We start from the raw sequence: 56,279 nt of genomic DNA on the forward strand, positions 1-56,279 counted from the left end.
CCCGCATCCGCAGCGAACGACAACGACGCTGGGGCCAACCCACCACCCACGCAGCCTGATCCCAACACCGCGAACGTTCGTGGTCACGGCACTAGCCGGGGCGGTGCCCACCGCCGCGTCGGCGGGCCCTGACCGCCCGTCCGGCCTGACACCCGTCGCCAACCCGTCCGCCACGGAGACCGTCACCCTCGTCACCGGCGACCGGGTCGCCGTGCAGGCCGGGCCTGACGGGCGGACCGCCTTCACCATCCAGGAGGCCGACCGCGACGGCGACGTCTCGTTCGAGACGCTCACCTACGGCGACGACACCTACATCATCCCGTCCGACGCCGCGCCGTTGGTCCCCGAGGTGCTGGACCGGGAGCTGTTCAACGTCACCAAGCTGGCCGAGTACGACTACCACGAGTCGGTGCCGGTGATCGTCAGCTACGAAAAAACGAAGGCTCCCCGCACCCTCTCCGCGCCAGCGGGCGCGAAGGCCACGGCACATCTGTCGAGCATCAACGCGGTCGCCGCCACCATCGACCGCAGCGGGCGCTGGTGGCGCTCCGCGCAGCCCTCGGGTGCGGCCGGAGACATGAAGCTGGCCCGCACCGGAACGCTGGCCGGCGTCGACAAGGTGTGGCTCGACGGCATGGCCAAGGTGACGCTCAGCGACAGCGTACGGCAGATCGGCGCGCCCGAGGCGTGGGCCGCCGGCTACGACGGCACCGGGGTCACCGTGGCCGTACTGGACACCGGCGTCGATGCCGACCACCCGGACCTCAAGGGCAGGGTGCTGGCCGCGCAGGACTTCACCGACAGCGGCGACCCGCGCGACCGGCACGGGCACGGCACCCACGTGGCGTCGACGATCGCCGGCACCGGAGCGGCCTCCGGCGGCAAGTACACCGGCGTGGCACCGAAGGCGCAACTGCTCAGCGGAAAGGTGTGCGTCCAGGAGGGCTGCCCGTTCTCGGCGATCATGCTCGGCATGCAGTGGGCCGCCACCCAGGGGGCGGACGTGGTGAACATGAGCCTCGGCGGTGGCTTCAGCGACGGCTCCGACCCGCTCAGCCAGACGGTCAACGCCCTCACCGAGCAGCACGACACCCTGTTCGTGATCGCCGCCGGCAACTCCGGACAATCCGGCGAGGGCTCGGTCGACGCGCCCGGCGCGGCCGACGCGGCGCTGACCGTGGGCGCGGTCGACAGGGCCGAAAAACTCGCCTACTTCTCAGGGCACGGGCCGCGGCTGGTCAACTACGGGATCAAGCCGGACCTCACCGCCCCCGGCGTCGGCATCGTCGCCGGCCGTGCCTCCGGGACCGCCATGGGCAGCCCGGTCGACGACCACTACACGGCCGCCTCGGGCACCTCCATGGCGACCCCGCACGTCGCCGGTGCGGCGGCGCTGTTCCTGCAGAAGCACCCGGGCACGTCTCCCGCCGCGGCCAAGGCGGCGTTGGCGAGCACGGCGGTGCCGAACGGCGACCTCGCGGTCTACCAGCAGGGCGGCGGGCGACTGGACGTGCGCAACGCCCTCAACTCGCCGGTGCTGCCCGACCGGTCACCGCTGGATCTCGGCTTCTTCACCTACCCGCAGGACAAGACCGCCCCGGTGAGCACCACGGTCAGCTACACCAACCGCAGCACGAAGACCGTCACCGTCGACCTGGCGCTCGACGTCGAGAACCGGGCCGGAACCGCCGCGGGCGCCGACATGCTCGCCGTCTCGCCGGCCTCGCTGACGATCGAGCCCGGCGCCACCGCCAAGACCACGGTCACCGTGGACGTCCGGGTCGGCGAGGCCGGGATCTACGGCGGCTACCTGACGGCCAGCCAGAACGGCACGGCGGTCAACCGCATCCCGGTCGGGTACTACAAGGAGGAGATCCGCTACGAACTGCGGGTGAAGGGCATCGACCGCACCGGCCGGCCCGCCAACGCGCTCAGCATGATCGACGTACTGGACGTGGACGACCCCGGCCGGTTCATGGAGATCAGCAACCAGTTCGACGACGGCGTGGTCACCCTGCGGGTGCCGGCGGGCGTCTACTCGGTGGCCGGCCTCATCTACACCCAGAACGAGCAGCAGGGCTCGCGGCCGGAACAAACCTGGGTCGGCGACCCCGAGATCGAGATCAACGGCGACACGACGCTGGTGTTCGACGCGCGGCGGGCCGCCCCGGTCAGGATCGTGACCCCGGAGCCGGCCACACCGACCGGCATCGCGACCCTGGGGTGGTGGCGTCAGAGCACATCGGGCTGGCCGTTCGCCCACAACTTCCACGGATCCCCCTCGCCGCTGTCCGCGGTGCCGACCGAGTCGGTCACCCGCGGCGAGTTCGAGCTCTACACCCGGCAGCGGCTCGTGGCCGGGCCGCAGAACTCGATCCTGTACGACCTGGTCGTGCCGTTCCACGAGCGGGTGCCCGCCGACCCCACCTTCGTGGCCGATCCGGCCCGGCTGGCCAGGGTGAACAGCCGCTACCACAGTGACGTCACCGCGCACACGATGCTCGAGCTGCGGCACTTCTACCGGCCGTGGTCGCTCTCGTCGAGCCAGGTGGCGGCCCTGCACGCGGCGCCTCGGGAGCGCGTCGAATACCTGGTGGCCGAGGAGAACTGCTACGCGCAGTGGATGTACGGAGCAATCGCGTACCTCGGGCAGTTGATCGAGCCGACCACCTGTTACAAGCCGGGTGAGCGGCGCGACCAGAGCTGGTTCCGGCAAGTGGCCCGGCCCGGGTTCAATGCCGGCAACCAGCTCGATCCGGGCGTGCCGACGACCCGCGACGGCGACCTGATCTCGCTGTCGATGGTCGAGTGGCTGGACTCCGACGGGCACCACGGCACGGCGGACGCCAGGGTCGACACCGCCGCCGTCCGCATCTACGAGAACGGCAAGCTGATCGGCGAAGGCCCACGCCCCCGGGGCTCCATCACGGTCAGCCCGAAGACGGCCGAGCACCGCATCGAGTTGGACGTGGCCCGCAAGGCGGCCTGGTGGACCACCTCCACCGAGACCCGCACCGCCTGGACCCTCCGGTCGAAGGGTTCCACCTCGGATCCGATGGTGCTGCCACTGCTACAGGTCGACTACGACGTCCCGGTGGACCTGCTCAACACCACCGCACCGCCGAGCGGTCGGCAGGGTCCGCCGACCGTCGGGCTCACCATCGGCCACCAGGCCGGTGCCGACGGCCCGGCGATCGGCGGAGCCAAGGTGTCGATCTCGTACGACGACGGCGAGACCTGGCAGCAGCGCCCGGTCCGGGGCCTCGGCGACGGCCGGTTCGAGGTGGTCCTCGACAACCGCGACCCGGCGGAGACCAACGGTTTCGTGGCACTGCGGGTCGAGGCGTGGGATGCCGACGACAACCGGATCGAGCAGACGATCACCCGGGCCTGGCAGCTGCCACCCGCCCGCTGAGCCCATGAGGCTCCGGTAGGCGGGCCGAGCACAACCACCGAGGTTGGCCGGTTGACGACGGCGGTCGTCGACCGGCCAACCGCTCTGGAAGCGCCCGCCGGGCCCGACGGTCCTCCGGGTCACCCGGTGGGCGGGTCACCCCGCCGGGAGGGGCCGCCGTTGTGGGTTGTCGGGCGGCTGCGGCGGCGAGATCCAGGTGACCAGCACGACCGAGATGATCATGAGGAGGAACCACGACGCGAGCTTCTCCGGCGAGACCGGGTGCCAACCGCTCACCTGGCTCGGGTAGAGCCAGGCCTGCGACCAGGTGGCGATGTTCTCCGCGAACCAGATGAAGAGGGCGACGAGGAGGAAGGCCAGCAGGAGCGGCATGCGCAAGCGGAACCGGAACACGCGGAACTGCATGACACAGCGCCCGAACACCAGCGCGACGACGGCGACGAGCACCCATCGCACGTCCCGGACGTAGTGGTTGCTGAAGAAGTTGGCATAGATCGCGGCGGCCACGACAGCCGTCCCCCAGCGTCTCGGGTAGCGCGCGAAACGCAGGTCGAACAGCCGGTTGACCCGGACCATGTAGGAGCCGACGGCGGCGTACATGAAGCCGCTGAAGAGGGGCACCCCGCCGAGTCGCAGGACCCCGTCGGGCGCGTAGGACCACGAGCCGATCTGGGTCTTGAACAGTTCCATGGCCGTGCCGACGAGGTGAAACAGCACCACCACCCGCAGCTCGCGCAGGGTTTCCAGGCGTCCGGCCACCATCGCGATCTGGATGGCGACCGCGGCGAGAGTCAGGAAGTCGTTGCGGGCGAGTGCCGCGTCCGCCGGGTACCAGAGGCGCGCCGCGAGGATGATCGCCAGCATCGCCGCACCGAACACGCACGCCCAGGCCTGTTTGAGCCCGAAGACCGCGAACTCGGCCAGCCAGCAGATCGGCCCGCGCTCGGGCAGCCGTGCCAGGACCGCGCGGAAGCGGGCGTCGATCGCGCGTTCGGCCGTGGTCAGGGCGGCTGGTCCGGACGGGGTATGCATCGCCCCCGACGCTATCGGCCGGCGCAGCACGAGCCGGCACCGGCGGCGGTGCTCCTCGGGCGGGGCAGCCCGGCCAGCAACTGCCGGAGCCGTACGAATCGCTCAGCGGAATCCACCGCCGGTCACCCCGCCTGTTCGACCGGCAAGGTGGAGCGGAGCGTCTCTGGTCAGCTTAGCGATCCTGTGTCGGATTGGGTTTCCGGGATCGTTTCCCACCGTGGTGGGGAGGCGTGGGCGTGGAGGTGGAATCCTGCGCCCAGTGCTGCTCCTCGTGGCCGGTGGCCGGTGGTGGGTGTTGTGCTGGTCGTGTTCACGCCCTGGTGTCGGTGGGCTGCGCGGGGCAGCCTCCGGTCCGTTGGTGCGTGTCCCTCCGGACGCTTGCCCGCTCGGCTGTGGGGCCGGGTGGGGGAGGGTGCCCTGCGTCGCCTGGGCGCGGGGCGTGGTGTCTTGTGCCGGGTCGGGCCGGCCTTCGACCGGTCCCGGCGGCTGGTCTTGGTGGGGGTGACGACGGCTGTGGCTTCGAGCTTGTCCACGACCGAGCGGATCGTCATGGCTGCGGTGGTGCGGTCGGTGACGGTCGTGGCTTGGTGGGTGAGGCCCCGGGCGGCGATGCGGCGCCAGGCGCCGTTGTCGCGGTCGCCCTGCCAGCCGCAGCCGCCGGTGTCGGGGCAGACGGCCCACTTCCAACCCGCCACGGTGGGCTTGTCGGGGGCTTTGCGGTGTTGCAGCGGGGTCAGGCATTGCGGGCAGTGTTTGGAGGTGTTGCGGGCGGGGACGGTGACCACGGCGATACCGGTCTCGGCGGCGAGGTGACGCATGCGGTCGGTGATCTTTCCGCGTACCTGCTGGGACAGGCGGGTGTTCAAGGTGGCACCCATGCCTCGTGCTTCCATCGACCGCAGGTCTTCCATGTAGATCACGCTCGCCTTGGCGGCGATCGCTTGGTCGACGGTCCATCTGGCGGCGGCCCACGCGAGGGCGTCGTTGAGGTGTGAGCGGCGGTCGGACACCTGCCGGATCTCGGCGCGCAGCGCCTCGTGTTTCGCTCTCAGGTGCTCGTCGGGGCGGCCGCCGGTCAGCCGCAGGTACTGGTCGTCTTTGGCGTGCAGCTGTTCTGACAGGCGTCGGAGGCGGTGCTGTTTGGCGAGGACTCCGGCGGCCCGGAACTGGCCACCGGCCCCCAACGCCGTGATCCGCCCATCCTCGCGACGTCGCAGGGCCCCCGCGCTGAGGAGCGTGTTGAGGCCCCAGTCCACGCCGAGCGCCACCGTGTGACCGGTGGGCTGGGCCTTCGGCACGGCATGGGTGTATGCCATATCGGCGCGTACCTGTCGGCCGGTTATGCGGAGGGTGGGCAGGTGCAGCACCGCCGAGGCGGGAACCGTGGGCGGCAGGATGATCGGGCAGGCGACCCACGTCCAGTCCCGATACGCGCGCGGATCCGGGCGGGTGGGCAACTGCAACCGCAGCAACACCCTGCCCGGGTCGGCCTCGCAACGCTCGATGGTGGCCTGCTGCCGATCACACGCGGCCAGCAGCAGCATCCGCGGGACCTTCGGGACGCCTTCGAGCTCGAACACATCCACCGGCAGCCGGCCATGCGCGGCAAGGAACGTGGCGACCTGCCGGGTTCGGCCCTTGACGATGCTGCACGGCAGATGCTCCCCGCCAGGAATCGACGCCCGAACCTGATCCCACTCGACGACACTGCGCCTACGCGGATCGGCCGGCCACGTCGCCAACACCCCCGCGGTCACATCAGCACGCCACCCCACCGAACGCAGAACACGCCCCGCCTGTTCCTGCGCCATCCGCACGACCCGGTCGTTGACCTTCACACCCTCCGGGACGGTGACCGTCCAACCCAAACGCCGCAACGCCATCCACGCATGCGACGGCAACCTCCGGCCACCCGCGTCCACCCCACCGGCCAACACTCCCACGTCCGCGGCATTCCAGTGCTCGCTGATCAGAGCGCCCACCATCCCCGCCACCAGATCAGCACACCAGCCGACCCGCTCGGCAACCGCGACCTGGGACAGCACCTCACCGGTCTTCTCGTCCACACCCCCACGCACAAAGGCGCGGGCACACGCCGTGCGGGACGTCTCGCCGTCGGCCAGCGGCAGCTTCCCACTCACCGGCCTACCGCCTCGACACCGATCGCAGAAAACCGGCGCCCACGGCCGAACCACGCCACCGGAACCCTCCCCGAACCAGCCCAAAGACGAAACGTCACCGGGTGAACACCCAGACGCTTCGCGGACTCCGCGAATCGAAGAAATCCCACACCATCAATCTATGATCACCCAAGATCCCTAATCAAGATGGTGAGCCTGGAGTTCCACCGCCTCGCCAGCCACCTGCACCGGCTCGCGACCGCGTTCAGCGCGTTCTACGAACGCTGCCCGGTGTTGCGCCCCCGGCGAGCTGCGGCAGAGACGGTTGGTGTTGGCCGACCTGACCGCCCGGACACTGCGGCAAGGGCTGCACCTGCTCGGCATCCGAACCCTCGAACGGATGTGACCCCGCGGCGCGGTCACGGGGCAGCAGGGAGGTAGCGGGGGAGCGGGTGGCCACCGTAGGTTTATGGGCTCCGGACAGTGAGGGGCGTGGATGCGGACCATCGACTGGCGGGACGGTCTGATCATCGCGATCGACCAGACCCGGCTGCCGCACGAGGTCAAGTTCCTGGAGATCGGGACCGTCGAGGAGTTGATCGCGGCGATCCGGTCGCTGGCGATCCGGGGCGCACCCGCGATCGGTGTCGCCGGGGCGCTCGGCGTGGCGCTCGCCGCCCGGCTGTATCCGGACGACCCGGCGGAGCTGCGACGGGTCGTCGACGCGATCCGGGCCGCCCGCCCGACTGCCGTGAACCTCGCCTGGGGCGTCGACCGGGTACGCGTCCGGCTCGAGGCCGAGGGCGCGGAGGCGGCCCTCGCCGAGGCCCTGGCGGTGCTGGAGGAGGACGTCCGCTGCTGTCGTGCGCTCAGCGAGCGGGGTGCCCGCTGGCTGGTCGAGACGGTGGGGCCGCAGGTGGCGGTGCAGACCCACTGCAACGCCGGGGCACTGGCCACCGTCGAGTGGGGCACCGCGCTGGGCGTGGTCCGTTCCCTCCAGGAGCACGGGGCGCTGGCCCACGTGTACGCCTCGGAGACCCGCCCGCTGCTGCAGGGCGCGCGGCTGACCGTGTGGGAGTTGGCCCAGATCGGCGCGCCGCACACCCTGGTGGTGGACTCGGCCGCCGCGTCGGTGCTGGCCCAGGGCCTGGTCGACGCGGTCGTGGTCGGCGCGGATCGGATCACCGCCAACGGCGACGTGATCAACAAGGTGGGCACCTACCCGCTGGCCCTGGCGGCGGCCCGCGCCGGGGTGCCGATGGTGGTCGCCGCCCCGGAGTCGACCGTCGACCTGGCCACCCCGACCGGCCGGGACGTCCACATCGAGGTACGCGCCCCCGAGGAGATCACCGCTCTCGGTGCAGCGGACCTGGCCCCGAAGGGCACCGGTACGCTCAACTACGCCTTCGACGTGACCCCGGCGGACCTGGTCACCGCCATCGTCACCGAGCGTCGGGTCATCCTGCCGGCCGCCGGCGGCCGCCCCGACGACCCCACCGCCCGGGCCTGACCAACCCCGACCCCTCCCGCGAGGAGCCGCCCCCATGCTCGACCGCTGGTCCGCCGCCGACGCCCCGGACGCCGCCGATCCGATCGCGCGACTCGTGTACGCGTCCCGGCTGCTCGGTGCCGACACCGACCTGGTGCTGCACGGCGGGGGGAACACCTCGGTCAAGACGACGGTCACCGACCTCACCGGGGAGCCGGTGGAGGTGCTCCACGTCAAGGGCAGCGGCTCCGACCTGGCGACCATGGACGCGTCCGGCTTCACCGCGCTGCGGCTGGACCGGCTGCGGGCGCTGCTGCGGCTGGAGCGGCTCGCCGACAGCGACATGATGAACGAGCTGCGCTGCGCCCGCCTCGACGCCACCGCGCCGGACCCGAGCGTCGAGACGCTGCTGCACGCGCTGCTGCCGTACCCGGCTGTGCTGCACAGCCACGCCGACGCGCTGCTCGCCCTGGCCAACCAGCCGAAGGGTGACCGGCTGGTCGAGGAGGTCTACGGCGACCGTGTCGTCGTGGTCCCGTACGTCATGCCCGGTTTCGACCTGGCCCGGCTCTGCGCGGAGCTGTACCCGGCGCGCGCCCACGCCGGCACGGTCGGCGTGGTCCTGCTCAATCACGGGCTGTTCACCTTCGGCGCGGACGCCGAGGAGGCGTACCGCCGGCACATCGAGCTGGTCACGCTGGCGGAGGAGAGGATGGCCCTGCCGCGGGCCCGGGTCGCGCCGGCCAAGCCCCGTCCGGTCGACCGGCTGCGTCTGGCCCGGCTGCGTCACGAGGTCTCCGCCGCGGCGGGTGCCCCGATGCTGCTCAGCCGCTACGAGGACCCGGCCGTGCGGGCGTTCCTCGACCGGCCCGACCTGGCGGCGGTTGCCACCCGCGGCCCGGTCACCCCGGACCACGTGCTGCGCACCAAGCGGATCCCGCTGGTCGGCACCGACGTGGCCGGGTACGCCGACGACTACCGCCGGTACGTCGAGCAGAACCGCTCCCGGGCCCGGACGGTGCTGACCACGCTCGACCCCGCGCCCCGGGTGATCCTCGATCCGGAGCTGGGGATGCTCACCGCCGGCCGCCGGGCGGCTGAGGCCGTGATGGCCCGGGACATCTATCGGCACACCGTCGACGTGATCGAGACGGCCGAGGCCGTCGGCGGCTATCAGGCCCTGTCGGCGCAGGACATCTTCGACATCGAGTACTGGGAGTTGGAGCAGGCGAAGCTGCGGCGGGGCGGCCCGGTGCCGGAGTTCGCCGGCGAGGTGGCCGTGGTGACCGGGGCGGCCTCGGGCATCGGTCGGGCCTGCGCCGAGGCGCTCCAGGCCCGGGGGGCCTGCGTGGTGGCCCTGGACCGGGACCCGTCGGTCGCCGTGTCGGACGGCCCGGCCCGGCTCGGCCTGACCGTCGACGTCACCGACTCCGCGGCCGTCGACGCCGCCCTCGACACGGCGGTGGACCGGTTCGGCGGGGTCGACATCGTCGTCGCGGCCGCCGGGATCTTCCCGGCCAGCCGGGAGATCGCCGGGCTGGACCCGGCCGACTGGCAGCGCACGATGGCGGTGAACGCGGAGTCGGTCGCGTACCTGTTCTCCCGGACTCACCCGCTGCTGGCGCTGGCGCCCCGGGGCGGGCGGGTCGTCGTGGTCGCGTCGCGCAACGCCCTGGCCCCCGGGCCCGGCGCCGTCGTCTACTCCGCGTCGAAGGCGGCGGTGACGCAGGTGGCCCGGGTGGCGGCGCTGGAGTGGGCGACCGACGGCATCCGGGTGAACGTGCTGCACCCCGACGCGGTCTTCGACACCGGGCTGTGGAACGCGGAGTTGCTGGAGGCTCGGGCCCGGCGCTACGGGCTGACCGTGGCGGAGTACACGCGCCGGAATCTGCTCCGTACGGAGATCACCAGCGCCCGGGTCGGCGACCTGGCCGCCACGCTCTGCGGGGAGACGTTCGCGGCCACCACGGGCGCACAGATCACCGTGGACGGGGGGAACGAGCGGGTGATCTGAGGCCGGGCTGCCACAGATCGGGCCTCCGTGCCGCGCTGGCGGGAGTCGGACGTCTTCACGCCGTTGGAGCGCGACGTGATGGCGTACGCCGAGGCGACGTCGCAGAGGCCGCCGACCGTCACCGACGAGTTCTCCGCTCGGCTGCTCGGGCAGCTCGGGGCGCCGGCGATGGTCGAGCTCACCGCGTCGGTCGCGCTGGCGAACCGGTTCGCGCGTACGAACTTCGCGCTCGGCATCGAGGCCCAGGGGTTCGCGGCGACGTGCGGCCTGGCGCCCCTGGCGCAGTTGAGCCGCGCGGCGTCGCACGCATGACCGACGACCCGTTCGTCGCCCACCGCAGCCTGCTGTTCACGGTCGTCTACGAGCTGCTCGGCTCCGCCACCGACGGCGGAGGCGGTCGGCAGGACGCCAGCGGCGGTGCAGCAGTCGCCCACCGCGCCCGGGAGCACGTGGCCGCGCGACGGCAGCGGGTGCGGGTGGGTCTGGCGGTGACCGCGGAGCGGGATGCGGGGTGGTGGTGGCCATCGTTGGACAGCCGCAGCGGGTGCGCTCGACGTGCGTGATCTCGGTGCCATGGCCTCGGTGCGGGCGTTGGTGCCGGGTGCCCACGACGCTCTCGATATCGTCCGTTCGGATTACCCTGGGTCGGCTGTTCGGTAGCGCGACGGTCAGCCTTATGGCAGACTCCCAGTGGGTTGTTTGACACCTACGTGTCACGCGGCGAGGGGATGAGAGGCGCGGGCGCCAGCCGGTGTAGGCCGGCCGGGCCCGTGCCTCTCTTCACGCGCTCCGGCGTCGTTGGCGGCGGTGACCTCGTTCATGCCGGTGGGGCTGGGACGACCGCAGCGGGGACGGACGCCGGTGGCCCGAGCGGATTCGCGCCGGCCGGCGCGAGCACTCCGCCTCGACCGGGCCGGTGATCGCGCCCGGCGAGGACTGCCTCGTTCGGCACGACGCCTTCCCCGTCCGCTCGCGTGTCGGAGCGTGTCGATGCGTTCACTGTTGGCACAATCGGCGTCGTCGGGAAGGACAGTCCCCGGAGGTGCGCGTGGTGCGGTTTCGCGGCCGATTCGCCCGGACGATGCTGCGTGGGACGCTGGTGGTCGGCGGCGTCCTCGGCGCCTGGGGCGTGGCCGAGGCGATAGCGGAGGAGACTGCCTACGCTGCCGGCCCGCCTCGCCTGTGTGCGTTGGGCGACCTGCTCGACACCGGGGCCATCGTCGGCGGTGCGCCCTCCTGCACTGCGTCATCGCCCGCCGACCCGGGGCCTGCGGCCATCGTCGGTATGGGCGTCGGGACGGCGACGCCGGGGACGACCGGCGGGATCGCGCCGGCGCGTACGGAGGTGGGGATCTCGGTACGGGTGCCGACTGGTGCGCGGCTCGCGCAGGTGCGGGCACCGGTGCGCCGGGCGGCGGACACCATCCCGTCCGCCGGAGTGGACTCGGTCGCCGAGGTGGCCGAACCGGTGACGCGTCGGCTCGGGGGTGATGCTCCCGTCGTACGGGAGGCCGCCGAGGCGGACTTGCTCGAGCCGGTCGGTGCGGTCGTTCGTCCGGTGGTCGAGCCGGTCGTGGAGGTCCTGGCGCCCGCCCTGGCGCCGGTGCTCGAGCTGACACAGCCGATCATCGGCCCGCCCGCCGCGCCTTCGCCTCCGACCGGCGATCCGGTGGACGTCGTGCCCGCGCCGGCCGACGACGTGCCGGTGGTCACGGCGCCCGCCACGGACGAGGGCCTGGTGCCCGCGCCGCCGACGCGCCGCAGCGTCATGCTGCGCATCCCGAACAGCGTGGCGGCCACCTCACCCGCGACGACGGGGGAGCCGACGTCTGCCGGTGCGCCGGACGCCGGCGCCGCCGAGTCGAGCCACCCGATGCGGCAGTCCACGCCGGCCCACGCTCCCGGTGTGACGCCGGCCGCGTCCGGCAGTTCGGTCAGCAACGGCTCCGCCAGCGGGTGGACCGGCACCGCCGTCGACACCGAGCCGGGTTCGTGGATCCCGGACCTGCGGTCCCAAGGCTGGTGCGCGACCCGCTGCGAGGAACTCGCGGACCGGCCGCGCCAGCCCGATACCCGACCCGCCTGAGCCCTCCCGCCTGGCTCCGGCGGCATCGTCTGCCGTCACCATCGTCAGTAGTCGCCGGCGGCGTGACGACCCCAAGGGACGGCGTACGGGTGGCGGCTCACATGTCGGCAACCCGCTTCGCGCAGCGATGGTCGTTGTCGCGATGGCGAGCCACGCCGCCGGCGGCGCGGCCGCACTGCGATCGCCGGGACGGCCCGATGACGGGTCGTCGCTGCGGCCACCGGACTCGTGGCCGGGTGAACGACCAGATGTCGTGTCCGCACGACGAGCGCCGCTCCGCCTCGGCGCCCGTCACCTGCCGTCGTACGGATCGAGCCGCCTGGACTTTAGGCACCGTCGTCGGCCGGCGCAGGCCGGGCGCCGACCGAACGATCCATCGCCCTGCGGCAGCTCCGTCTGTCGACCAGCCATACCTCTACCGAGGAGACGTTGTGAAGGAAACTCTGCCGCTCGGACGTGCCAGATGGTGCGACATCGCCGATGTCGCTCACCTTGTCGCCGATGCTCTCGCCACCAGCACCCTCGGGGCATGGCTCGTACCCGACGAGCGCCGTCGACACGACGTGCTCCGCGCAGTCACCCGGATCTGGACCGAGCACGCGCTCCTCTTCGGCGAGGCGTACCTCCTCGACGACCACTCCGCCGCCGCGGTCTGGTTCCACCGGTACGGCCGGATCCCACCACCGATCGGATACGGCGAACGGCTCGCCGTCGCGTGCGGCGACCACCTCGACCGATTTCTCTGCCTTGACGGCGTCCTGGCCGCCCATCGGCCCACCGGCCCCCACAACCACCTGGCGTTCTTCGCCGCCATGCCGGACCGGCAACGCGTCAGCCGCGTCGGCACCCTGCTCACCACGAGCCACGCCCGGATGGACCACGCCTTGCTGCCCGCCTACACCGAGGCGACCACCCTCGCCGAGCGTGATCTCTACGCCCGGCACGGCTATGTCGCCCACGAGCCCTTCACGCTCCCCGACGGGAGCACCGCCTGCCCGATGTGGCGCAGCCCGGGGGCGCACATCACGCCGTCACAGCTCACCCGACGCGGATCTGTCGGCCGCTGACCCCTTCCCGCCCACCGCCGTGCCTGTCTGCCTACCGCTCGTGTACTCCATGGAAGGGACGTTTCCGGTGTCGAAACCAGCCACGACAGGATCGCCTGGAGTTGGACGCTGAAGTGCCGGCAGATCGGGTTTCTCGTCCGCGCCGTCTGAACGGACTCCCGATCCGGGTGATCCTCGACGCCTCGGCGATCCTCGCGTTCGCCGAGGCGTCGATCGACGTGGGCGAGGTGATCGCCGAGGTGGCCGACGAGGGGTGCATGTTCGGGCTGCCGGTGGCGTGCCTTGCCGAGGCATTTCGGCTGGCCGACGCGGACCGCCTCGACATGGTCGTCAACCATCGGCGATGGGCAGCTCAGCCGTAGGGCCGCCAGCCTGAGCGGCCCGCCGTCGAGCTGCAGTGGGGGCTGACGCTAGACGCATGAAGCGCGGCCGGACAGCCACCTGGCAGCCCGCCACCCGGCGAGCGCTGCTCGCAGAGCCCGTCTGGTCGGGTGGCGGGCTGCGCCCGCCCCGGGATGAGGCGGGTGCAGGTCATGCCGCTCGTGGCGGGCTTGTGGGCTGGTGCAGGCGTAGGAGGCGGGCGAGTTTCGCGGCTTGGTCGATGTCGGGGAGGCCGGCTTCGGCGGCGAGGGCTTGGATCTCGGCTTCGGTTTCGGGGTCGGTCAGGTAGCGGGCCATCGACAGCGTCCCCGGCAAGGCTTGGGGTTCGGTCTGCGGGTGTGCGGTCGGGGCCTCGCCGTCGGCTGCCCTCGTGGGCTGGGCCAGCGGCGACGGGTGTGGTGTGGTCGCGCGTGATTGCTGGTCACGGCGTGGGGCCATGTCCCTCCCAGGACGGCGCGTGGCGTGAGGTCGAGGTGTCGGACCATCGGCAACTCCCTTCGGATGGAGAACTTGGTTAGACGTTGGATCGCGGGTGGTACCGGCCGTCAGGCGGCGGACCGACGGCGGTCAGGGCCGCGGGGAATAACTCCGGTGGCTTCGGAAGTGACGAGTGCGCCGCCCCGCGGTCTGTCACGTCGGGGTGGCTGGTGTGAGTGCGCGGGTCGTCGCCGGGTCTGTCGCATGAGGCCGGCGTTGACAGGTCGGTGAGAGCTGGCGAGGCTTGCGCCGCCGCCGGTGGCGTACCGTTCGTCCCTGTCTCGCGCGGTGGGGGCCGTACGGCGGGCGACGGCCGTTGCGCCCGGGGGTTGGACGGGTGTGGGCGTGCGCGGCTTGAAGGGCGCACATTCCCCGCGAGGCGCCGCGTGCCCGCCGGCTCGTCCGGCTGCCCGCCCGGTCGGGCCGCTCACGGTGGGGTGGGGAACTCGTTGTCGTGGGCGGTGTCGGTGTAGGGCAGGTCGATGAGGCGGTAGCGGCCGGCGCTGCGGCCGGCCAGTTGCCAGACCTGCTCGGCGGGGCTAACGCTGGTGGCGGTCCGGAGTTCGGCGGTGGTAGTGGCGATGAACGCCCTTGTCCTGGCCTCGGCGAGGCGGTGGTGCAGGTTCGCCTCGCGTCGGGCGGAGGGTAGGTGGAACAGGACCGGCCATGCCCAGGTGCTCATGGCGTACAGCCGTTCGTACTTGGCGATCTTCTCGGTGAGGATGTCGAGGCGCTCGCGTCCGGTGTCGTACTCGAGGAAGAACGGCACGGCCCGCCTGTGCTCGGTCCAGACCCCGGCGCCGTCCGGGCGGGGCAGTCCTGTCGGTCCGTGGACCATCATCTCGGGGTTGCCACCTTCGCGGTAGAACACGCCCGGGTCGTGGAAGGCGGACGCGGGCTGCCAGCGGTCCAGCCGGCTGTTGGGGTGGGTGCGGGCGTGGGCGGCGAGGTCGATGAAGACCTGGTTGCCGCCTAGCAGGTGCGGCAGGTCCGGGCGCGACGTGAGGGCTTGTTTGCGGCGGCGGGCCTGGTCCCGGCGTGGTCGTCCGAGTCCGCGTTGGGCGTGGACGTGGTCGTAGCCGAGCTGGTCCAGGACGTAGTGGTATGGGTAGGAGCCGCCGTAGGCCCGGTTGGGGCGGAAGCGGTCTGCCGCGCGGAGGACGGTGAGACGGCGTAGCCGGCGTTGGGCGAAGTCCAGGGACGGGAACAGGGCGGCGGCGATCTGGTCGGTGGTGAGGACGCCGTGGTCGTAGAGCCAGCCGAGGAGCCGGTCGTCGCGGGCGGTGATGCTGGCCTGTAGCCGCAGCAGCGGATCCGGAGCGGGTAACGGTTTACGCATGGGCGGCCCCTGGGGGGACACCCCACGCATGAGGGTGTGTCTGGAGCGGTATCGAGCTGGTGAGAGCGGCCCTGACCTGGGCTGTGAGCGGGATCGGGGGGTCGGTTCGGGGGTCAGGATCAAGACGGACGGTAGAACGGGGATCGACACTGCCACCGACACTGCCACCGACACGGCCGGCCATACCGGATTCGGCGTGACGGTGCCGTGAGAGGCTGTGTGAGTCGGGCCGGTAGCGGCGCTGACGGTGGCCGCTGTGCGGGGACATCATCGTTGTTGCTCCTTGGTCAGAGGTGCGGGTAGGCGTAAGGCGCGCGAACCAGCCGCTGCGGTGGGCGGGAGCGCGCTGACAGGTCTGGTCGGGTTCTGTCAGCTCGTGGGCTTCCTGACAGACGCGCGCTGGTCTGACAGCGGCGGCTCGGTCTGACCGGCGTCGCGGGTCGGGTTCCGTCATGGGGCCTCCCGCTGTGACAGATCCGGTGCGGGCGGGTTGGTTTCGGCGCGTAGGACGCGCACGAGCGCGGAGGCGGTGGCGGTGGCGGTGGCGTTGGACAGTTGGTGCCCGTCGTCGCGGAGTTGTCGGGCGAGGGCTTTGCGGGACAGCGGCGTCCCCTTGACCGCGAGGGTGCGGGCGGCGGTCCGGGCGGCCGGGACCAGCGCGCGGACCGCCGTCGTCCGTCGACGGCTGGTTGTCCCGGCGGTCCGGGACCGCCGGAGACCGGTCCGCGACGGCGGGGACCGCAGTCGCGGGGTCCCGGACCGCGGCGGCGGTCCCGAAGACCGGCGCTCTGATATCCGGGACCGCCGCGTCAACGGTCAGCGCCGGTCCGGGCTCAGACCGCACGGGCTGGACGGTGGAGTGGGGTGGGGCGAGGTCCGCGCGGCCGAGGGCGATCTTCACCATCGCCAGGAACCGGGTTCATCGAAGCCGGGCTCCGCCCACAACGTCCGGAGCACCATCCCTTTCCGCTACGGAACTACTTGCCTACTAGGAAAGTTAATGCTCTACTTTCCTAGTAGGCAAGTAGTCGCCTTCCCCTCAAGGAGAAGTCATGGCCGAGTCAGCCGTGTCCCCCGCAGCGGCCGCCGACGCGCTCGCCGAGGTCCACATCCGCCGTGACCAAGCGATCGCCGCGGCGCTCGTCCCTGACTGGTACTGGCTGGCCGTGGGCGGTCTCATGGTGGCCTTCACCGCCGCCGTGGAAAGCCGGCTGCCGTGGCTGATCGCGGTGGGCTCGATCGCGTACGCGCTGGGTCTGGCCGCCGTCGTCGTCCGTGTCGCGGTGCGGCACCGTGCCCAGGTGCACCACAGCCTGCTCGGCGTACGCGGCGCCGTCGCCATCGCCGGCTACGTATGCTGCCTGGTCGCGCTGGGCTTGATCATCGGCTTCGCGGCGGACGGGTCGGGGGTGGTCTTGCCGGCCACCGTCGGCACGGCGGCGACCGCCGGGGCGATGACCGCCACCGGTCCGGTCCTGATGCGGTACCTGCGCGCGATGATGACCGCCCGATCGATCGCCGTCGGTCGATGACCGTACCCCGGTTCGACGAGCTGATCCACGCGCCGACCCGGCTCTCCCTGGTCAGTCTGCTGGCCGCCACCGAATGGGCCGAGTTTCGCTACCTGCGCGAGCAGCTCGGCCTGTCCGACTCCGCGCTCTCCAAGCAAATCGCCACCTTGGAGCAGGCGGGCTACGTCGAGGTGCGGAAGAGTTTCGTGGGCAAGCGTCCGCGCACCTCGGTCAAGCTGAGCCGGTACGGACGCGCTGCCTTCGACGGTCATGTCGCTGCATTGCAGCAGATCGTGGCCCGTGGCGGTGCGACTGTGCTGCCGTGACTCCCGCCGGCGAACACGACCCACAGGGGCCCGTCCGACCAGCGGCCGGGCGGCGTCACCCGACGGCGGCAGGCGCGTGGCCACGATGACAGTTGAGCAGTGCTGGTCGGCTCTTCCGCTCGGAGCAGGAGAGCCGACCTGAATTACCGTACTGACCGGCGGCTGAGGCGTCGCCTGTCGCCGCCGAGCCGAGGCATGGCCAACCGGGCACGTAGCGTCGATGGCTCCTCACCGCGACCACTGCTGACTCGTGCCCAGCGCCGCGGTCGCCGAGCCCTGTGCCGGAGCGGTGGTGTCGCACCGCAGGCGGGCGACGTGGTCGACCAGGGCGGCCCGCAGACCGTCATGGTCCCGAAGGTCAGCCCCGAAGATCTCCCGGACGTCCAGGAAGGAGCTGACCAGGCGGTGCGGATCGGTGCCGCCGGCCACCACCGCGGCGCGCAGCCGGTCGGCCAACGGGTCCGCCAACGGCACCGCCCTGTCGCAGGCGTCGGCGACGTACGCCATCCACGCGGCGATCGCCAGCGCGGCATGGTGGGGCACCACACCGGCGGCGAGGCGGTCCCGAACGGTGTCCACCAGCCGGACCGGCAGCTTCTGGGATCCGTCCATGGCCACCTGGGCGGTGCGGTGCCGCAGCGCCGGGTTGGCGAAGCGGGTGAGGACCTCGCGTCGGTACCGGTCCAGATCCAGTCCCCGCGGGACGCACAGCGTGGGCGCGACGTCCTCGGTCATCAGCGCGTCGGCGGCCACGGCGAGGTCGTCGTCGGCGAGCGCCTGCGCGATCGTCTCGTGTCCGCGCAGCGCGCCGAGGTAGGCGAGCAGGGAGTGGGTGCCGTTGAGCATGCGCAGCTTGACGGCCTCCCAGGCGGCGACGTCATCGGTGAGCACCGCTCCGGCCAGTTCCCAGGCCGGTCGGTCGGCCGCGAAGTCGTCCTCGATCACCCACTGCCGGAAGGGCTCGGCGACCACGAGGCCCTCGTCGCGCAGGCCCAGGATCGCCGCGGCCTCGGCACGGTCTCGGGGGGTGGTGGCCGGGACGATCCGGTCGACCACGCAGGACGGAAAGCGTGTCGCCCCGGCGATCCAGTCGGCGAGCACGTCGCCCTCGGCCGACGGCAGTGCGGCCAGGAAGTCGTGCACCAGGTGGCGCAGGACCTTGCCGTTGCCGGCCAGGTTGTCGCAGGACAGGATCGTGACCGGACCGGCGTCGAGTGCCCGCCGTCGTCGCAGCCCGCGGACGAGTTGACCGACGGCGGTGCGGGGCGGGCGGCCCCGCAGGTCGGCGACGATCTCCGGATCCGTCAGGTCCAACCGGCCGTCGGCGCCTCGCCGGTAGCCCTTCTCGGTGACCGTGAGGGTGATCAGCCGGACGGCGGGATCGGCGAGTCGGTCGACGACCGCCGCCGGATCATGCGGTCCGGCGAGGATCTCCCGGACACTGCCGACCACCCGCAGGGGCGCGGCTGCCGGCCCGCGCTCCAGCACGGAGTAGAGGCCGTCCTGCGGCGTCAACTGGTCGCGTACGACCGCGGAGCGTTGCGTCACCGCGGTGATTCCCCAGTCGTCGCGGCCGGCGGCGGCCGCGGCCAGTTCGGTGAAGGCCGCCTGGTGCGCCCGGTGGAAGGCACCGATGCCGAGGTGCACCATGCCGACCCGCACCGCGCGCGGATCCACGGCCGGCCCGACCCAGCCACCGCGACCCCGCGGCGCAGCGGCGAGGCCGCCCAGCGACAGCCGTGGCCCCGACCCTGCCGTGGCGCTCACGACAGCCAGCGGTGGAGGTGCTCGGCGACGAAGTCGTCGTCGCGTAGCTGCGGGTACGCCCGCCACACCCGGTCGATCTCCGCGAGCTGACCCGGGCTGAGCGATTCGCGCTCGTCCAGGCACCACAGCCCGGCGAGCAGCCCCTGCCGGCGCAACACCTCGTGGATGCCGGAGATGCAGCCGTGGAACCTGCCGGCGACGTCGAAGATGGCGGCGTTGGCGTCGGTGAGGGCGAGTTCGGTGGCGAACGCCTCGCGCAGCGCGTCCGGGTCGCCGGCCTTCGCCAGCCGGACGGTCCGGTGCAGGTGCACCGCGCGCTGTGTCCACACCGACCACTGACCGAGCAGCCCACCGACGAACTCGAGTTCCCGGGAGCCGTCGACGGGGTAGCGCGAGAGCAGGTCGCCGACGATGTGGTCGTCGTTGCCGGTGTAGAGCGCGACGTCGGCGCTGCGCCCCGACGCGGCCACGCCGAGGATGACGTCGAGCGACGCGTACCGGTCGAACGGGGCGACCTTGATGCCGATGACCGACGGCAGGTCCGCCAGGCTGGTCCAGAACGACCGGGACAGAACCCGGCCGCCGACGGCCGGTTGCAGGTAGAACCCGATCACCGGCAGCACCTCGCCCACCGCCGCCGCCCGCCGGACCAGCTCGTCCTCGGTGAGGTCGCCGGCGCCGTACGGGGCGAGCAGGATCGCGTGGTAGCCGAGTTCGGCGGCCAGCTCCGCCTCGGCGACGGCGTGCCGGGTCGGCCCGCAGGCGCCGGCGACGAGGATGGTGTCGCGGGTCGGGTACTCGGCGGCGGTGGTGGCGGCCAGTTCGAGGACGGGCCGGAGCAGGCCGTGGCGGGGCTCGTGGATGGCGAACTGGGTGGTGTGTACGGCGACGGCGACGCCGCCGGCGCCGGCCTCCAGGTAGTAGCGGGTGAGGGCGCGTTGGCGGCGCTCGTCGAGTTTGAGGTGGGCGTCCAGCGCCAGCGGGTGCGCGGGAATCACCGTGCCGGTACGGAAGAGTGTCAGCGGGTCGGTCGTCCTGGCCTGAACCGTCGTGGTCATCGGCGCCTTCCATTCCGCGTCTGGAATCGATTGGGTCTGCCCGGCACGCTGCTTTTCCTTCCTCCGTGGGTCAGGGAATCGTGAGGCGGCCGGAGCGGCTCGTGGGATCCCAGGCCCCGAAGGCGCCGAGCAGGGTGCGGGCCATGGCCCGGTGACCGTGCTGGCCGGGGTGGCACCCCATGGCGTACCAGTGCTCGGGCGCCGGCCGGTCGGTGTCGGTCCACACGGCGTAGTGGTCGACCAGGGGCGCCGCGGTGTCGGTGGCGACGGCCCGGACCGCGTCGACGTAGCGGGGGAGGTGCTCGACGACGTGCTCGGGAGCCGTCGACAGCGTGTCGTTCGGGGTCTGGACCACGACCAGGCTGTCCGCCCCGGTGCGGAGCCGCTCGACGACCGACCGGTAGGTGGACGAGAACTTGGCCAGGCCGGCCTCGCCGTGCTTCGTGTCGTTCAGCCCGATGCCCACCACCACGACGTCCGGCCGGAAGCGCAGGGCGAGCCGCTCGAGACGCTCGTCGAGGTCGGTCACGGTGTAGCCGCTCACGGCGGTGTTGACGAACGCGTCCGCGGTCCGACCCAGCTCGCGCAGGCGTTCGGTGAACAGCTCCGGGTACGACCGGGCGCCGTAGGTGTGCCAGGTCCCAGCGGTCACGCTGTCGCCGATGAACGTCCAGGTCAGCGGCGTCTGTCGGGCGATGACGGCGGTCAGTGCGGGGTGCGGGTCCACGTTTCGCTCCTTCTGTCAGTGGATGCGTACCGGTTTCCCGGCCCGACCCGACTGGTAGACCGCCTCGATGAAGGCCACGGCCGCCCGCGCCTGGGCGGCGGTGACCAGGGGCGGGCGACCGGTGCGGGCTGCGGTGACGAAATCGGTGAGCTGGGCCAGCTGCTGGTCGGTCGGTACGTCGTCCGGCCTGGGTGGTTGCCCGCCGTGCCTCGAGGTGTAGTGGGCGAGCTGTTCCGCCTCCACCACCACCGAGCCGCCGTCACCGAAGACCGTGTACCGGATCGGGACGCTGTCGTAGGCGGCGGTGGTCGCCAGGAAGGTCAGCAGCGCGCCGCTGCGCAGCCGGGCGGTGATGGTGACGGTGTCCTCGACCTCGATGCGTTCGTGGGCGAGCAGGTCGGTGTACGCGAACACCTCGTCGACCTCGCCCAGCAGCCACAGCGCCAGGTCCACCAGGTGCACACCCTGGTTCATCAGGGCGCCGCCGCCGTCGAGGGCCCAGGTGCCACGCCAGTCGCCGGCGTCGTAGTACTCCTGGCTGCGCCAGAGCGCGACCTCGAAGGTGGCGGCCGTGATCCGCCCCAGGTGACCGTCGCGGACGGCGCGGAACACGAACTGGTTCGCCTCGGCGAACCGGCGTTGGCTCACGACGCTCAGGGTCCGGCCCGACCGCTTCTCCGCGTCGAGGATCTGATCCGCGGCCTCGACCGTCACGTCGATCGGCTTCTCCAGCAGCACGTGCTTGCCGGCCTCGAGCGCGGCGACCGTGACGGCCGCGTGCAGACCGCTCGGGATCGCCACGACCACGGCGTCGACGTCCGGGCGGGCGAGTAGTTCCGGCACCGACCGGGTGGCGTCGACTCCGAACTCGGCCGCGACGGCGTCGGCGTGTCCGGTGTTCGCGTCGGCGACCGCGACCAGCGTCGCGTCGGCGGCGCCGCTGACCAGGCGCTGGACGTGGGCCCTGCCGATGACGCCGACCCCGATGACGCCGACGCGGAGCGGACCGTGGGGTGGGGGCATGTTCCGTCCCTTCCTAGGACCGGCTGGTCAGCGCGTCGGTGATCGCCGCCATGACCACGATCGGGGAGAGCAGGGTGCGCGGGTCGACCGGTGACCGCCCTTGGTCGCAGGCGTCGACGAACCGGGCGAGCGCGGGGGCGTTGTAGTCGGGGCCGATCGTCGGTGACTCGGTCAGTACGCCGCGCGTCCCGGTGGCCACCACCTGGAACGGGACGCGGTCGTCGGCGGGCGTGACGAAGGTGAAGGTCACCACGACGTCGCCGATCCGGGTGAGGGCCACCGCGGTGTCGCCTTCGCGGACCAGGTCGACCGATGCCGACTCCGGCTCGACGTGCGGGTCGCCGAGCAGTTGCAGGGCCAGTTCCACCTGATGGATGCCGTAGAAGAACAGGCCCGCCCACTCGCTGTCGGGATCGGCCGGGCCGATGACGGCGAGCTGGCGCAGCCGACCGATCCGTTCCTGTGGGTCGGTGAGCCGGGCGACCTCGGGGACGAACCGCAGGGCCGAGCAGGACACCAGCGGCGCGTGGCCGCGCGCGGCGGCCGCGAGGATCGCCTGGGCGTCGTCGACCGATGCGGCCAGGGGCTTGTCGACCAGCACCGGCAGCCCGGCGTCCAGCAGTGGCTCGGCCTGTTTCCGGTGGTGGCGTCCGTCGCGGCTGCTGACGATCGCCGCGTCGACCCGTCCGATCAGGTCGCTCGGCTCGTCGACGACGAGTTCGATGCCGCCGGTCTCGGACAACGCCGCGTTGCGGTCGGTCGGGCCACCGGCCAGGGCGACCACCCGGTTGCCGGGGTGTCTCTGCTCGGTGTTCAGGAAGCGGACGAAGTGGTCGACGTGCGAGTTCTCGGTGCCGATGATTCCGATCCGTCTCATCCGACTGCCCTCTTCGACATCGACGGCCAACTGCCCATAGCCTTGCCTGCAATCGGTTGCACGTCAAGAGCCTTCCCGGTTGTCGAGGTGTCCTGCCTGGATGGACGTGCTGCACGTTAGCCGTGTCCGATCGGCCTGCCCCGCGCAGGACCCTCGACTTCCGTGAGCAATCGATTGCAGTCGGAGTGGGCGCGGACTTACCCTGGCCCGGTGACCCCCGAAGGTGCCGCCGACGAGCATCACGAGCCGGAGCAGGGCCGGAACTGGTGGCGGCGGTGGCTGGGCGCGGTCCGCGATCCGGACGGGTCGTGGGAGATCGGATCGGCGCGGAAGACCGCCGACGGGACGCTGCGCTGTCCCGTCGACCTGACCTCGTACGGGACGACGATGCGGGCGGAGCTGGTCCGGCCGGCGGGTGAGGATGCCCGCCCGGCCGTGGTCGTGCCGTTCTACGAGGTGGCCACCCTGTTCGGTGAGCCGTGCGTCCGCACCGCCGGCCACAGTGCCGCTCGACGGCGGTCCCAGGCCTACGCCCGGCACCTCGTCGCGCGCGGCTTCGCGGTCCTCGCCGTGCCGTGGTGGTTCGAGTACGTGCTCGATCCGGCGACGGAGACGGCCTCGCTGAGCGAACGGTACGGACCGAGCGCCGCGTCGCACGCGGACTCGTTGGCGATCACCGGTCTGGGCCGCAGCCTCGCCGACCTGTTCCTCGCGGTGGACGCCCTCGCCTGCGTACCGTGGGTCGCGCCCCGCCGGATCGGTGCCTTCGGCCACTCGCTCGGCGGGAAGCTGGCACTGCACCTGACCGCGCTGGACACGCGGATCGCCGCGGGAGTCGCGCACGAACCGGGCCTGGGCCTGGCGTACTCGAACTGGGCCGATCCCTGGTACCTCGACGGCGCGGTGCCGCCCGACCGCGACCATGACGACCTGCTCGCCCTGGTCGCGCCGCGGCCGTTCCTGCTCGCCGGCGGCGGCGCCTCGGACGGATGGCACAACCACCGTCTGGTCGAGCGGGCCGCCCGACGGTGGCCCGGACCGCCCGGCCTGGAAACGCTCTACCACAACACCGGACACGCCCATCCCGACCACGTCCTGGACGCCTGCTACGCGTGGTTGCGCGGGCGCCTGGCCGCTGTCGACACCCCCGAGGAGACCTGCCCGCCATGACCAAGCCGACCCTCTGCGTCGTCGTCGCCCCGGACGAGTACGACCTGCTGTTCGCGCCGGAGGCCCAGCAGCGCCTGCACGACCACGCGGTCGTCGAGTTCGGCGACGGCGACCGGGGGACGGTGCTGCCGCCGGCCGCCGCCGACCGGTTCGACGTCGTCGTCACGTCGTGGAGCACGACGCCCTTCGACCCGGCCCGACTGCGTGGCGAGCGGCTGCGACTCGCCCTGCACTCGGCCGGTTCGATCCGCCGGCTGTTCCCGGTCACGGTCCTCCGGTCCGGGCTGCGGGTCTGCCAGGCCGGCGCGGCGGCCATGGCGCCCGCCGTCGCCGAGATGGCGCTCACCCTGACCCTCGCCCTGCTGCGGAACCTGCACCGGCACGACCGTGCCCTGTGGACGGGGCGTGACTGGGCGGCGGCACGGCAGCCGGTGCTGGGCCGGGCGCTGGCGGCGCGCAACGTCGGAATCGTCGGTTTCGGTCGCACCGGGCGGGAGTACGCGCGGATGGTGCGGGCGTTGGGCGCGTCGGCGCTGCGGGCGTACGACCCGTACGCCGACCCGACGGTGGCCGCGGGGCACGGGGTGGAGTTGGTCGGGTTGGCGGAGCTGTTCCGGTGCAGCGACGTCGTCGCCGTGCACGCGCCGTCCACCCCGGAGACCCGGCACCTGGTCGGCCGCGGCGAACTCGCCGCGCTGCCGGACGGCGCGATCGTGGTCAACACGGCCCGCTCCTGGGTCGTCGACGAGGAGGCCCTGCTCGCGGAGCTGGTGCCGGGCCGGCTCTCGGCCGGGTTGGACGTGTTCGACACCGAGCCGCTGCCGGCGACGAGTGCGTTCCTGGGTCTGCCGAACGTCGTCGTCACGCCGCACGTCGCCGGCGGCACGGTCGAGGCGCGGCAGACGCAGGGTCGGATCGTGGTCGACGAGCTGTGCCGGTTCGTGGCCGGCGCACCGCTCGGACACGAGGTGAGCGTGGAGTCCTACGACCTGCTGGCGTGACCGGGCCGGCGGGGCGCGTCGCGGTGAGGGCCGGGTGCCGACCCCGGCGGGGTGGTCGACCGCTCGTCGGTCGTCGACCGGCCAACCTGCATTGACGACATCGCTCGCCAGGAACAGTTCGCCTATCGATGCCCTTGACCGGTGGCGGTGCCGACGCTAGGTTCTCTGCAACCGATTGCACGATGAAAAGCAGGCGGGGGCAGGCTGTTTCAGAAAGAGGGGGCGGCATGAGCGGTAATTCCAGACTCCGATTGGGCGCCGTGGTGCTGACGGTGACGCTGGCCGTCGCCGGCTGCAACGGCGGGGACAGCGCGATGCCGACGGACCCGGGTGCCGTCGAGGGCTCGGTGACCTTCTGGACCTACCCCATCGGGGACAGCGGCAAGGACAGCTACTGGGATCCGGTGGTCGAGCAGTTCAAGCAGAAGTACCCGAAGGTCGACGTCGACGTCGTGGTGCAACCGTTCACCAACCGCGAGGAAACCCTCGTCACGGCGATCGCCGGCAAGCAGGGCCCCGACGTCGTCTACTTCAACCCCGACTTCATCCCCAAGTTCGCCGTCGAGGGCGTGCTGGAGCCCGTCGAGGACGTGATCGCCGACGACCGGGACGACTTCACGCCGGCGGCGCTCGACGCGATGTCGTGGGACGGGAAGCTCTACGGCGTGCCGCTGCTGATGCAGGCGCTGATCGGCGTGTGCAACAAGCAGGTGCTCGCCGCCTCCGGGGTGGAGAAGTGCCCGGAGACCTGGGCGGACATCGAGCAGATGGCGCCGAAGGTGAAGGCGGCCGGATACGTCCCGACCGACTACGTGGCCGCGCAGACCCTGACCCTCAACCACAGCTTCTACCCCTACCTCTGGCAGGCCGGCGGCGAGGTCCTGACCGCCGACGGCAAGAAGGCGGCGTTCAACAGCCCCGAGGGGCTGCGGGCCCTGGAGTTCGTCAAGAAGCTGGTCGACAACGGGTGGACCTCGCAGCAGAGCCTGACCACGGCCGAGACGCTGGAGCAGAGCGCGCTGGGGCAGGGCAAGCAGGCCTACTCGCCCAACAACACGACCGCCAGCCTGGCGAAGCTGTTCAAGCCGGAGGAGCTGGTGGTCAGCCAGCCGCTCACCGACAAGGTGCAGGTCGCCGCCGGCTCGGTGGGTGGGCTGTCGGTGCTGGCCGGCAGCGACGCCAAGGCCGCGTCGAAGGCGTGGATCGACTTCCTGACCAGCCCGGAACACATGCGGTCCTTCGACCAGAAGAACGGCTACTACGCGCCGAGGAAGTCCGTCACGGGGCTGTACTCGGACAACCCGGGGATGGCCGAGGGCGAGAAGCACCTGGACGTCATCCGGTCGGGCGTCATCCACCCGAAGGCGCGGGAGATCATGAACCTGATCAAGCCGCACCTGCAGGCCGTGCTGCTCGGCAAGACCGCACCCGGGGACGCGCTCGCCGCGGCGGAGAAGGACGTCAACGCGCTCCTCGAGCGCCGCTGATTCACATTCGACGGTCGCAGGCGTGGCCGTGCCCGGCACGCCTGCGACCACCGGCGAAGGAGGTGTGGTGAGCGAGCAGGCCGTAGGGACAGTCCAGCCAGTGCCGCAGTCGGGGGCACGACGCGCGAGAAGGCCCTGGTGGCGCTCGCGGGCCGCCTTCGCCGGCTACCTGTTCATCCTGCCGTACGTCCTCTTCTTCCTGGTGTTCCGGATCATCCCCGCGGTCATGGGCATGTTCCTCAGCCTGGGCGACTACGGGATCGCCGGCACCTTCACCTTCGTGGGGACGGAGAACTTCACCCGGCTGTTCGGCGATTCGCTGTTCTGGAACTCGCTGAAGGTCACGGCCTACTACACCCTGCTCACCATCCCGCTCAGCCTGGGGGTGTCCCTGGCGATGGCGACGCTGTGCGACCGGACCCTGCGCGGGATGAGCATCTACCGCTCCATCTTCTTCCTCCCGGTCGTCACCAGCACGGTCATGTCCGGAATCATCTGGGTGTGGATCTTCGAGGTCGACGGTCCGCTCAACTGGCTGCTCAACCTCGTCGGCATCCCGGACGTGGGCTGGTTGCAGAGCGAGGCCATGGTCATTCCCGCGCTGGCGATCGTGAGCGCGTGGAAGGGCTTCGGCTACAACATGCTCATCCTGCTCGCCGGAATGCTCGCCATCCCCAACGAGTACTACGAGGCCGCCCACGTCGACGGGGCCGGGTGGCGGCGCCGTTACTGGCACGTCACGCTGCCGCTGCTGAAGCCGGCTCTCTTCTTCGTCCTGGTCCTGGAGATCATCGGATCCTTCCAGGTGTTCGACACCATCTACGTGATGACCGGCGGCGGCCCGGTGCGGGCGAGCTACTCGCTGACGTACATGATCTACGACCAGGGCTTCGGCTACTTCGACTTCGGTTACGCCAGCGCCGCCGGCGTCGTCCTGCTGGTCATCACCCTCATCACCTCGCTGATCCAGCACCGCCTGATGAACAAGGGGAAGTCGGCATGAGCACCACGGTCGCGCACGCCCCCGCCCCACCGACGGCCAGCACACCGCAGACTCCCGTACGACGGCCCGACCGGCGGCGGCGCCGGGCCCTGTGGATGCACGTGCCGCTGGCGCTCTGCGCGGTGGTGACGTTCTTCCCCTTCTGGGCGATGCTCGTGCTGTCCCTGCAACCGAAGCAGGGTGTGGAGCTGCCGGGCTCGTTGCTGCCGGACAGCATCTCCTTCGACGCGTACGCCGACGCCCTCGGCAGCAACCAGGTGTACGAGTGGGCCCTCAACTCGGCGGTCTACTCGTTGGCGTCGGTGGTCCTCGTCCTGCTCTTCGCCTCGATGGCGGGTTACGCGTTCGCCAAGAAGCGGTTTCTGGGCAGGGAGTTCGTCTTCTGGTTGTTCGTCGCGATGCTCATGGTGCCGGGGCACCTGACGCTCATCCCGCTGTTCATCATGGTGTCGGAGATGGGTGGCCTCGACACGATGTGGGGGATGGTCGTCCCCACCATCGCCAACGCCCAGGCCATGTTCCTGATGCGGCAGTTCATCCAGGAGATCCCCGACGAGCTGATCGAGGCGGCCCGCATCGACGGGGCGAGCGAGTTCCGGGTCTACTGGTCGATCATCCTGCCGCAGACCAAGCCGATCATGGCCACGCTCGGCACCTTCGTCTTCCTGTGGCACTGGAACGACTTCCTCTGGCCCCTGGTGTCCCAGCGCAGTCCCGGCAACTACGTGCTGACGGTGGGTCTGAACAGCCTCCAGGAGCAGGACACCGAACTGGCCACCACGATGGCCGCCTCCGTCATCACCTTCGTCCCCACCGTCGTGGTCTTCGTCCTCCTGCAGCGGTTCTTCGTCCGCGGCGTGATGATGAGCGGCCTCAAGTAGCGGCGTCACGCGCTCAGCGGCACGCCTTCCACCTGTCTTTGCCATCGATTGCAGTACCACGAGGCGCAATCCGGACGAACAGAAGAGGTGCCCCCATGCGATCGCTCCTGCCCAGCGGACTCCGGCGAGGTTCGGTCGTCCTCGCCGCCTGTCTCCCGCTCCTCCTGCTGACGACCACCGCCGCCCCGGCGGCACCCCCCGCTGTCGTGGCGACCGCCGGCCACGTCACCGACCTGGGACCGGCGCTCTACACCGTGAACGTCCGCAACGCCGAATTCGGGACCCTGCCCGACGGCACGCCGGTGACCTACGCGATCTCCAACGGCACCCCGGCCAGCTTCACCGTCGTCGACACCCGCGACGGCAGGCGGATCACGGCCATCCCGCTCGACGGCTACACCGTCGGCGGATGGGTGGAGCTGGCACCCGACGGCACCGTCTACTTCTCCGTACGCGCCCCCACGCCGGCGGCCGTGTTCCGCTTCCACCCGGACACCATGCGGCTGGAGCATCTCGGTGGGATCGCCGGGGAGACCGCCCTCTACTCGGCCACCTTCGACGCGGACGGCGTCCTGTACTTCGGCACCTACCCGCACGCGAAGCTCGTGTCGTTCGACCCGGCGACCGGCCGGTTCCGCGACTACGGCAGCCTCACCACCGACGCCGCCTACGTCTTCTCCGTCGGGATCGTGGCAGGCAAGGTCTGGGCCGGCACCGGACCGGTGCCCCACCTCTACCAGGTCGACCCGCGATCCGGTCAGACCACCGAGATGTCGGTGCCCGCGCCCCTGCTCGAGAACACCGACTGGTTCATCGGCATCGAGCCCCGCGACGACCTGGTCTTCGTGCGGCTCTCCCCGCGCGGCACGTACGACATGGCGGTGTACGACCTGAAGCGCGAGCGGTGGCTCGACCAGGTCATCGGCAACACCTTCGGCGCGGAACCCACCGCCCAGGGGCGCGACGGCACCTTCTACCTGATGGCCGGCGGAACCCTCGCCGGCTACCAGGTGCCCGCCCGGCGTCGCGTCTCGACCGGATTCGAGGACAGCGCCCTGCCGGCCCAGCTGGCCGACGCCGTCGGCACGTACGCGATGAGCGTCATGGACCTGCGTGAACCGCTCTTCCCCGGCGAGACCGTGGTGGGCATCGACACCGATGGTCGCCTCTGGCACTACAACCTCGCCACCAGGCGGTCCCGGATCGTCCCCGCCGACGTGCTGGGCTCACCCGCCGGGGCGCACAGCATGGGCGTCGGCCCCGACGGCACCGTGTACATGGGCGCCTACCTCAGCAGCGGCGTGATGAGCCGGATCGACCAGGAGTCGCAGCAGGTCGAGCAGATCCGCGGGCCCAAGCAGGCCGACGCGATCGTCAGCCACAACGGGACGATCGCGGTGAGTTCCTACCCGGGTGCCGTCGTGCACACCGGCGACCCGGCGCAGCCCTGGGCCTGGGGCACCAATCCGCGCAAGGTGCTGGAACTCGGCCGGGGCGAGCCGCACTTCCAGGACCGGATCTTCGACATGACCTCGGCGGGGGAGCGGCTCGCGGTCGGCAGCGTCCCGGACTACGGGCAGCTCGGCGGCGCGCTGACCCTCGTCGACCCCGCCACCGGGGCCGCCGAGGTCCACCGCGACGTCGTCGACGGCCAGAGCGTCGTCTCGCTCGCCTACCGGGACGGGGTCGTCTACGGCGGCACGTCGATCCACGGCGGGCTGTCCAGCGAGCCGACGCAGGACCAGGCGCGGCTGTTCGCCTGGGACGTGGCCGCCGGCCGGCTCGCGTGGAGCGACGTGGTCGTGCCGGGCGCGACGGTCATCCACGAACTCGAGTTCGGCCCCGACGGAATGCTGTGGGGGATGGCCGACGACGGCACCGTCTTCGCGTACGACCCGGGTCAGCGGAAGGTGCTCCGGTCGGTCGCGACCGGCCTGCGCAACACCAACACCTGGGGCCGGGTCTCGTCGCTGTACCACCGCCCGGCCGACGGGCGCTTCTACGGCAACGCCGGTGGCCGGCTCTTCCGGTTCGACCCGACGGCGCTGGCGATCGAGGTGCTCGTCGAGACCGGCGTACGGGAGTCGGCGATGGACGGGCAGGGCCGGATCTACTTCGCCGACGCCACCCACGTCTACCGCTTCGATCCCGCGACGACACACCAGTAGCGCCCACCCCGGCCCGCTCGCCCCGGCGAGCGGGCCGGCCCGTCTCGCCCATCGTCCCGTCCCGCGTCGACCGAAAGGTGACACCATGCCAGGTTCATCCAGACCCGGCCCACGCATCCGCCGCAGGGCGTCGCTCGCCCTGCTCCTGTGCGCGGCGGTAATCGCCGCCCTCACCGCGCCCGCACACGCGTCACCGACACCAGAGACGAGCGCCGCCGCCGTGAAGCACGACCCGATGGCCGAGTTCGTGGACCTCGGCTCGATGTACACCGCCAACGTGCGGCTCGCGGCGATGGACGTACGCCCCGACGGCACCCCCGTCGTCTACGGCTTCAGCGACGGCACCCCGGTGAGCTTCAACGCCATCGACGCCCGCACCGGCGAACTGCTGCACACCACGACCTTTCCGGGCTACACCGTCGCCAGTTCCATCGTGGTGGACGACTCCGGGCTGGTCTACCTCAGCGTCCGGGCACCCAACGACGGCACCCTGTGGCGGTACGACCCCGCAACCGACCAGGTGACCAAGATCGCCACGGGGGTGGTCGGTGAGGGGATGCTGCGGACGCTGCTGATCAGGGACGGCATCCTCTACGGCACCACCTACCCGGACGCCAAGGTCTACTCCTACGACCCCGCCGCCGGGGCGTTCCGCGACTACGGCGGTATGACGGCCGACGGGGACTACGCCTGGGGCTTCGACGAGGTCGGCGGCAAGCTCTGGGTCGGCACGGGCGCCGTCCCGCACCTGTTCAGCCTCGACCCGGCGACCGGCGGGAAGACCGAGATCCCGCTGCCGGAGCCGGTGGCGTCGAGGGCCAGCTTCATCAACCGGGTGACCCGCCACGGTGACCTGGTGTTCGTGCAGTACTCACCGACCCTGGACGGCCGGAACCACCTCGTCTACGACCTCTCCGCCGGGCAGTGGTGCTGCACCGACACGGTCGGGCAGCCGATCGCCTTCGGACACATGACCCGTGGTGCGGTGGACGGCCGCTTCTTCTACGCCTCCGGAGACGAGGTCCAGGGCTACGACGTCGCCACCCGGCAGACGGCCTCCATCGGTTGGGAGGACAGCCCCCTCGCCGCGGCGCTCGGCACCACCCGTGCCTTCGAGCCGATGCGACTCGGCACCCCGCAGTTCCCGGGCACGACTCTGGTGGGCATGCGTGGAGACGGCACGATCTGGCGGTACAACCTGCAGAACCGTACCGGCGACATCCTGCCGAACGTCATCCAGAGCACCCCGGCGACGGTCCACTCGGTCGGCACCGGCCCCGACGGAAACGCGTACTTCGGCGCCTACCTGAGCGCTGGCGTCATGGCCCGGGTCAACCGGGAAACGGGCCAGCTTGAGCAGCTGTCGGGGCCGAAGCAGGCCGACAGCATCACCACCCACGGCAACCGGATCGTGGTGGGCAGCTACCCCGGCGCGGAGTACTACGCGGGCGAGGTCGGTGGTGACGTCGCCTGGGACTGGGGCCGCAACCCCCGGCATTTGTTCTCGCTCGGCCGCGCCGAGTTCGGGCAGGACCGGCCGGTGACCCTCGTGTCGGCCGGTGATCTCGTGGTCGGCGGCACCGTCCCCGACTACGGGGAGCTGGGCGGCGGTCTCGTGGTCTTCGACCCGGCCAGCGGGGCGTACCGGTTCCACCGCGACGTCGTACCGGACCAGAGCGTGACCGCGCTGACCACGGTCGGTGGGCTCGTCGTCGGCGGCACCTCGATCCACGGCGGGCTGTCGAGTACCCCGACCCGGGACCGGGCCGAACTGTTCGTCTGGGACGTCGAGGCCGGTGAGAGGCTCTGGAGTGGCCCCGTGGTGGGCGGCGGCGAGGTGGTCCAGGCGCTCACCGTCGGCCCGAACGGCATGGTGTGGGGCCTGGTCGGGGACGGCACCGTCTTCGAGTTCGACCCGCGTACCCGTACCGTCACCCGTTCCTTCGACTCCGGATTCGCCGACGGCAACCTGTGGGGCTTCCGCACCGAGCTGTTCTACCGCGCCGCGGATGCCCGCTTCTACGGCAACGCCGGAGGGAAGCTGTTCTGGTTCGACCCGCAGACCCTGGAACACGGGCTGGTCCTGGGCCAGGACGTCCGCATCGCCGGCATGGACCGCGACGAGACGATCTACGTCGCGAACAACACCAACGTGTTCCGGTGGGAACCCGCCGACGACCCGCGCGACTGCGACGCGTCCGTCACGGGTACGCACGACGGCCCCCTCCGGGTCACCGCCGGCAAGACCTGCGTCACCGGCGCGGTGGTCAACGGCCCGATCCAGGTCGGCGCCGGGGCGAGCGTCCGGATCGAGGACTCCCACGTGCACGGTGGCGTGACCACGGACCAGGCCCGGGTGGTGAGCGTCGTCCGGTCCCGCGTCGACGGGGCGGTGTCGATCACGAGTACCAGCGGAAGTGTGCTGCTGTCCGGCAACACCATCGACGGCGCGCTCGGCTGCGCGGAGAACGGCTGGGCGCCGACCGACGACGGCGTCCGCAACGCGGTGACCGGACAGGTGTCAGGGCAGTGCGTCGGACTGAAGGGAGAGTTGCCGTGAGCGACAACCGACGGCGCCGGGCCTGGGCCCGGTGGATGCTGAGCGCGGTGGTGCTGGCGCCGGTTGCGCTCCTGGCGCCACCCGCGAGCGCCGGTACGACCGGCGTGACCGCGGGCACCAGCGGGAACCTGCTGGCGAACGCGAGCTTCGAGGAGGCGGGTCCGGACGGCCTGCCCGCGAGCTGGTCCCCGCTGTTCGCCGGCTCGGAGAAGTACTACTCCCTCGACGACACCGACGCCAGCGACGGTGCTCGGAGCCTGCGGGTGCGCGACGCGAGCACGACCGCCGGCGCCGGCCTGCGACCCGCGCGCGTACCGGTGACCGGGGGCACGAACTACACGTTCTCGATGGACCTCAAGCTCGCCAGCGGCGTCCTGCAACCGACGGTCTACTTCTACGACTCCGCCGGCGCCCGGATAGCCCAGCCCTACCAGGTGCTGCGCCCCGCACTCGGGGCCTGGGACCGCCAGGCGGCGACGTTCCCGGCGCCGGCCGGCGCGGTCAGCGCGGAGCCGGTCATCTACTCCAGTTCGGTCGGCACCGCCGACGGCCTCGTCGACTCGGTCGCGTTCGCCGCCACCGGCCCCGCTCCACAGCCGCCGGCCGGCGTCGAGCAGGATCTGGGCGAGCCGATCGCCGGCATCACCAACGCCGGGGCGGGCTACACCACCGACTCGGCCGGACGGGACATCGGGGTGGTCATCGGCGGTGGCAGTCCCTCGACGTTCAGCGCGGTGGACATCGTGACCGGTGCGCGCCTGATGAGCCGGACGATGCCGAACGTGATCATGTCCTGGTCGTTCGTCACGACCGCCGACCGCGACATCTACATCGGCACCCAGACCAAGGGGGAGGTGTGGCGGTTCGACCCGGACGACCTCACCCTCGATCTCGTCGCCACCGCGCCGTTCGGTCAGACGCACCTGTGGTCGGCGACCCTCGACGACCGCGGCCGGCCGGTGTGGGGCACCTATCCGGACGGCAAGGTGATCGCCTACGACCCGGCCACGGGGCAGTGGCAGGACTACGGGGTGCAGGTCGAGGGCAACATCTACGTGCGCAGCATCGACTCCGACGGCCGGTACGTGTACGCCGGCGGCGGCGCACTGCGGGCCAGCCTCACCCGCCTCGACACGCACACCGGCGAGATCCGGGAGATCCCGCTGCCACCCGGGCACGACGCCGACACCTTCCTCTACGACGTGACCGTCTCCGGCGGGCTGCTCTTCGCCCGGCCGACACCCTCGACCGACCTGCTCGTCTACTCGCTGGCCGAGCAGGCGTGGGTGGACGTCGTACCCCAGGTCGTGGGTCTGGCGGTGTCTCCCGAGGTGAGCACCGAGGACAGCGGCGTACGCCGGCGCGAGGCGCTGATCGTGCCGATCGACGGTGCGGTGATCGCCTACGACCTCGACACCCGGCAGCAGCGCCGGATCTCCATGAACCTCCAGGGATCCGCGGCCCGTGGCTGGGCCCTGATGGAGCTGGGCACCGACGGGTTCCCCGGCACGTCCGTGGTGACCGCGACCAGCAAGTCGATCTTCCACGCCTGGAACCCCGCCACCGGGCGGACGGCCGCGGTGCGCGCCGACGCGGAGCTGACGCCGTTCCTGATCCGGTCGATGGCGACCGGTCCGCGCGGCGACGTCTACGTCGGCGGGTACGGATCCCCGCCGGGGATCGCCCGGGTGGACGTGGACAGCGGCGCGACCGAGCCGCTCAACGGTGTCGGACAGACCGAGGGGCTCGTCGCCCACGGCGACCATCTCGTCTTCGGCACCTATCCGGGAGCGCGGGTCTACACCTACGACACCACCCGGCCGTGGGATCCGGCGACGAACCCGGTGACGGCCCGCGACCGGGTCGTCTCGCTGGGCAGTCACCAGGATCGACCACTCGGCTGGGCCAGCGCCGGTGACGTGGTGGCCATCGGCTCGATGCCGGACTACGGGCAGCTCGGCGGAGCGCTGTCCCTGTTCAACCCGTCGACCGGAGACCTGCGGGTGTTCCGCGACGTCGTCAAGGACCAGACCCCGCTCGCCCTGGCCTACCGGGACGGCCTCGTCTACGGCGGCACCGGCATCTGGGGCGGCATCGGCATCGAACCGACCACCAGCGAGGGCAAGCTGTTCGTCTTCGACCCGGCGACCGGGAAGGTGGTCTTCGAGACCGTGCCCGTCCCCGGGGAGGAGAACGTCTCGGCCCTCACCTTCGACGACGACGGCAACCTGTGGGGCTTCACCGCGAACGCGCTGTTCAAGTTCGACCCGGACACGCGCACCGTGGTGCTCCGCAAGACCTACTTCGGCGTGGACGACAGCAAGATCTACGCGACCGGCCGGGAGCTCTTCTGGCACCACGGGAAGCTCGTCGGCACCTCGACCGGCCGGCTCTTCGAGATCGACCCCGCGACCCTGCAGATGACGGTTCTGCAGACCGGGATGCAGAACCTGGCCATCGACCGCAACGGCTCCTACTACTACAACCGGGGCAGCACCCTGTACCGGTGGGTGCCGGAGCCCGTGGCGCCCGCCTGCGACCGGACGGTCACCGGAACGCACCACGGCGACCTCGCCGTCTCGGCCGGGACGACCTGCGTCCGGAATGCCGACGTCCGCGGCGACATCGTCGTACGCCCCGGCGCGGGCGTACTCGTGGAGGATTCACAGCTGCAGGGCGGGGTGGAAGCCGACCACGCGCGCGCCGTCTGGCTCCGCCGGGCCCAGGTCCGCGGCGCGGTGAGCGTGGCCGGCACCGGCGGCTGGGTGGTGCTGTCGGGCAACCGGATCGCGGGATCACTGACCTGCACCGGGAACGACAGCGAACCGACCGACCGGGGCGAGCCCAACAGCGTCACCGGCGACAGCCTGGGGCAGTGCGCCGGCATGTGACGGCGGCGGCACCGCCGGCGGGGTGGCAACCGGTCAGGTTGCCGCCCCGCCCGGCGGCGTCAGGTCGAAGTCGACGGTGAAGGTGTACGACCAGGGCAGCCGCGCGTTCGTCACGGTCCAGCCGGACAGCGTCCGGGTACCGGTCGCCCACCGGTGCAGATCCCGCGTGATCCGCGCGTGCACGTCGGGCAGCTCGTCGAGCGGTGGGTCGGTCAGTCCCCGCCGCGCCGCCTCCTGTTGCAGGCGTCGCCGCACGACCGGCAGGTAGTGCCCGTCCTCGATGATCTTGCGGGCCAGGAACCGGTCGCGGGCCTCCTGCGAGCGCGGGGTGACCGACAGCGCCGGCGTGACACCGGCGGCGAGGGTGGTGCCGATGGTGTTGCCCGCGGTGTTCCAGCCGCCGTAGGACACGAGCCGGCCCAGCAGGCCCCGGTCGTCGAGTCCGGCGAGCAACTGGGGGTCGCTGCCGTTGGCGAAGCGGATGTCCGCCACGGCCACCCGGCGCCCCGCGGCGACGTGGGCCGCGACCGCGTCCGCCACGGCAGTCCAGCCGGTGTCGGCGGACGCGTCGGGTGGGTCGAGCACCCAGTCGCCGGGCTCCGGCGCGGGCGGGTGCACGACGACCACCAGGTCGGCCTCGTCGGCGTCCGTGACCTCCACGGCTCCGAGGGCACGAACCTGGTTGGCGAGGCCGAGCCGCACGGGCCGGTCCTCGTACGGCGCGATCCGGTCCAGGCCGTCCGCGTCCGGGCAGTCGACGGCGATCTTCGGGGCGATTCCCCGGACCTGAGCCGCTACGCGCGCCACGAGCACGCTGGGCACCTCGTCGGCGCCGGGGTAGGTCAGGACGTCGACACCGAGCCGATCGATCCAGCGCTGCAACTGTCGCCGCTCCGCCGCCGGCAGTCCCCGCGGCGCGGTGTCGTCGGACGAGATCACGAGGGTGTCCAGGATCCCGTCGGAGGCCATCTCCAACGCGGCGAGCAGCACGGCGTGGTTGCGCGCGCGCCGGCGCACCAGGTCGGTCACGTAGGCGTCCGGCACCCGCCCACGAGCGGCGGCGACCGCCTCGGCCGTCGCCTCGCCCAGGTCGTGCGCGTCCCAGACGGTCGACAACGCGCCGAGCCGCGCCCCGTGCGTGGCCCAGTAGGCCGGTTCCTGCCGGGAGCGGGCGGCGTTGTCGTACGACGGCAGTCGGGTCACCACGCCGAAGGCGGTGACCGGCACGTCGATCTGGCGCAGGACGTCGAGGCGGGGCAGCACCTGCCCGATCCGGTCGTCGGTGTTGCGCGACGGGATCAGCCCGCCGTGGACGAGCAACTCCAGGGAGACGACGACGTGGTCGACCTCCGTGGAGATCTCCTTGAGCCACCGCGCCAGGGCTGCGGTGTCCGCCGGCTGCCGGAACGACGGCATGGCGGCGGGTGGTGGGGTGACGACCTCCAACCCGGCGCACGCCCCGATGGCGACCGCGTAGCCACGGGTGTTGGGTCTCTCGTCCGGCGGCAGCAGGGCGACGCGGGTCATTTCGTCCTCCTCGGGATCGCGGTCGGTGCGGCGTCAGTAGATGCCGGCCGCTGGTTCGTCGAGGACGACCACGCCGTCGTCGACGGTGACCAGGGACGGCTGCCGAGTGGCGAGGTCGCGGTTGCCGGTCGGCGCGTACTGGCGGCTGTTGTACTCCAGATGCGGGGCGGAGAGGTCGAACACGCTCGCCAGGCGGGCCGAGTGGGCGAGGGCCGCGTCCACCGCCGTGAGGTCCTGCATCGTCACGAAGAGCCCGTGGGCGCGGGCGAAGGCGTACGTGAGCAGGGCGGGCGTCTGGCCCTTGCCGGCCTTCACCACGACTCCCGACCAGCCGTCGCTCCGCACGTGCCGAAGTTGCGCCGGGTCGTGCAGGCTCTCGTCCATCAGTACGGGCCTGCGCCGGCTCTGCTCCCGCACGGCGACCGGATCCGGGCTGCTGCCCCGGGGCCAGGGCTGCTCGACGAAGGCCACCGCCCGGAAGGCGTCGGGTGCCGTCGCCGCGAGGGCGTCCAGCATCGCCCCGAGTGCCCCCGGCCCGGGGTAGCCCTCGTTGGGGTCCACCGACAGCGCCACGTCGGCCGCCCGGGCCGATGCCACCCGATGCACGTCCGCGATCCGCCGCGCGTCGGCGTCGGGATCGCGACCCGCCACCTTGATCTTTACATGGCGTACGCCGTCGCGGCGCAGCCACTCCTCGAGCGACCGCCCGCCGCCGGCGTCGCCGGGCCGCAGCGGGTCGGAGGTGCCGACCACGTGCTGGACCGGCAGCCGCCGGCGCGGTGCGGCCAGGAACTCACCCGGGTACCGGCCGGCCAACGTCGGATCCACGCACGCGAGGTCGTGGGCGAGGTGGTCCCTGGTGTACATGGTGTGCGCCGGGCGGCCCGCCGCCCGTGCCCACGCGTCGTGCAGGGCGTTGTCGACCGCGCCGAGGCACAGCAGCTCCGCCAGCCGGGGTATCGGCTCCGGCGCCGGGGCGTCCTCGACGGCGGCACCGGTGTCGGCCACCGTCGCGTGCAGCCGGAGCCAGGCGCCGACGGGGTCGGCCGGCTCACCGCCCAGCGCGGCGTGCGCGAACCGCTCGGTGAGGCGGCGCAGGGCGGCGTCCCGTCCTCTGACGTCCAGCCGCGACGTCGGCCAGGACCACGGGACGGAGAGCACCGAGGCGCCCCGGCCGGTCGCGGTCTCGCCGCGGCGGTTCGTGGCGACCACGTCGACCAGGGCGAGGGTGAACCAGGTGATGGCGCGACCGCTGATCATGAACGGCTGGTCCAGGTCGATCTTCCGGAAGCGGACCCGGGCGTCGCGGACGGTGATGTCGGTGTCAGCGGTGGCTGTCAACGGGCACCTCGGCACCGAGTTCGACCAGTTGCATGAGGTTCCGGGCGATGTGGAAGGGGTCCTTGACCGGCAACGCCACGACCTGGTCCAGCGGGCGTCCGCCGCGGTCGCGGATCTGGACCCACTCCTCGCCCTCGTCCCGGCCGGGGAACGTCCTGAGGGTGTAGTCCCAGATCAGCTCCGCCCACCGCCCGGCGTCGCGGTCGCCGTAGCGGCGTGCGGCCAGCGCCGTCGTGTACGCCGCCTCGGTGTGCACCCACCACAGCTTCGTGCTCCAGGTCGACCGGACCAGCCTCTCGTAGGGCGTGTCACCCCCGGTGCCGCGCGGCTCCGTGGCGCCCTCGGCGTCGACGTAGCGGAAGAGCCCACCGTGCCGGCTGTCCCAGGCCGAGGCGCAGAGGGCCTCGATGCTGGTCAGCAGTTCGGCGTCGGTGACCTCGTCACTCTCGCCGACAAGGTCACCCGCCTCCAGGGCGACCCAGACGCCTTCGAGGGCGTGGCCGGGGACCCGGTGCCGGGCGACGAGGGTGGTGTCGTCGGGCAGGTCGGGAATCATCTCCCGGAAGGTGCCGTCGGGCGTGCGGTGGCGGAGCATGGCGTCGCGGTCGGCGGCGAGGTCGGCCAGCGTGTCCGAGGTCGTCCGGTCGAGGTGGAGCAGGGCCCGCGCGTGTTCCAGGCGGGTGTTGAGCAGGATCATCCGGGGGCCGAAGGCGACATGCCCGTCGGGGACGGCGTACGGCGGCGTCGCCGCGCGGTTCGCCCGGATGTCCGCGGTCGCCCGGGACAGCAGCGGCTCGGCGAGCTCCAGCCACGCCGTCGACCCGGTCGTGCGGGCCAGTTCGGCCAGTCCCATCACGACGAAGCAGTCCGCGTAGACGCTGTGCGTCTCGCCGGCCGGACCGTGGGTGGGGGCGCCGTCCGCGGTGACCACGAAGTGGCAGGTGCCGTCGGGCCGGACCACATGGTCGGCGAGGAACCGGGCGCCGCGTTCGGCCAGTGCCACCAGGCGGTCGGCGTCGACGTCCAGCAGGCCGTCCGTGGCCAGCCGGGCCGCTCGCGCGAGCAGCCACACGAACCGCCCCTGCGACCAGGTGAACTTGTCGGTGGAGACGAGATGGCGACCGCGGTTGTCGAAGCAGGTGTGGAAGCCGCCCCGCCGCTCGTCGACGCCGTGGCGCAGCCAGAAGGGCAGGATCACGTTCTCGAGTTGGCTCCGGGCCTCAGACGTCATCCGACCCCTCCTGGTGCAATCGCTTGCATACCGTGTCGGTGGCTAGAGTAGCGGCACGCTTCACATTCAGCGAGCGCGGCGACACCCGAAACAGGAGGACCGAATGAAGCGGCCGACGATCTACTCGATCGCAGAGGCGTGTGGCGTGTCCGCGTCGACCGTCTCGCGTGCCTTCAGCCGGCCGCACGTGGTGAACGCCGAGCTCCGGGAACGCATCCACGCCGCGGCCCGCGAGGTGGGCTATCAGCCCAACAAGGCCGCGCGCGGCCTGGTGACCGGGCGGACGGGCCTGATCGGACTGCTCGTCCCGGACATCACCAACCCCTTCTTCCCGCCCCTGGTCCGGGCCATCCAGCAGGCGGCCGACAAGCTGGACTCCTCCGTGCTGCTCGTCGACACGGAGGAGAGGGCCGCCGCGGAGCCCCAGCTCATCCGTCACCTCGCCGGCCAGGTCGACGGCCTGCTGCTGGCGTCGCCCCGGTCCTCGTCCGGGCTCAAGGACAAGGTGAACGACCTGCCGTGCGTCGTCATCAACCGGCGGATCCGGGGATTGCCGGGCGTGACCTGCGACAACACGCGCGCCCTACAGGCCGCCGGCCGGCACCTGGAGCAGTTGGGTCACCGCAGGGTCGCCATGATGCGCGGCCCCTCCGCCTCGTGGGCGGCACGCCAGCGGGCCGACGCGATCCACGCGTGGGCGGTCCGGTCCGACGTCACGCTGGTCGACCTCGGGCCCTTCGCGGCGTCCTTCGAGGGCGGGCTGGCGGCGGCGAGGGCCCTGCTGGAGACCGATTGCACCGCCACCTTCGCGTTCGACGACCTGATGGCGTGTGGCGTCCTGGCGGGGCTCGCCGACGCCGGGGTGCGGGTGCCGGAGGAGCGCAGCGTGATCGGCTGCGACGACGTGCTGCTGGCGCGTACCGTCACGCCCCGCCTGACGACCGTGACGGCCCCGGTGCAGCGGCTGGGGCACGTGGCCGTGGAGCTGCTGCAGCGTTGCGGCTCGGGTGAGCCGACCGAGGAGATCCGCCTCGACGGCGAGCTCACCCTCCGCGCCTCGACCGGTCCCGCCGCCTGACCGCTGCCGCAACCTGTTGACCCGCCGAAGCTTCGTCGTTAGGGTCTGTGCAACCGATTGCAGAGCCTGAGGAGACGGAATGGGCGTGCCGGCGGGGCTGAGTGCGGACGACGTGACCCTGCACGTGACAGCGGATCCGGCCGGCGCCGGCGCCGGCGCCGCACGCGTCGCCGCAGACGTCATCCGTGGCGCGATCGCGTCCCGTGGCAGCGCCCGGATCGTGCTGGCGGCGGCGCCCTCGCAGCAGGAGATGCTCGCGGCGCTGGTACGCGATGCCTCGATCGACTGGTCCCGGGTGCACGCCTTCCACATGGACGAGTACGTGGGACTTCCGCAGACGCATCCCCAGGCATTCGGGCAGTGGTTGCAGGAGCGGTTGTCGGTCGCCGGGCTCGGGTCGTTCACGCGACTGCGGCCCGAAGCGGACCCTGTCACCGAGGCCGTCCGCTACGCCACGCTGCTGGCGCAGGGCCCGATCGACCTCACCTGCATGGGCATCGGCGTGAACGGACACATCGCCTTCAACGAGCCCGACGTCGCCCGCTTCGACGACCCGGCCGCCGTGCGGGTGGTCGAACTCGACCCGGTCTCGCGTCAACAGCAGGTCGACGAGGGGTTGTTCGCCCGACTGGAGGACGTGCCGGCCCAGGCGGTCACCCTGACCGTGCCGACGCTGCTGAGCGCGAACTCGATCGTCGTCACCGTGCACGGCCGGCACAAGGCGGCCGCGCTGAGGCTCGCCCTAACCGGACCCATCGGCCCGGCCTGCCCCGCGAGCGCGCTCCGGACGCACCGGTCGGTGTCGGTGCACGCCGACGCGGCAGCCGCGAGCGGCCTGGACGAGCTGACGTGACCCCAGCGGGGCAGCAGACGCGCGTCGAGGGCCGGCTCGCCGACGGCCGCCCCGTGCGGCTGCGGATCTCCGGCGACCGCATCTCGGCCATCGAGGAGACCGAGCCGACGCCGGACCAGCCCACGATCCTTCCCGGGCTGGTGGACCTGCAGGTCAACGGATTCGCCGGCGCGGACGTCAACGCCGACGACGTGTCGGTCGCCACCGTGGCCGAGTTGACCCGGTCGCTGTGTCGCCGGGGCGTCACGTCGTACTGCCCCACGATCATCACGGCCAGCCAGGAGAAGATCCTCTCCACGCTCGACGTGATAGCCGCCGCCCGCGCGAGCGACCCCCTGGTCGCCGACGTCGTCGTCGGCGTACACGTCGAAGGCCCCTACCTGGCCGACGCGGACGGCCCCCGCGGCGCGCACGACCGGCGGCACGTCCGCGACCCGGACCCGCGGGAACTCACGCAGTGGCTCGACGTCGCCCCGGGCCTGGTACGCCTCGTCACGCTGGCGCCCGAACGGCCCGGCGCGACGCGGTACGTCCGCGCCGCCACCGAGGCCGGGATCGTCGTCGGCCTGGGACACACCGCCGCGACACCGGAGCAGGTGCGGGCGGCGGTCCACGCGGGAGCACGGCTCTCCACCCACCTCGGGAACGGGTCGCACACCGTCCTGCCGCGGCATCCCAACCACCTGTGGGCGCAGCTGGCGGAGGAGGCCCTGACGGCGAGCTTCATCGCCGACGGCCACCACCTCCCCGCTGACACGTTCACCGCCATGGTGCGGGCGAAGGGCGTCGAACGCTCGGTCCTGGTCAGCGATTCGGCGGCCCTCGCCGGCTGCCCGCCCGGCGAGTACCGCACCCCGGTCGGCGGCTCGGTCACCGTGGACGCCGACGGCCGGCTCAGCCTGACCGGCACCGAGTTGCTGGCCGGCAGCGGCCGTTCGCTGTTCGACTGCGTCCGGTGGGCGCTGCGGCAGACCAGCTTCGGTCTCGCGGAGGTGTGGTCGATGGCGTCGACCGTGCCGTCCCGGCTGCTCGGATCACCCGACCGGGGAGTCGTCGCCGTGGGGGCCCGAGCCGACCTCGTGCTCGTCCGCGGACCCGACGGCCCGCCACCGCAGGCGGAACCCCGGCTGCTCGCCACGATCGTCGGCGGCGTGGCCCGCCCTGCGAGCGACGGCTGATCCGGCGGCAGGCCGCCAGATGACGACGACGCGACCGCGGCGCCGGGTGAGTGCTACCTGGCCTCCTGGTCGGCTCTGCCCAGGTCCCGGCTCGCCGGATCCGAGTCGTCGTCGAGGTCGCCGACGAGCGGTTCCGGGGCACGCATGCGCCACGCGTCGGTGACGAGTTCCGCCAGGCGATCGACGGTCACCTGCGCCAGCCGCAGCATGACCAGGGGCAGCCCGTCGTACGCGGGCGTGGTGAAGAAGACCTCGGGCTCGCCGAGGAGCAACGCCTGCTTCTCCGCTTCGTCGCCGACGTACAGCACCGCGACGTCGGTGCGGATGAGGCGCGGCGCACCGGGTCTGCGCTCCGGGTAGGACCAGACGAACCCCTTGTCGGCCACCCGGAAGTCGAAGCCGTCACTGTCGACTTCGACCACGTGAGGCAGTGCCAGTGCCAGGCGACGGACGTCGTCGGCGTCAGCCATCGAGGTTGCTCCAGGACATCGCCTCCCGCACAAGCGCAGACTAACCGCTGCGTCGAACGCGGTCGCCGCCGGCCCGCCGGATCCCACCTTCGGTCAGCTTGCCGAGGTGGCCAACAGGTTCCGGATGGCGGCTGCGAGCTGCGGGTCGCTGTGCACGGCTCCAACGGTCTCCGGTGGTGGAAGCCCCCGCCAGTGGTCCTGCCGTCGCGCCAGGGCCCGGAGTGGGTCACCCGACAGAAACGGTGGGCAGTACGTGTGGCACCGGCGGGAACCGGCATGATGAGCCGGTGAAGATCCTGTCCATCCAGTCTTCGGTCGCCTACGGCTACGTCGGCAACTCGGCGGCGGCCTTTCCCCTTCAGCGGCTCGGGCACGAGGTCTGGCCGGTACTGACGGTCCATTTCTCCAACCACACCGGGTACGGCGCGTGGCGGGGGCCGCTGCTGGCGCCGGCCGACGTGGCCGAGGTGATCGCGGGCATCGCGGACCGCGGGGTCCTCGGCAGCGCCGACGCGGTGTTGTCGGGCTACCAGGGTGACCCGGCGATGGGCGCGGTGATCCTCGACGCGGTGGACATGGTCAAGGCGGCCAACGCGGACGCCGTGTACTGCTGCGACCCCGTGATGGGCGACGCCGGCCGCGGGATGTTCGTCCGGCCCGGCATCCCGGAGTTCATGCGGGACGTCGTCGTCCCGCGTGCGGACATCATCACCCCGAATCACTTCGAGCTGGACTTCCTCGCCGGCCGTACGACGAACTCGCTGACGGAGTTGCTGGAGGCGGTCGACGTGGTGCGCGAGACGGGGCCGCGGCACGTCCTGGTCACCAGCGTGCTCCACGGCGACGTGCCGGAGGGGTCGCTGGAGGTGGTGGCCGTCTCGGACGAGGGCGCCTGGGCCGTGACCACGCCGCTGCTGCCGATCAGCCCGAACGGCGGCGGTGACGTCACCGCGGCGCTGTACCTCGCGCATCTGCGGACGACGGGCTCGCCCGCGACGGCACTGGAACGCACCATCGCCTCCGTCTTCGCCGTACTCGAGGCCACCCTCGCGGCGGGCACCCGGGAGATCCAGCTGATCGCAGCCCAGGACGCGATCGCCGAGCCGCCGACCAGGTTCACCGCCCGGCGGCTGCGCTGACGGTGAGCACGGCGTCGGTACGTCTGACGCCTCGCCGGCGGGTCGTGGCCCGGCCACCGCAGAACAGCCGGGAGGACGGGCCAGAGCCTGTCCGGCCGGGATCGGACCCGGCCCGGTCATCGAGCAGCGCTGACGACCGGCCGCGCAGGCCCGGTGGCCGGCGACTGCGTGCCGGAGCGGCGCGGGAGCAGGAACGGAGTGGCCAGGAGCAGCACGCCGGCGACACCGATCGCGAGGCGTACGTCGGTGGCCCCGGCCAGAACGCCCCACAGCGCGGTGAGCACCGCGATCGCCCCGGTGCCCGTGATGTTCCACGCGACCAGCACGCGGCCGACCCGGTCAGCCGGCACCCGATCGAGTCGCTCGGTGGCGAACAGCGGGTTGAACAGGCCGATGCAGGTGATCAGCCCCAGTTCGACCGCGATCACCAGGACCACGCCGGCCGCGCCGGGCATCACGAAGAACAGGCCGATCGGCCACAACGCGCGCAGCGCCCCCGAGACGAGCAGGATCCGGCGGCGCCCGTAGCGGGCTTGCAGACGCGGGGCGAGCTGGGCGCCGACGAATCCGCCGACGCACGGAAGCCCGAACGCCAGGCCGTACTGCCAGGCCGCCCAGCTCAGGTCGCCGAGGAGCAGCACGGCCAGCAGCGGTTCGGTTGCCATGATCAGCGCGTTGACGGTCACGGTGTTCAGGAAGAGCGCGCGCAGTTCACGGTCGGCGAGGATGAACCGCCACCCCTCCGACAGGTCCGCACCGCGTAGCCGGGTGGCCGTCCCGCGCGCCGGGCGCGCCTCCCGCTCCCGGATCATGCCGATCCCGAGCGCGGACAACAGGAACCCGACCGCGTTGGCGATCAGGGTGACAACCGGCCCGATGAGACTGATGGCCGCCCCGCCCAGGGTCGGCCCCACGGCGGTGGCCGTCCAGGTGGTCGACTCGAAACGCCCGTTGGCGGCCAGCAGCTGGTCGGGACCCACGAGCGACTTCAGATAGGCACCGCTCGCGGAGACGAACGCGATGTTCCCGGCCGCCCCGATCACGGAGACCATCAGCAGCTGGGTGTAGGTCAACAGCCCGAACGCGAAGGCGATCGGGATGCTCAGCAGGGCCGCGAAGCGGACGACGTCCGCGGCGATCATGACCGGCTTCTTGCGCTGCCGCTCGACCCAGGGGCCGAGGGGAAGCGCCAGCACCGCACCCACCGCCAGCCCCGCCGCGGCCAACGCGGAGACCGCGGCCGGACCGATGCCGAGCACCTGGATCGCGATCAGCGGGAACGCCCCGAACCCCAACCAGGTACCCATGGTGCTGGCCGCGAACGCCGACCACAACCACCCGAACGAACGCCCCAGACGTTGCCCCACGCTGCCCCTCCAGTCACAACCAATCGTTGACGGCGACGATTCGACCAGCTCGGGTTACCAGGAATCCAACAACAAACGCGCTGGCGAGCCACAACCAGCGTTTGTGCAGCCGTACGATCTGGGCGTGGACATCGAGGCCGTGCGCACCTTCGTCGCCGTCGCCGACGCCGGACAGTTCCAGGAAGCGGCCATCGACCTGGAGATCACGCAGCAGGCTGTCTCCAAGCGCGTGGCCAACCTCGAACGCCGCCTCGGAGTCACCCTCTTCACCCGCACCGCCCGTGGCGCCCAGCTCACCCTCGACGGGCAGGCATTCCTCCCGCACTCCCGCGAACTGCTCCGAGCTGCCGAACGGGCCGCCGCCTCGGTCCGGCCGGGCGAACGCGCGCTGCGCGTCGACGTCCTCAACCGACGCATCGCCCCGGCCGTGACGATGCAGCGCTTCTACCGGGCACACCCGGGGACCGAGCTCGACGTCGTCACGCTTTCGAACGCCAACGTCGAGACGGCCATCGAGGCCGTCCGCGCCAGGGAGATCGACGCGACCTTCCGGGCCGTACCGATACCGGTCCGCGAGCTACCCGACGGCATCCTGGTCGAGCGGGCCCTGGACGACCCGCTGCAACTGCTCGTCGGCCCCGCCCACCCGCTTGCCGCCGCTCGTTCCCTGACCCCGGCTGACCTGGCCGGGCACCGCATCTGGATTCCGGGCATCAAGCGGGGCACCGAGTGGGCCGCCTACTACGACGAGCTCACCGACGCGTTCGACCTTCGGATCGACGCGATCGGCCCGAACTTCGGCACCGAGGCGCTGCTCGACGCGATCGCCGACTCCGCCGACCTGGCCACCCTCGTGGGCAGCGGCGACCGGTACATCTGGCCAACCACCCACGACCTGCGTCGCATCCCGCCGCACGGCCCCACGCCGGTCTACCCGCACTCGTTCGTGTGCCTCGCGGGCAACCCGCACCCCACCCTCACCGCACTCCGCCAGCACCTGACGGCCGCGCGGCCGGCCACTCCGGCCGAGGTCTGGGCACCGAGCTGGGCCAGCCGCCGCGCCTGACGCCGGACGGCACGCGCTCCGGCGTCACCCCTGTCCCCGAAAAGGCGGTACGCGTCGCTGTTCGCGGAGCCGGAGGGTCGTTGCCCGCCGGCAACGCACGTTGTGCGGACCCGTGCCGACCGGTCCAGCCCACATGACGTCGAGCTGTCGGGCGCGCGGCCCGCGAGGCACGCCGGGTACGTGGCCGGCCGGACCCGTTCCATGATGATTCGTTCCGTGGTCGGTGCGGCAGGGGCCGGGCCGGGGTTGACCCTCTCCCAGGGGGAGGGTCGAGGCTGTTGGAGGCGTCGGTGACAGGGTTGCTGCCGATCGGGGTGTTCGCGCGAGCGACCCGGTTGTCCGTTCGAGTGCTGCGCAACTATGACCGGCTGGGTCTGCTCGTCCCGGCGTCGGTCGATCCGGATACCGGCTACCGCCGGTACAGCGTCGACCAGTTCCCCAGAGCGGGGCTGGTCCGGCGGCTGCGGGAGCTGGAGGTGCCGTTGCCCGAGATCGCCGAGATCCTGGCGGCCGAAACCCCGGACCAGACCCGCGCCGTTGTCGAGCGGCACCGGGAACGCGTGGCCGCGCGGGCGGCCCGGCTCGACGAGATCGCCGGGCGGTTGGGGGCCGTGCTGGCCGAGCCGGGACGCATGCCGGGCTGGCTACACGTGTACGAACGGTGGCGCGATGCCCAGCCCACCGCCCGCACGCTGGTGCGTACCCCGCTGAGCGGGCTGGCCGAGGCGCTGGCGCCCGGGTTCGCGCGGCTCTTCGCCGGCCTCGCCGCGCAGGGGATCGCCCCGGCAGGGCCGGTCGGGACCCGACACCTCAGCGACGACCTCGACGCGGCGGAGTTGGAGGTGGAACTGTTCGCGCCGGTGGCGCGCCCGCCCCGGCCGACCGCGACGATTGCGCCCGGGGAACTGCCGGGCTGCCTGCTCGCCGCGACCGTCCACGAGGGTGGCTACGACGCCATCGATACCGCCTACCGGTCGCTGGGACGCTGGATCGCCGAGCACGACCGGGCGCTGGCGGGCCCAGCCGAGGAGCGCTACCTCGTATCGCCCGCACCCGGCACACCCACGGCCGCGCTCCGCACGGAGATCGCCTGGCCGGTCCGACCCCCGTCCGGCCCGTCCCGACCAGCAGATCAGGAGACCGAATGATCATCGAGAACGTGGCGTTCCCCGCCGGTCAGCACTGCGAGACCACCACGCTCGGTGCCCTGCTGCGCCACGAGGGCGTCGACCTGTCCGAGCCCATGCTGTTCGGCCTCGGCGAGGGTCTGGGCTTCGTCTACTGGGATGCCAAGAGCATGGACTTTCCGTTCCTCGGCGGACGCACCAAGCCGACCACGATCACCCGAACCGTGGCCGACCGGCTGGGCCTGACGCTGCACATCCAGGAGACCGCCTCGCCCCGTAAGGCCTGGCAGAACGTGGCCGCCGCCCTCACCGCCGGACGCCCGGTCGGCCTGCAACTCGACTCCTACCACCTGGACTACTTCAGCACGAAAGTCCACTTCGGGGCCCACTTCGCCGCGATGTACGGCTACGACGACACCCACGCCTACCTGATCGACACCGCCCAGCAGGGCGGCAGCGTGACGACCACGCTGACGAGCTTGGAACGGGCCCGCAACGAACGCGGACCGATGACCGCCCGCAACCTCTCCTACACGATCGCCAGCCCCACCGGCCGGCCCGATCTGGGCCACGCCATCCGGGCGGCCATCCGCAACAACGCGCACGCCTTCCTCAACCCACCCATCGCCAACCTCGGCCATCGCGGCATCGACAAGGCGGCCCGACAGGTGGCGCGGTGGCTCGACCGCTCCCGCGACCCGTCCCGCGACCTCCCGCTGGCCGCAACGCTGATGGAACGCGGCGGGACCGGCGGCGCCCTGTTTCGCGCCATGTACCGCGACTTCCTCGCCGAATGCGCCACGATCGTCGACGACGACACCGTCCGCCTCGGTCACCGGCGGTACGCCGAGATCGCCCCGTCATGGACCGAGGTCTCCCACCACATCACGGCCGCCGGAGAGACCGGCGACCCGGACCACCTGACCCGAGCCTCGGCACTCCTCACCGAACTCGCGGCCAGGGAGCGCCACGCCATGCAGATCCTGACCGGAATTCGCCCCGACTGACCGCCTCGACGAGCACGGCTCCCGTACCCGCTCGAACACCGCCCACCTCGGCACGTCCGGACGTTTCTCGCACTTGCGGGTCTCCTGACACGCGGATTGCGACGCGGTGCGCCGGGTGGGCACGTCGGCCTGGCTGCACAGGCCCTGCCCGCCGGCGCGCGCCTGACCGTGGGACCGCTCGGGGTGGGTGGCAGTACGAGGACCGGCACGGGCCGTCGACCACCGGGTCCGGCGGGGATTTCAGCGCACCGCGAGGAAGCCGTAGCCGGCGCGACGGTCGGTCATGTCCCGGTTGCCGGCACGACTCCCGCCACCAACGCCCGCAACGCGGCCAGCGACTGCTCGATGTCGACCCGGTCGAGCGCCACCAGCCACTGCTGGTGGATGCTTCGCAGGCGTCGTCTCGGGCGCACTCGTCATCCTGGCGAAGCGGAGAGAAGACCAGTCGCGGAGAGACCACCACCGAGGAGACAACCAGGCGTGATGTCGCGGCGACAGCGGAGCGGGGTGCCCGGCGCTCTCGAGGTCCCAGTCATCCGTACCGGGCGAAGATCCTCCGTACGGCGGCCAGTTCATCGCCCTCGTCGGCGTCGTTCCAGGCGAACCGTTCCGCGCCGTCGACCGCACCCGCGACGACGCCACCCCGATGCGGGCGGTGCACCCGGAGTCGAGCCGCCCCTACCCCGATCCCGACCAGGCGACCTCCCAGCCGGGCACGCGTACGATCGCCCTGCCCGGCTCCGGCACCGACGCGACGCAATGGAGGCCCGTGATGACAAAAGAGATCCCACCCGGCGGACGGGTGCTGTTCATCGGCGACAGCATCACCGACGCGGGACGCAACCGCGAGCGGTCCGACGACCTCGGTGGCGGATACGCCATGATGTCCTCGGCCTGGTTCACCGCCCGGCACCCGCAGCACGCCGTCACCTTCCTCAACCGGGGCGTCAGCGGCGATCGCGTCCGCGACCTGCGCGCCAGGTGGGACGACGACTGCCTGCGGCTCGCGCCGCAGGTGGTGTCGGTGCTGATCGGCATCAACGACACCTGGCGCCGGTACAGTGCCGACGATCCCACCACCGCCGAGGAGTTCGAACGCGACTACCGGCACATCCTCGACCTGACCCGACGGCAGCTCGACGCCGCCGTCATCCTGATCGAGCCCTTCCTCATCCCGCTCGACGACGGACAGCGGGCCTGGCGCGAAGACCTCGGGCCGAAGGCCGACGTGGTGCGCAAACTGGCCGTCGACTTCGACGCGACGTTGGTGACGGTGGACCACCTGTTCGGTGCCGGAACAGCCGACGAGCAGGTCTGGACGGCGGACGGCGTGCACCTGACACAACCGGGTCACGCCCTGCTGGCTCAGCAGTGGCTGCGGGCGGTCGCCGCCCGGGACCTGGCAACCGCCCCGACAGCCGTCCCGTGACGATCCGCGAGAGGAGACGGCGGGACCACGGATGTTCGCCGACGACCTCTCCACCGGGCTCGTCGGCTGGCGGGCGCTGACGGGATCGCCGGGCGAATGGACGACGCCAGCGCGGAGTTCACCACGTCTCGGGTCGACAGCCGCGCGTAACCGTCGGGCCGTTACCCGTCGCCGGCGGGGCGCTCGCGCACGACCAGTTCGTCGATCTCCAACCGGCCGATGCGCAACTCCCGCACGACGGCCCGGCGGATCGCCAGCCGACCGATGGCCAGCGCCCCGACGGCGAGGGCCCCGACGGCCAGCGCGCCCACGGCAAGCGCTCCGAGCGACGCCGCGCCCGCCGCCGTGCCGACGGGCGTCCCGCCCGCCCGCGCGCCCCGTACCGCACGTGTCATCCGCTCATTGTCCGCGCGGCGCCGGCCCGGCGTGCCCGAATCGGCGCGCCGCCGGGCGTCCGTGTCCGCCCTGGGCGTGATCGGGGGCGCGGCCGGATCTGGCGAACGCGGGAGAATGGGCGTGGCGCGAGGTCCGCGATGTCACCGCCCGGCTCTATCCTCGGGCCCGTGACCGCCGACCTGCGCCTGCGCCCCGTACGCGACGACGACCTGCCCCGCTTCTTCGACCACGAGCAGGACGTCGAGGCCAACTGGATGGCCGCCTTCGGCCCGGAGGACCCGACCGACCGGGCGCGGTTCGACGCGCACTGGCGCCGGGTCCGCGCCGACGAGCGGATCGTCGCCCGCACGGTCGTCGTCGACGACGAGGTGGTCGGCCATGTGACCGCCTTCCCGGTCGACGACAAGACCGAGGTCAGCTACTGGATCGACCCGCGCCGCTGGGGCCGGGGCTACGCCACCGCCGCGCTCGCCGCACTGCTGCGCGAGCTGCCCCAGCGGCCCGTGCACGCCCGCGCCGCCAAGGACAACCGGGCCTCGCTCGCCGTGCTGCGCAAGTGCGGCTTCGTCGTCACGGGCGAGGACAAGGGGTACGCCAACGGCCGCGGCGCCGAGGTGGAGGAGTGGGTGCTGGAGCTCGCCGACCGCTGAACCGGCCCCGCGCCCACCGCGCGGGCTGACCCGGGTGACCACTACTCTCGCGGGGTGGACTGGCTGGAACTCATCGGCTGGACCGGCTCGGCGCTGCTGGTCTGGTCGCTGCTGCAGACGCGCATCCTCCGGCTGCGTGCCCTGAACCTGCTCGGGTGTCTGATCCTGATCGGCTACAACGCCGCGGTGCAGGTCTGGCCGATGGTCGGGCTGAACGTCGTGCTGGCCGTGATCAACGTCTGGTACCTGCGCGCCATGCTCGCCACCCGCCACGACGAGGCGACCTACCAGGTGGTCGAGGTCGGCGTGGACGACCAGTTCCTCGCCCACACGCTGCGCGTCCACGGCTCGGACATCGCCCGCTTCAACCCCGGCTTCCGCTGGCCGCCCGGCACCTCCGCCGAGCGCTCCGCCTTCCTGGTGCTGCGGGCCGACGAGGTGGTCGGCGTGGTGCTGTCGCACGCCGAGCCAGACGGCGTGGCGCAGGTCGACCTCGACTACGTCACCCGGCGGTTCCGGGACTTCACCCCGGGCGAGTTCGTCTACCGGCGCAGCCGCCTCTTCACCGACCGGGGGTTCCGCCGGGTGGTCACCCCGCCCGGCATGGTCGCCCCCTACTACCACCGGCTCGGCTTCCGCCCCGAGGGCCGCTCCTACGTGCTCGACCTGACGGCCCCGCCGGTCGCCGAGCGAGCCTGACCGCCTCCCCGGCCGGGCGAGGATTCACCGGCCGGCCCGGTGGGCACAGACTGGCCTACGCCGGCCGGGTCCTTCGGCCGGCGGTGCCGGTCGTGCGACGGGCACCGGTGGCGCGTGAGGAGAGCCAGGCGTGCAGAGCATCTGGAGCCAACTGGCCCTGGTCGGTGTCCTGGTCGTCCTCAACGCGGTCTTCGCGGGCAGCGAGATGGCGCTGGTCTCGCTGCGGGACAGCCAGGTCCAGCGGCTGGAACGCACCAGCCGCGCCGGCCGGGTGCTGGCCCGCCTCGCCAAGGACCCGAACCGCTTCCTGGCCACCATCCAGATCGGCATCACCCTCGCCGGCTTCCTGGCCTCGGCCGCGGCGGCGGTGTCGCTGGCCAGGCCTCTGGTACCGCTGCTCGGCGCGCTGGGCGGCGCCGCGGAGACCGTCGCCATCGTGGTGGTCACCCTCGCGCTGACCTTCGTCACCCTGGTCTTCGGCGAGCTGGCCCCCAAGCGGATCGCCATGCAGGCCGCCGAGCGGTGGGCGCTGCTGGTGGCCCGCCCGCTGGACCTGCTGGCGGCCCTCACCCGGCCGGCCGTCTGGGCCCTCGGCGCCACCAGCGACCTGGTCGTACGCCTGGTCGGGCTCAACCCCGAGCACGAGCCCGACGAGATCGGCCCCGACGAGCTGCGGGAGATCGTCTCCGGCAACCACGGCTTCACCAAGGAGCAGCGGACGATCATCGCCGGGGCGGTGGAGATCGCCGACCGCCAACTGAAGGCGGTGCTCGTACCACGGTTGCAGGTCTTCACGCTCGACAGCGGAACCACCGCGGAGGCCGCGCGGCTGCTGCTGGCCGCCACGGGCCACTCCCGGGCGCCGGTGGTCCGGCACGGCGGCCTGGACGACGCGGTCGGAGTGATCCACCTGCGCGACCTCGTCGGCGTCCGCGACGACCGGCCGGTCGACGAGTGCGCCCGCCCGCCGATGCTGCTGCCGGACTCGCTGCCGGTGGTCGACGCGCTGCGCCAGTTCAAGGCCGAGCGTCAGCACATCGCCCTGGTGGTCGACGAGCGGGGCGCGGTCGACGGGATCGTCACCCTCGAGGACATCCTGGAGGAGATCGTCGGGGAGATCTACGACGAGACCGACCGGGACGTGCGCGCCGTGCGCACCGAGCCGGACGGTGTCATGCTGCTCCCCGGCACCTTCCCGGTGCACGACCTCACCGACGTCGGGGTCGAGCTGCCCGGCCGCCCCGGCGGCGACTACACCACCATCGCGGGCCTGGTGCTCACCTGCCTCGGCCACATCCCCACCGTCGCGGGGGAGAGCGTCACGGTGGACGGCTGGGAGCTGGAGGTGGCCCGCATCGACCACCGCGCGATCACCGGCGTCCGGGTGCGCCGGCCGGTCGGGCCGCCGCGCGACGACGCCGGGGAGCCGGTGCTGGACGAGGCCCGCGGCTGAGCGTCGCCGCCGCGCCCCTGGCAGGGTGCGGGTCAGGCGGGGGAGAGGTTCTGCAGTCGCACCTGGCCGCGGGCGACGAGCTGGGCGTCGGCGTCGGTGATCTCCACCTGCCAGAGCTGCTGGCTGCGCCCCCGGTGTACGGGGGTGCCCACGGCGGTCAGCTCGCCGTCGCGGACCGCGCGCAGGAAGTCGGTCTGGTTCGACACGCCGACGACCCGCCCCCGGTCGCCCAGCCACACCGACCCGCCGACGCTGGCCGCGGTCTCGACCACCGAGCAGTACACGCCGCCGTGCTGGATCCCGAACGGCTGGTGCAGCTCGGGGCGGACCTGCCAGCGGATCACCACGCGGTCCCCGCTGACCTCGTCGAACTTGAGGCCGAGCAGGGCGACGAAGCCGCCCGTCAGATCCGGCATGTCCACGGCGTTCCCCTTCCCGATCATGGCGTCGCCAGCCTACGCCGCCGCCCGCTGCGCAAACCCGCTACGGCAGGCGCCCGGTCATGGGGGAGAATGGGTGACCGTGACCGACAGCAGCCTCCCGCCGCCCGGGCGGGACTCCCTGACCGATGACCTGCGGTGGCGCGGCCTGATCCAGGACTCCACCAACCTCGACGAGCTGCGTACGCTGCTCGACGGCAGTGCCGCCACCTACTACGTGGGTTTCGACCCGACCGCGCCGAGCCTGCACGTCGGCCACCTCATGCAGGTCACCACGGCCCGTCGGCTCCAGCTCGCCGGGCACCGGCCGCTGCTGCTCGTCGGCGGCGCGACCGGCCAGATCGGCGACCCGAAGGAGAGCGCCGAGCGGACCCTCAACCCGCCCGAGGTGGTCGCCGGCTGGGTGGCCCGGATCCGCGACCAGCTCGCCCCCTTCGTCTCGTACGAGGGCGAGAATGCCGCGCAACTGGTCAACAACCTCGACTGGACCGCCGAGATGTCGGTGGTCGAGTTCCTCCGCGACGTCGGCAAGCACTTCCCGGTCAACAGGATGCTGGCCCGGGAGGTGGTCAAGGCGCGGCTGGAGAGCGGGATCAGCTTCACCGAGTTCAGCTACCAGCTGCTCCAGGCCAACGACTTCTTCGAGCTGCACCGCCGGCACGGCTGCCAGCTCCAGTTCGGCGGCTCCGACCAGTGGGGCAACATCGCTGCCGGGGTGGACTACATCCGCCGGCGCGGCGCCGGCCCGGTGCAGGCGTTCACCACCCCGCTGGTCACGAAGTCGGACGGGACGAAGTTCGGCAAGACCGAGGGCGGCGCCATCTGGCTCGACCCCGAGCTGACCAGCCCGTACGCGTTCTACCAGTTCTGGGTCAACGTCGAGGACCGGGACGTGAGCCGCTACCTGCGCTACTTCAGCTTCCGTTCGCGGGAGGAACTGGAGGCGCTGGAGAAGGAGACGGCGGAGCGGCCGGCCGCCCGGGCGGCCCAGCGCGCGCTCGCCGAGGAGCTGACCACGCTCGTGCACGGCGAGCGGGAGATGGCGCAGGTGGTCGCCGCCAGCCAGGCGCTCTTCGGCCGGGGCTCGCTGGAGGAGCTCACGCCGGCGACGCTGCGCGCCGCGCTGACCGAGGCCGGCCTCGTCCACCTCGACGAGCTGCCCGACGTCGCCGGGCTCCTGCGCGATTCCGGGCTGGTCCCGAGCCTGAAGGAGGCCCGCCGGGTGATCGCCGAGGGCGGCGCCTACGTCAACAACAACCGGGTCACCGAGGCCGACGCCACCGTGAGCCCCGAGGACCTGCTGCACGGCCGGTACCTGGTGCTGCGCCGCGGCAAGCGGTCGTTCGCCGGGGTCGAGCTGCGCAACTAGCCGTACGCCCGCGCGAGTGTGACGGGCGACGCCCCCGGCGGATTTGACGATCAATCCGCCGGGGGCGTAACTTTCTCTCTGCCAGCGCGGAACGGACGAAACGGGGCGAAAGTCCTGGAGGCCGGAGCGTGGGAATGAGCTTCCGGTTCGAGGGGTTGTGCTCCTCGGACCCGGGACCGGGCGGTGCCCCGGGTTCGCCGTGAGGCGGATTTGGTGGGGTGGAGCTGACCGGGTATGGTTCGACGCCGGCAGGGAACCGGGCGTGTTCGTGGGAGACCGCGGCGGCCGGTCTGTCGGAAGCCGTGATCGGAATCGGTGGGAGCCGGTTTGGTTGTGGTGCCCGGAAATTGGGTTGAAGTGGTGTGGATCGCGGTAGAGCGGTTTGACGCGGCGGAAACCGGCGGGTAACGTAGTAAAAGTGCCCGGCGCGAGAGCGGCGGGGATGTGAGCGAAATGCCCCGGGTCGGGGGTCCCATGGTGTGGGGTTTCCGGGCGGTGTGTGGTTGTTCTTTGAGAACTCAACAGGGTGCTTGATAAGCCAGTGCCAAATTGTTTGATACCCCGGGCTGGCAAGCCTTTATGGTTTGTT

Annotated in this window: 47 protein-coding genes and 2 pseudogenes; 31 read left to right on the top strand and 18 right to left on the bottom strand. The window is 71.9% G+C overall.

Features of this window, described 5'->3' with window-relative positions:
• Positions 1-79: 79 nt before the first annotated feature.
• Positions 80-3,415 (top strand): S8 family peptidase, encoded by a 3,336-nt coding sequence (locus ACZ6O2_RS28645; protein ID WP_466025011.1) that lies wholly within the window; start codon positions 80-82, stop codon positions 3,413-3,415.
• 150 nt (positions 3,416-3,565) lie between these two features.
• Here the strand turns inward: ACZ6O2_RS28645 and ACZ6O2_RS28650 are convergent.
• Positions 3,566-4,447: pseudogene (locus tag ACZ6O2_RS28650) on the bottom strand (DUF817 domain-containing protein); the annotation flags it as partial.
• A 167-nt stretch (positions 4,448-4,614) separates the two neighbouring features.
• Entirely contained in the window at positions 4,615-6,513 is a 1,899-nt protein-coding gene (locus ACZ6O2_RS28655; protein ID WP_466025012.1) for a zinc ribbon domain-containing protein, read from the bottom strand.
• A gap of 264 nt (positions 6,514-6,777) precedes the next feature.
• Here ACZ6O2_RS28655 and ACZ6O2_RS28660 point away from each other — a divergent pair.
• The 8 genes and pseudogenes from ACZ6O2_RS28660 (at position 6,778) to ACZ6O2_RS28695 (ending at position 13,585) form a co-directional block, all read left to right on the top strand.
• Positions 6,778-6,973, top strand: a pseudogene (locus ACZ6O2_RS28660) (DALR anticodon-binding domain-containing protein).
• Positions 6,974-7,063: 90 nt separating this feature from the next.
• Positions 7,064-8,077: an S-methyl-5-thioribose-1-phosphate isomerase gene (mtnA, locus tag ACZ6O2_RS28665; protein WP_466025013.1), complete on the top strand. Its 1,014-nt coding sequence runs from the start codon at positions 7,064-7,066 to the stop codon at positions 8,075-8,077.
• Between the two features lie 34 nt (positions 8,078-8,111).
• Positions 8,112-10,070: a bifunctional aldolase/short-chain dehydrogenase gene (locus ACZ6O2_RS28670; protein WP_466025014.1), complete on the top strand. Its 1,959-nt coding sequence runs from the start codon at positions 8,112-8,114 to the stop codon at positions 10,068-10,070.
• Between the two features lie 27 nt (positions 10,071-10,097).
• On the top strand, positions 10,098-10,382 hold the full coding sequence (locus ACZ6O2_RS28675; RefSeq protein ID WP_466025015.1) for a carboxymuconolactone decarboxylase family protein: 285 nt from the start codon (positions 10,098-10,100) through the stop codon (positions 10,380-10,382).
• Positions 10,379-10,633 (top strand): hypothetical protein, encoded by a 255-nt coding sequence (locus tag ACZ6O2_RS28680; RefSeq protein WP_466025016.1) that lies wholly within the window; start codon positions 10,379-10,381, stop codon positions 10,631-10,633. The genes ACZ6O2_RS28675 and ACZ6O2_RS28680 overlap by 4 nt, the downstream gene beginning before the upstream one ends.
• Positions 10,634-11,121: 488 nt before the next feature.
• Positions 11,122-12,156, top strand: coding sequence for a hypothetical protein (locus tag ACZ6O2_RS28685; RefSeq protein ID WP_466025017.1), 1,035 nt, complete (start codon positions 11,122-11,124; stop codon positions 12,154-12,156).
• A 431-nt stretch (positions 12,157-12,587) separates the two neighbouring features.
• The gene (locus ACZ6O2_RS28690) at positions 12,588-13,223 is read left to right on the top strand and encodes a hypothetical protein (RefSeq protein WP_466025018.1); all 636 of its coding nucleotides are present in this window, start codon (positions 12,588-12,590) and stop codon (positions 13,221-13,223) included.
• A 167-nt stretch (positions 13,224-13,390) separates the two neighbouring features.
• Positions 13,391-13,585, top strand: coding sequence for a hypothetical protein (locus ACZ6O2_RS28695; RefSeq protein WP_466025019.1), 195 nt, complete (start codon positions 13,391-13,393; stop codon positions 13,583-13,585).
• Between the two features lie 169 nt (positions 13,586-13,754).
• On the opposite strand, the gene ACZ6O2_RS28700 is transcribed toward ACZ6O2_RS28695, so the two are convergent.
• On the bottom strand, positions 13,755-13,901 hold the full coding sequence (locus ACZ6O2_RS28700; protein WP_466025020.1) for a hypothetical protein: 147 nt from the start codon (positions 13,899-13,901) through the stop codon (positions 13,755-13,757).
• 607 nt (positions 13,902-14,508) lie between these two features.
• Positions 14,509-15,420, bottom strand: coding sequence for a replication-relaxation family protein (locus tag ACZ6O2_RS28705; protein WP_466025021.1), 912 nt, complete (start codon positions 15,418-15,420; stop codon positions 14,509-14,511).
• A 1,052-nt stretch (positions 15,421-16,472) separates the two neighbouring features.
• Between ACZ6O2_RS28705 and ACZ6O2_RS28710 the strand changes: the two genes are divergently transcribed.
• On the top strand, positions 16,473-16,952 hold the full coding sequence (locus ACZ6O2_RS28710) for a hypothetical protein (protein WP_466025022.1): 480 nt from the start codon (positions 16,473-16,475) through the stop codon (positions 16,950-16,952).
• Positions 16,949-17,257: a winged helix-turn-helix domain-containing protein gene (locus ACZ6O2_RS28715; RefSeq protein WP_466025023.1), complete on the top strand. Its 309-nt coding sequence runs from the start codon at positions 16,949-16,951 to the stop codon at positions 17,255-17,257. The genes ACZ6O2_RS28710 and ACZ6O2_RS28715 overlap by 4 nt, the downstream gene beginning before the upstream one ends.
• Positions 17,258-17,485: 228 nt before the next feature.
• Here the strand turns inward: ACZ6O2_RS28715 and ACZ6O2_RS28720 are convergent, their stop codons facing one another.
• The 5 genes from ACZ6O2_RS28720 to ACZ6O2_RS28740 form a co-directional block, all read right to left on the bottom strand.
• The gene (locus ACZ6O2_RS28720) at positions 17,486-19,024 is read right to left on the bottom strand and encodes a mannitol dehydrogenase family protein (RefSeq protein WP_466025024.1); all 1,539 of its coding nucleotides are present in this window, start codon (positions 19,022-19,024) and stop codon (positions 17,486-17,488) included.
• The gene (locus ACZ6O2_RS28725; protein ID WP_466025025.1) at positions 19,021-20,082 is read right to left on the bottom strand and encodes a dihydrodipicolinate synthase family protein; all 1,062 of its coding nucleotides are present in this window, start codon (positions 20,080-20,082) and stop codon (positions 19,021-19,023) included. Before ACZ6O2_RS28725 ends, ACZ6O2_RS28720 begins: the two co-directional genes overlap by 4 nt.
• Before the next feature lie 70 nt (positions 20,083-20,152).
• Positions 20,153-20,809, bottom strand: a complete 657-nt coding sequence (locus tag ACZ6O2_RS28730) for an SGNH/GDSL hydrolase family protein (RefSeq protein WP_466025026.1) — start codon at positions 20,807-20,809, stop codon at positions 20,153-20,155.
• A 15-nt stretch (positions 20,810-20,824) separates the two neighbouring features.
• Positions 20,825-21,832: a Gfo/Idh/MocA family protein gene (locus ACZ6O2_RS28735; protein ID WP_466025027.1), complete on the bottom strand. Its 1,008-nt coding sequence runs from the start codon at positions 21,830-21,832 to the stop codon at positions 20,825-20,827.
• Positions 21,833-21,845: 13 nt separating this feature from the next.
• The gene (locus ACZ6O2_RS28740; RefSeq protein ID WP_466025028.1) at positions 21,846-22,709 is read right to left on the bottom strand and encodes a Gfo/Idh/MocA family protein; all 864 of its coding nucleotides are present in this window, start codon (positions 22,707-22,709) and stop codon (positions 21,846-21,848) included.
• Positions 22,710-22,919: 210 nt separating this feature from the next.
• On the opposite strand from ACZ6O2_RS28740, the gene ACZ6O2_RS28745 reads away from it, so the two are divergent.
• The 8 genes from ACZ6O2_RS28745 (at position 22,920) to ACZ6O2_RS28780 (ending at position 35,870) form a co-directional block, all read left to right on the top strand.
• Positions 22,920-23,879, top strand: a complete 960-nt coding sequence (locus tag ACZ6O2_RS28745; protein WP_350709901.1) for a dienelactone hydrolase family protein — start codon at positions 22,920-22,922, stop codon at positions 23,877-23,879.
• Complete coding sequence (locus tag ACZ6O2_RS28750; protein ID WP_466025029.1) at positions 23,876-24,880, top strand: hydroxyacid dehydrogenase; 1,005 nt, start codon at positions 23,876-23,878, stop codon at positions 24,878-24,880. The genes ACZ6O2_RS28745 and ACZ6O2_RS28750 overlap by 4 nt, the downstream gene beginning before the upstream one ends.
• Positions 24,881-25,107: 227 nt before the next feature.
• Complete coding sequence (locus ACZ6O2_RS28755) at positions 25,108-26,367, top strand: ABC transporter substrate-binding protein (RefSeq protein ID WP_466025030.1); 1,260 nt, start codon at positions 25,108-25,110, stop codon at positions 26,365-26,367.
• 67 nt (positions 26,368-26,434) lie between these two features.
• On the top strand, positions 26,435-27,370 hold the full coding sequence (locus ACZ6O2_RS28760) for a carbohydrate ABC transporter permease (protein WP_466025031.1): 936 nt from the start codon (positions 26,435-26,437) through the stop codon (positions 27,368-27,370).
• Positions 27,367-28,251 (top strand): carbohydrate ABC transporter permease, encoded by an 885-nt coding sequence (locus tag ACZ6O2_RS28765; protein ID WP_350709894.1) that lies wholly within the window; start codon positions 27,367-27,369, stop codon positions 28,249-28,251. The genes ACZ6O2_RS28760 and ACZ6O2_RS28765 overlap by 4 nt, the downstream gene beginning before the upstream one ends.
• A 95-nt stretch (positions 28,252-28,346) precedes the next feature.
• Complete coding sequence (locus ACZ6O2_RS28770) at positions 28,347-30,419, top strand: NHL repeat-containing protein (protein WP_466025032.1); 2,073 nt, start codon at positions 28,347-28,349, stop codon at positions 30,417-30,419.
• 85 nt (positions 30,420-30,504) lie between these two features.
• Positions 30,505-32,979 (top strand): NHL repeat-containing protein, encoded by a 2,475-nt coding sequence (locus tag ACZ6O2_RS28775; RefSeq protein ID WP_466025033.1) that lies wholly within the window; start codon positions 30,505-30,507, stop codon positions 32,977-32,979.
• Entirely contained in the window at positions 32,976-35,870 is a 2,895-nt protein-coding gene (locus ACZ6O2_RS28780; RefSeq protein WP_466025034.1) for a carbohydrate binding domain-containing protein, read from the top strand. Before ACZ6O2_RS28775 ends, ACZ6O2_RS28780 begins: the two co-directional genes overlap by 4 nt.
• A gap of 33 nt (positions 35,871-35,903) precedes the next feature.
• On the opposite strand, the gene ACZ6O2_RS28785 is transcribed toward ACZ6O2_RS28780, so the two are convergent.
• Genes ACZ6O2_RS28785 through ACZ6O2_RS28795 form a run of 3 tightly spaced genes read right to left on the bottom strand, consistent with a single transcriptional unit; the run spans position 35,904 to position 39,969 of the window.
• The gene (locus ACZ6O2_RS28785; protein WP_466025035.1) at positions 35,904-37,397 is read right to left on the bottom strand and encodes a DUF4127 family protein; all 1,494 of its coding nucleotides are present in this window, start codon (positions 37,395-37,397) and stop codon (positions 35,904-35,906) included.
• A gap of 33 nt (positions 37,398-37,430) precedes the next feature.
• Positions 37,431-38,738, bottom strand: coding sequence for an enolase C-terminal domain-like protein (locus tag ACZ6O2_RS28790; RefSeq protein WP_466025036.1), 1,308 nt, complete (start codon positions 38,736-38,738; stop codon positions 37,431-37,433).
• Positions 38,722-39,969 carry an AGE family epimerase/isomerase gene (locus tag ACZ6O2_RS28795; RefSeq protein ID WP_466025037.1) on the bottom strand — a complete coding sequence of 416 codons (1,248 nt, stop codon included), beginning with the start codon at positions 39,967-39,969 and terminating at the stop codon, positions 38,722-38,724. Before ACZ6O2_RS28795 ends, ACZ6O2_RS28790 begins: the two co-directional genes overlap by 17 nt.
• 103 nt (positions 39,970-40,072) lie before the next feature.
• Here ACZ6O2_RS28795 and ACZ6O2_RS28800 point away from each other — a divergent pair, with 103 nt between their 5' ends.
• The 3 genes from ACZ6O2_RS28800 (at position 40,073) to ACZ6O2_RS28810 (ending at position 43,078) form a co-directional block, all read left to right on the top strand.
• Complete coding sequence (locus ACZ6O2_RS28800) at positions 40,073-41,047, top strand: LacI family DNA-binding transcriptional regulator (protein WP_466025038.1); 975 nt, start codon at positions 40,073-40,075, stop codon at positions 41,045-41,047.
• Positions 41,048-41,126: 79 nt separating this feature from the next.
• A complete protein-coding gene (locus ACZ6O2_RS28805; RefSeq protein WP_466025039.1) occupies positions 41,127-41,900 on the top strand; it encodes a 6-phosphogluconolactonase in 774 nt (257 codons plus the stop codon).
• A complete protein-coding gene (locus ACZ6O2_RS28810; RefSeq protein WP_466025040.1) occupies positions 41,897-43,078 on the top strand; it encodes an N-acetylglucosamine-6-phosphate deacetylase in 1,182 nt (393 codons plus the stop codon). Before ACZ6O2_RS28805 ends, ACZ6O2_RS28810 begins: the two co-directional genes overlap by 4 nt.
• A 53-nt stretch (positions 43,079-43,131) precedes the next feature.
• On the opposite strand, the gene ACZ6O2_RS28815 is transcribed toward ACZ6O2_RS28810, so the two are convergent.
• Complete coding sequence (locus tag ACZ6O2_RS28815) at positions 43,132-43,548, bottom strand: MmcQ/YjbR family DNA-binding protein (protein WP_466025041.1); 417 nt, start codon at positions 43,546-43,548, stop codon at positions 43,132-43,134.
• A 287-nt stretch (positions 43,549-43,835) separates the two neighbouring features.
• Here ACZ6O2_RS28815 and pdxY point away from each other — a divergent pair, with 287 nt between their 5' ends.
• A complete protein-coding gene (gene pdxY, locus ACZ6O2_RS28820) occupies positions 43,836-44,687 on the top strand; it encodes a pyridoxal kinase PdxY (protein ID WP_466025042.1) in 852 nt (283 codons plus the stop codon).
• Between the two features lie 116 nt (positions 44,688-44,803).
• Here pdxY and ACZ6O2_RS28825 read toward each other — a convergent pair whose 3' ends face one another.
• The gene (locus ACZ6O2_RS28825) at positions 44,804-46,054 is read right to left on the bottom strand and encodes an MFS transporter (RefSeq protein WP_466025043.1); all 1,251 of its coding nucleotides are present in this window, start codon (positions 46,052-46,054) and stop codon (positions 44,804-44,806) included.
• A 124-nt stretch (positions 46,055-46,178) separates the two neighbouring features.
• On the opposite strand from ACZ6O2_RS28825, the gene ACZ6O2_RS28830 reads away from it, so the two are divergent.
• From ACZ6O2_RS28830 to ACZ6O2_RS28840, 3 genes are all read left to right on the top strand, one after another.
• Positions 46,179-47,120: a LysR family transcriptional regulator gene (locus ACZ6O2_RS28830; protein ID WP_466025044.1), complete on the top strand. Its 942-nt coding sequence runs from the start codon at positions 46,179-46,181 to the stop codon at positions 47,118-47,120.
• A 290-nt stretch (positions 47,121-47,410) separates the two neighbouring features.
• Entirely contained in the window at positions 47,411-48,268 is an 858-nt protein-coding gene (locus ACZ6O2_RS28835) for a MerR family transcriptional regulator (protein WP_350709866.1), read from the top strand.
• Positions 48,265-49,254 (top strand): BtrH N-terminal domain-containing protein, encoded by a 990-nt coding sequence (locus ACZ6O2_RS28840; RefSeq protein WP_466025045.1) that lies wholly within the window; start codon positions 48,265-48,267, stop codon positions 49,252-49,254. The genes ACZ6O2_RS28835 and ACZ6O2_RS28840 overlap by 4 nt, the downstream gene beginning before the upstream one ends.
• Before the next feature lie 281 nt (positions 49,255-49,535).
• Here ACZ6O2_RS28840 and ACZ6O2_RS28845 read toward each other — a convergent pair whose 3' ends face one another.
• Positions 49,536-49,667 (bottom strand): hypothetical protein, encoded by a 132-nt coding sequence (locus ACZ6O2_RS28845; RefSeq protein WP_350709862.1) that lies wholly within the window; start codon positions 49,665-49,667, stop codon positions 49,536-49,538.
• A gap of 119 nt (positions 49,668-49,786) precedes the next feature.
• On the bottom strand, positions 49,787-49,915 hold the full coding sequence (locus tag ACZ6O2_RS28850) for a hypothetical protein (protein ID WP_466025046.1): 129 nt from the start codon (positions 49,913-49,915) through the stop codon (positions 49,787-49,789).
• Positions 49,916-50,026: 111 nt separating this feature from the next.
• On the opposite strand from ACZ6O2_RS28850, the gene ACZ6O2_RS28855 reads away from it, so the two are divergent.
• Positions 50,027-50,683, top strand: coding sequence for an SGNH/GDSL hydrolase family protein (locus tag ACZ6O2_RS28855; RefSeq protein WP_466025047.1), 657 nt, complete (start codon positions 50,027-50,029; stop codon positions 50,681-50,683).
• A gap of 161 nt (positions 50,684-50,844) precedes the next feature.
• Here ACZ6O2_RS28855 and ACZ6O2_RS28860 read toward each other — a convergent pair whose 3' ends face one another.
• Positions 50,845-51,078, bottom strand: coding sequence for a hypothetical protein (locus ACZ6O2_RS28860; protein ID WP_350709859.1), 234 nt, complete (start codon positions 51,076-51,078; stop codon positions 50,845-50,847).
• Between the two features lie 168 nt (positions 51,079-51,246).
• Here ACZ6O2_RS28860 and ACZ6O2_RS28865 point away from each other — a divergent pair, with 168 nt between their 5' ends.
• The 3 genes from ACZ6O2_RS28865 to ACZ6O2_RS28875 all read left to right on the top strand — a co-directional run bounded on the left by ACZ6O2_RS28865 (position 51,247) and on the right by ACZ6O2_RS28875 (position 53,881).
• Positions 51,247-51,729 carry a GNAT family N-acetyltransferase gene (locus ACZ6O2_RS28865; protein ID WP_466025048.1) on the top strand — a complete coding sequence of 161 codons (483 nt, stop codon included), beginning with the start codon at positions 51,247-51,249 and terminating at the stop codon, positions 51,727-51,729.
• Positions 51,730-51,783: 54 nt separating this feature from the next.
• Positions 51,784-52,428, top strand: a complete 645-nt coding sequence (locus ACZ6O2_RS28870; RefSeq protein WP_350709856.1) for a hypothetical protein — start codon at positions 51,784-51,786, stop codon at positions 52,426-52,428.
• A gap of 130 nt (positions 52,429-52,558) precedes the next feature.
• Entirely contained in the window at positions 52,559-53,881 is a 1,323-nt protein-coding gene (locus ACZ6O2_RS28875; RefSeq protein WP_466025049.1) for a hemolysin family protein, read from the top strand.
• 32 nt (positions 53,882-53,913) lie between these two features.
• Here ACZ6O2_RS28875 and ACZ6O2_RS28880 read toward each other — a convergent pair whose 3' ends face one another.
• Entirely contained in the window at positions 53,914-54,324 is a 411-nt protein-coding gene (locus ACZ6O2_RS28880; RefSeq protein WP_350709852.1) for a PaaI family thioesterase, read from the bottom strand.
• A 79-nt stretch (positions 54,325-54,403) separates the two neighbouring features.
• Here ACZ6O2_RS28880 and tyrS point away from each other — a divergent pair, with 79 nt between their 5' ends.
• Positions 54,404-55,690: a tyrosine--tRNA ligase gene (gene tyrS, locus ACZ6O2_RS28885; protein ID WP_350710018.1), complete on the top strand. Its 1,287-nt coding sequence runs from the start codon at positions 54,404-54,406 to the stop codon at positions 55,688-55,690.
• The last annotated feature ends 589 nt before the right edge of the window (positions 55,691-56,279 follow it).

The organism is Micromonospora sp. NPDC048040 (assembly GCF_055587185.1).

Coding starts and splice junctions, on each gene's coding strand:
- mtnA (WP_466025013.1), top strand. CDS start 7,064: ATGCGGACCATCGACTGGCGGGACGGTCTGATCATCGCGATCGACCAG.
- ACZ6O2_RS28670 (WP_466025014.1), top strand. CDS start 8,112: ATGCTCGACCGCTGGTCCGCCGCCGACGCCCCGGACGCCGCCGATCCG.
- ACZ6O2_RS28680 (WP_466025016.1), top strand. CDS start 10,379: ATGACCGACGACCCGTTCGTCGCCCACCGCAGCCTGCTGTTCACGGTC.
- ACZ6O2_RS28700 (WP_466025020.1), bottom strand. CDS start 13,901: ATGGCCCGCTACCTGACCGACCCCGAAACCGAAGCCGAGATCCAAGCC.
- ACZ6O2_RS28705 (WP_466025021.1), bottom strand. CDS start 15,420: ATGCGTAAACCGTTACCCGCTCCGGATCCGCTGCTGCGGCTACAGGCC.
- ACZ6O2_RS28710 (WP_466025022.1), top strand. CDS start 16,473: ATGGCCGAGTCAGCCGTGTCCCCCGCAGCGGCCGCCGACGCGCTCGCC.
- ACZ6O2_RS28715 (WP_466025023.1), top strand. CDS start 16,949: ATGACCGTACCCCGGTTCGACGAGCTGATCCACGCGCCGACCCGGCTC.
- ACZ6O2_RS28725 (WP_466025025.1), bottom strand. CDS start 20,082: ATGACCACGACGGTTCAGGCCAGGACGACCGACCCGCTGACACTCTTC.
- ACZ6O2_RS28735 (WP_466025027.1), bottom strand. CDS start 21,832: ATGCCCCCACCCCACGGTCCGCTCCGCGTCGGCGTCATCGGGGTCGGC.
- ACZ6O2_RS28740 (WP_466025028.1), bottom strand. CDS start 22,709: ATGAGACGGATCGGAATCATCGGCACCGAGAACTCGCACGTCGACCAC.
- ACZ6O2_RS28750 (WP_466025029.1), top strand. CDS start 23,876: ATGACCAAGCCGACCCTCTGCGTCGTCGTCGCCCCGGACGAGTACGAC.
- ACZ6O2_RS28755 (WP_466025030.1), top strand. CDS start 25,108: ATGAGCGGTAATTCCAGACTCCGATTGGGCGCCGTGGTGCTGACGGTG.
- ACZ6O2_RS28765 (WP_350709894.1), top strand. CDS start 27,367: ATGAGCACCACGGTCGCGCACGCCCCCGCCCCACCGACGGCCAGCACA.
- ACZ6O2_RS28770 (WP_466025032.1), top strand. CDS start 28,347: ATGCGATCGCTCCTGCCCAGCGGACTCCGGCGAGGTTCGGTCGTCCTC.
- ACZ6O2_RS28775 (WP_466025033.1), top strand. CDS start 30,505: ATGCCAGGTTCATCCAGACCCGGCCCACGCATCCGCCGCAGGGCGTCG.
- ACZ6O2_RS28785 (WP_466025035.1), bottom strand. CDS start 37,397: ATGACCCGCGTCGCCCTGCTGCCGCCGGACGAGAGACCCAACACCCGT.
- ACZ6O2_RS28795 (WP_466025037.1), bottom strand. CDS start 39,969: ATGACGTCTGAGGCCCGGAGCCAACTCGAGAACGTGATCCTGCCCTTC.
- ACZ6O2_RS28800 (WP_466025038.1), top strand. CDS start 40,073: ATGAAGCGGCCGACGATCTACTCGATCGCAGAGGCGTGTGGCGTGTCC.
- ACZ6O2_RS28805 (WP_466025039.1), top strand. CDS start 41,127: ATGGGCGTGCCGGCGGGGCTGAGTGCGGACGACGTGACCCTGCACGTG.
- ACZ6O2_RS28815 (WP_466025041.1), bottom strand. CDS start 43,548: ATGGCTGACGCCGACGACGTCCGTCGCCTGGCACTGGCACTGCCTCAC.
- ACZ6O2_RS28840 (WP_466025045.1), top strand. CDS start 48,265: ATGATCATCGAGAACGTGGCGTTCCCCGCCGGTCAGCACTGCGAGACC.
- ACZ6O2_RS28855 (WP_466025047.1), top strand. CDS start 50,027: ATGACAAAAGAGATCCCACCCGGCGGACGGGTGCTGTTCATCGGCGAC.
- ACZ6O2_RS28860 (WP_350709859.1), bottom strand. CDS start 51,078: ATGACACGTGCGGTACGGGGCGCGCGGGCGGGCGGGACGCCCGTCGGC.
- ACZ6O2_RS28880 (WP_350709852.1), bottom strand. CDS start 54,324: ATGATCGGGAAGGGGAACGCCGTGGACATGCCGGATCTGACGGGCGGC.